The organism is Bradyrhizobium sp. CCBAU 51627, assembly GCF_028128765.1.
In the GTDB taxonomy this organism is placed as follows: Bacteria; Pseudomonadota; Alphaproteobacteria; order Rhizobiales; family Xanthobacteraceae; genus Bradyrhizobium.
In genome coordinates this window covers 510,802-568,472 of record NZ_LBJG01000024.1, presented here as the reverse complement: position 1 = coordinate 568,472, position 57,671 = coordinate 510,802, and the positions used below count along the sequence as shown (strand labels likewise).

At 60.5% G+C, this 57,671-nt stretch carries 47 protein-coding genes and 1 pseudogene (1 of these 48 running past the window's edge); 10 read left to right on the top strand and 38 right to left on the bottom strand.

Annotated features, from left to right (window positions below):
- Nucleotides 1-533: 533 nt before the first annotated feature.
- The 8 genes from XH88_RS17565 (at nucleotide 534) to XH88_RS17530 (ending at nucleotide 9,037) form a co-directional block, all read left to right on the top strand.
- A complete protein-coding gene (locus tag XH88_RS17565; protein WP_128948388.1) occupies nucleotides 534-1,511 on the top strand; it encodes a hypothetical protein in 978 nt (325 codons plus the stop codon).
- Between the two features lie 178 nt (nucleotides 1,512-1,689).
- The gene (locus tag XH88_RS17560) at nucleotides 1,690-1,920 is read left to right on the top strand and encodes a hypothetical protein (RefSeq protein ID WP_271669524.1); all 231 of its coding nucleotides are present in this window, start codon (nucleotides 1,690-1,692) and stop codon (nucleotides 1,918-1,920) included.
- Nucleotides 1,921-3,192: 1,272 nt separating this feature from the next.
- Nucleotides 3,193-3,426 carry a hypothetical protein gene (locus tag XH88_RS17555; protein ID WP_128948386.1) on the top strand — a complete coding sequence of 78 codons (234 nt, stop codon included), beginning with the start codon at nucleotides 3,193-3,195 and terminating at the stop codon, nucleotides 3,424-3,426.
- A gap of 577 nt (nucleotides 3,427-4,003) precedes the next feature.
- Entirely contained in the window at nucleotides 4,004-4,405 is a 402-nt protein-coding gene (gene tnpA, locus XH88_RS17550; protein WP_271669523.1) for an IS66-like element accessory protein TnpA, read from the top strand.
- Nucleotides 4,402-4,749: an IS66 family insertion sequence element accessory protein TnpB gene (gene tnpB, locus XH88_RS17545; protein ID WP_038937265.1), complete on the top strand. Its 348-nt coding sequence runs from the start codon at nucleotides 4,402-4,404 to the stop codon at nucleotides 4,747-4,749. Before tnpA ends, tnpB begins: the two co-directional genes overlap by 4 nt.
- Nucleotides 4,750-4,794: 45 nt before the next feature.
- Nucleotides 4,795-6,447, top strand: a complete 1,653-nt coding sequence (gene tnpC / locus XH88_RS17540; RefSeq protein ID WP_271669522.1) for an IS66 family transposase — start codon at nucleotides 4,795-4,797, stop codon at nucleotides 6,445-6,447.
- A 647-nt stretch (nucleotides 6,448-7,094) separates the two neighbouring features.
- A complete protein-coding gene (locus XH88_RS17535) occupies nucleotides 7,095-7,724 on the top strand; it encodes an FMN-binding negative transcriptional regulator (RefSeq protein ID WP_271669521.1) in 630 nt (209 codons plus the stop codon).
- 395 nt (nucleotides 7,725-8,119) lie between these two features.
- Nucleotides 8,120-9,037, top strand: a complete 918-nt coding sequence (locus tag XH88_RS17530) for a TauD/TfdA dioxygenase family protein (protein WP_271669520.1) — start codon at nucleotides 8,120-8,122, stop codon at nucleotides 9,035-9,037.
- A gap of 175 nt (nucleotides 9,038-9,212) precedes the next feature.
- Here the strand turns inward: XH88_RS17530 and XH88_RS17525 are convergent, their stop codons facing one another.
- The 12 genes from XH88_RS17525 to XH88_RS17470 form a co-directional block, all read right to left on the bottom strand.
- Nucleotides 9,213-9,455 carry a DUF2274 domain-containing protein gene (locus XH88_RS17525; RefSeq protein ID WP_128948383.1) on the bottom strand — a complete coding sequence of 81 codons (243 nt, stop codon included), beginning with the start codon at nucleotides 9,453-9,455 and terminating at the stop codon, nucleotides 9,213-9,215.
- A 4-nt stretch (nucleotides 9,456-9,459) separates the two neighbouring features.
- Nucleotides 9,460-10,671, bottom strand: a complete 1,212-nt coding sequence (locus tag XH88_RS17520) for a TrbI/VirB10 family protein (protein WP_271669519.1) — start codon at nucleotides 10,669-10,671, stop codon at nucleotides 9,460-9,462.
- On the bottom strand, nucleotides 10,668-11,702 hold the full coding sequence (gene trbG / locus XH88_RS17515) for a P-type conjugative transfer protein TrbG (protein ID WP_271669518.1): 1,035 nt from the start codon (nucleotides 11,700-11,702) through the stop codon (nucleotides 10,668-10,670). The genes XH88_RS17520 and trbG overlap by 4 nt, the downstream gene beginning before the upstream one ends.
- Nucleotides 11,699-12,382, bottom strand: coding sequence for a conjugal transfer protein TrbF (gene trbF / locus XH88_RS17510; protein WP_128948381.1), 684 nt, complete (start codon nucleotides 12,380-12,382; stop codon nucleotides 11,699-11,701). The genes trbG and trbF overlap by 4 nt, the downstream gene beginning before the upstream one ends.
- A 91-nt stretch (nucleotides 12,383-12,473) precedes the next feature.
- Nucleotides 12,474-13,700, bottom strand: a complete 1,227-nt coding sequence (gene trbL / locus XH88_RS17505) for a P-type conjugative transfer protein TrbL (protein ID WP_271669517.1) — start codon at nucleotides 13,698-13,700, stop codon at nucleotides 12,474-12,476.
- Nucleotides 13,697-14,065: a putative entry exclusion protein TrbK-alt gene (gene trbK-alt, locus XH88_RS17500; RefSeq protein ID WP_128948379.1), complete on the bottom strand. Its 369-nt coding sequence runs from the start codon at nucleotides 14,063-14,065 to the stop codon at nucleotides 13,697-13,699. Before trbK-alt ends, trbL begins: the two co-directional genes overlap by 4 nt.
- Nucleotides 14,065-14,793, bottom strand: a complete 729-nt coding sequence (gene trbJ, locus XH88_RS17495; RefSeq protein ID WP_271669516.1) for a P-type conjugative transfer protein TrbJ — start codon at nucleotides 14,791-14,793, stop codon at nucleotides 14,065-14,067. Before trbJ ends, trbK-alt begins: the two co-directional genes overlap by 1 nt.
- The gene (gene trbE, locus XH88_RS17490; RefSeq protein ID WP_271669515.1) at nucleotides 14,790-17,231 is read right to left on the bottom strand and encodes a conjugal transfer protein TrbE; all 2,442 of its coding nucleotides are present in this window, start codon (nucleotides 17,229-17,231) and stop codon (nucleotides 14,790-14,792) included. The genes trbJ and trbE overlap by 4 nt, the downstream gene beginning before the upstream one ends.
- Nucleotides 17,232-17,241: 10 nt before the next feature.
- Nucleotides 17,242-17,505, bottom strand: coding sequence for a VirB3 family type IV secretion system protein (locus tag XH88_RS17485; RefSeq protein ID WP_212355162.1), 264 nt, complete (start codon nucleotides 17,503-17,505; stop codon nucleotides 17,242-17,244).
- Nucleotides 17,505-17,828 (bottom strand): TrbC/VirB2 family protein, encoded by a 324-nt coding sequence (locus XH88_RS17480; protein WP_128948375.1) that lies wholly within the window; start codon nucleotides 17,826-17,828, stop codon nucleotides 17,505-17,507. The genes XH88_RS17485 and XH88_RS17480 overlap by 1 nt, the downstream gene beginning before the upstream one ends.
- Nucleotide 17,829: 1 nt before the next feature.
- Nucleotides 17,830-18,744 (bottom strand): P-type conjugative transfer ATPase TrbB, encoded by a 915-nt coding sequence (gene trbB / locus XH88_RS17475; protein ID WP_271669514.1) that lies wholly within the window; start codon nucleotides 18,742-18,744, stop codon nucleotides 17,830-17,832.
- Nucleotides 18,745-19,012: 268 nt separating this feature from the next.
- A complete protein-coding gene (locus XH88_RS17470) occupies nucleotides 19,013-20,347 on the bottom strand; it encodes an MFS transporter (protein ID WP_271669513.1) in 1,335 nt (444 codons plus the stop codon).
- 573 nt (nucleotides 20,348-20,920) lie between these two features.
- On the opposite strand from XH88_RS17470, the gene XH88_RS17465 reads away from it, so the two are divergent.
- A complete protein-coding gene (locus XH88_RS17465; protein WP_271669512.1) occupies nucleotides 20,921-21,259 on the top strand; it encodes a KTSC domain-containing protein in 339 nt (112 codons plus the stop codon).
- Between the two features lie 272 nt (nucleotides 21,260-21,531).
- Here the strand turns inward: XH88_RS17465 and XH88_RS17460 are convergent, their stop codons facing one another.
- The 26 genes and pseudogenes from XH88_RS17460 to XH88_RS17335 all read right to left on the bottom strand — a co-directional run bounded on the left by XH88_RS17460 (nucleotide 21,532) and on the right by XH88_RS17335 (nucleotide 54,915).
- Entirely contained in the window at nucleotides 21,532-21,897 is a 366-nt protein-coding gene (locus XH88_RS17460; protein ID WP_128948371.1) for a hypothetical protein, read from the bottom strand.
- Nucleotides 21,898-21,935: 38 nt separating this feature from the next.
- A complete protein-coding gene (locus XH88_RS17455) occupies nucleotides 21,936-23,393 on the bottom strand; it encodes a hypothetical protein (RefSeq protein ID WP_271669511.1) in 1,458 nt (485 codons plus the stop codon).
- A gap of 77 nt (nucleotides 23,394-23,470) precedes the next feature.
- Complete coding sequence (locus XH88_RS17450; protein ID WP_271669510.1) at nucleotides 23,471-24,787, bottom strand: YCF48-related protein; 1,317 nt, start codon at nucleotides 24,785-24,787, stop codon at nucleotides 23,471-23,473.
- Nucleotides 24,788-24,822: 35 nt separating this feature from the next.
- Entirely contained in the window at nucleotides 24,823-25,290 is a 468-nt protein-coding gene (locus tag XH88_RS17445) for a Rieske (2Fe-2S) protein (RefSeq protein WP_271530255.1), read from the bottom strand.
- Between the two features lie 24 nt (nucleotides 25,291-25,314).
- On the bottom strand, nucleotides 25,315-26,553 hold the full coding sequence (locus XH88_RS17440) for a hypothetical protein (RefSeq protein WP_271669509.1): 1,239 nt from the start codon (nucleotides 26,551-26,553) through the stop codon (nucleotides 25,315-25,317).
- A gap of 51 nt (nucleotides 26,554-26,604) precedes the next feature.
- Nucleotides 26,605-28,209, bottom strand: coding sequence for a S8 family serine peptidase (locus tag XH88_RS17435; RefSeq protein ID WP_271669508.1), 1,605 nt, complete (start codon nucleotides 28,207-28,209; stop codon nucleotides 26,605-26,607).
- A 542-nt stretch (nucleotides 28,210-28,751) separates the two neighbouring features.
- The gene (locus tag XH88_RS17430; RefSeq protein ID WP_271669507.1) at nucleotides 28,752-29,177 is read right to left on the bottom strand and encodes a CopG family transcriptional regulator; all 426 of its coding nucleotides are present in this window, start codon (nucleotides 29,175-29,177) and stop codon (nucleotides 28,752-28,754) included.
- A 5-nt stretch (nucleotides 29,178-29,182) separates the two neighbouring features.
- Nucleotides 29,183-31,168, bottom strand: coding sequence for a conjugal transfer protein TraG (locus tag XH88_RS17425; RefSeq protein WP_271669506.1), 1,986 nt, complete (start codon nucleotides 31,166-31,168; stop codon nucleotides 29,183-29,185).
- 36 nt (nucleotides 31,169-31,204) lie between these two features.
- Nucleotides 31,205-32,968: a relaxase/mobilization nuclease domain-containing protein gene (locus XH88_RS17420; protein ID WP_271669505.1), complete on the bottom strand. Its 1,764-nt coding sequence runs from the start codon at nucleotides 32,966-32,968 to the stop codon at nucleotides 31,205-31,207.
- Between the two features lie 385 nt (nucleotides 32,969-33,353).
- Nucleotides 33,354-34,184, bottom strand: a complete 831-nt coding sequence (locus tag XH88_RS17415; RefSeq protein ID WP_271670372.1) for a lytic transglycosylase domain-containing protein — start codon at nucleotides 34,182-34,184, stop codon at nucleotides 33,354-33,356.
- A gap of 2 nt (nucleotides 34,185-34,186) precedes the next feature.
- Entirely contained in the window at nucleotides 34,187-34,699 is a 513-nt protein-coding gene (locus tag XH88_RS17410; protein WP_271669504.1) for a S26 family signal peptidase, read from the bottom strand.
- Complete coding sequence (locus XH88_RS17405) at nucleotides 34,696-35,160, bottom strand: DUF2840 domain-containing protein (RefSeq protein ID WP_271669503.1); 465 nt, start codon at nucleotides 35,158-35,160, stop codon at nucleotides 34,696-34,698. The genes XH88_RS17410 and XH88_RS17405 overlap by 4 nt, the downstream gene beginning before the upstream one ends.
- 289 nt (nucleotides 35,161-35,449) lie before the next feature.
- A complete protein-coding gene (locus XH88_RS17400; RefSeq protein WP_271669502.1) occupies nucleotides 35,450-36,331 on the bottom strand; it encodes a replication initiator protein A in 882 nt (293 codons plus the stop codon).
- Nucleotides 36,332-36,353: 22 nt separating this feature from the next.
- Nucleotides 36,354-36,635: a helix-turn-helix transcriptional regulator gene (locus tag XH88_RS17395; protein ID WP_008561544.1), complete on the bottom strand. Its 282-nt coding sequence runs from the start codon at nucleotides 36,633-36,635 to the stop codon at nucleotides 36,354-36,356.
- A gap of 133 nt (nucleotides 36,636-36,768) precedes the next feature.
- A complete protein-coding gene (locus XH88_RS17390; protein ID WP_271669501.1) occupies nucleotides 36,769-37,209 on the bottom strand; it encodes a DUF2285 domain-containing protein in 441 nt (146 codons plus the stop codon).
- Between the two features lie 126 nt (nucleotides 37,210-37,335).
- Nucleotides 37,336-37,530, bottom strand: coding sequence for a transcriptional regulator domain-containing protein (locus XH88_RS17385; RefSeq protein ID WP_271669500.1), 195 nt, complete (start codon nucleotides 37,528-37,530; stop codon nucleotides 37,336-37,338).
- 166 nt (nucleotides 37,531-37,696) lie between these two features.
- A pseudogene (locus tag XH88_RS17380) lies at nucleotides 37,697-37,954 on the bottom strand (DUF2285 domain-containing protein).
- Nucleotides 37,955-38,435: 481 nt separating this feature from the next.
- Nucleotides 38,436-38,756: a DUF736 domain-containing protein gene (locus XH88_RS17375; RefSeq protein ID WP_128948358.1), complete on the bottom strand. Its 321-nt coding sequence runs from the start codon at nucleotides 38,754-38,756 to the stop codon at nucleotides 38,436-38,438.
- 575 nt (nucleotides 38,757-39,331) lie between these two features.
- The gene (locus XH88_RS17370) at nucleotides 39,332-39,922 is read right to left on the bottom strand and encodes a hypothetical protein (RefSeq protein ID WP_333909252.1); all 591 of its coding nucleotides are present in this window, start codon (nucleotides 39,920-39,922) and stop codon (nucleotides 39,332-39,334) included.
- Entirely contained in the window at nucleotides 39,919-40,842 is a 924-nt protein-coding gene (locus XH88_RS17365; RefSeq protein WP_271669499.1) for a DUF2493 domain-containing protein, read from the bottom strand. The genes XH88_RS17370 and XH88_RS17365 overlap by 4 nt, the downstream gene beginning before the upstream one ends.
- A gap of 329 nt (nucleotides 40,843-41,171) precedes the next feature.
- Nucleotides 41,172-42,233: a DUF7146 domain-containing protein gene (locus XH88_RS17360; RefSeq protein WP_271669498.1), complete on the bottom strand. Its 1,062-nt coding sequence runs from the start codon at nucleotides 42,231-42,233 to the stop codon at nucleotides 41,172-41,174.
- On the bottom strand, nucleotides 42,233-46,549 hold the full coding sequence (locus XH88_RS17355) for a strawberry notch-like NTP hydrolase domain-containing protein (RefSeq protein WP_271669497.1): 4,317 nt from the start codon (nucleotides 46,547-46,549) through the stop codon (nucleotides 42,233-42,235). The genes XH88_RS17360 and XH88_RS17355 overlap by 1 nt, the downstream gene beginning before the upstream one ends.
- 182 nt (nucleotides 46,550-46,731) lie before the next feature.
- On the bottom strand, nucleotides 46,732-48,846 hold the full coding sequence (locus XH88_RS17350) for a ParB/RepB/Spo0J family partition protein (protein ID WP_271669496.1): 2,115 nt from the start codon (nucleotides 48,844-48,846) through the stop codon (nucleotides 46,732-46,734).
- A gap of 108 nt (nucleotides 48,847-48,954) precedes the next feature.
- The gene (locus tag XH88_RS17345; protein WP_271669495.1) at nucleotides 48,955-49,908 is read right to left on the bottom strand and encodes an ArdC family protein; all 954 of its coding nucleotides are present in this window, start codon (nucleotides 49,906-49,908) and stop codon (nucleotides 48,955-48,957) included.
- Nucleotides 49,909-51,601: 1,693 nt separating this feature from the next.
- Nucleotides 51,602-53,356 carry a nodulation protein NodU gene (nodU, locus tag XH88_RS17340; RefSeq protein ID WP_271669494.1) on the bottom strand — a complete coding sequence of 585 codons (1,755 nt, stop codon included), beginning with the start codon at nucleotides 53,354-53,356 and terminating at the stop codon, nucleotides 51,602-51,604.
- Nucleotides 53,357-53,868: 512 nt separating this feature from the next.
- Entirely contained in the window at nucleotides 53,869-54,915 is a 1,047-nt protein-coding gene (locus XH88_RS17335) for a pyridoxal phosphate-dependent aminotransferase (RefSeq protein WP_271669493.1), read from the bottom strand.
- 1,632 nt (nucleotides 54,916-56,547) lie between these two features.
- On the opposite strand from XH88_RS17335, the gene XH88_RS17330 reads away from it, so the two are divergent.
- A protein-coding gene (locus tag XH88_RS17330; RefSeq protein WP_271669492.1) for a hypothetical protein crosses the window boundary here: on the top strand, nucleotides 56,548-57,671 show its 5' portion. 472 nt of this gene lie beyond the right edge of the window; the window shows 1,124 of its 1,596 coding nt (coding positions 1-1,124); its start codon is at nucleotides 56,548-56,550; its stop codon lies beyond the right edge, outside the window.

Below are 57,671 nucleotides of genomic sequence, written 5' to 3'. Positions count from 1 at the left end.
AAACCAAGGAAGTGCTATACAAAAGCGTCTGACTGAAAAAAGTCTATTCCTAGTAGCTTGGTAGCAATGTCTCTGCCCGAGGTTGTGGAGCCTAGCCCACAGCCCATTAGTCCGCGCTCACGAAGTCGCCCTCGCAAATCAGGCGAGAATGCCTATTTTTCCCGCATGCGTTCATTCGAATTTTGCCTGCCAACCAAAGGCACCACGGTCCCGAACGGCCCAGATTGGCTCCATGAGGTGAAGTACGACGGATATCGCCTCCGCATGGAGCGCGACGGCGATCGCGTGCGCCTCATCACGCGCATGGGACGCGCGCGTTAGCTGCGCGTGTTGCGATGAGGTCTTCCAGTCGATCCCTGGGGCGAGTTTTTGGGTTCGCGGCATTTTTCCAACACGCGGGGCGACCTGCCGTTGATGTACACGCATCCGTTGCCGCAATGTCAAGTACTAAGAATAGTTACTTTCGCCCTTGACGAGCGGTGAGCGGCGCTCAAGCATTGGTTGTTTAATCATCTCATGCGGAGGTTAGGAAAATGACCCGCCTCAGTGCGTTCCTTTGCGCTATGTGCGCAAGCGCCGTCGCATTGTTTGCTTTCACAAACTACGCAGAAGCGCAATGTGACCCGCGAGCTTTCTTGGTTCAAGAGATGAAGGACATTCGCGCCACGGGAGAAACCGAGCTGGCCTTTGTTCTTACCGCAAGTCAGGAGGAATTCGATCAAGCAAAAAAGAGCGGCGCCTTGAGTGGTTCCTATGGGTTGATTTCCGGCTCGGGCAGCTACGCTGAAGCCAAGGAAAAAGCTGTTCGGATAGCTCAAGCTACGAAATTTGACTACCGCAGCTCCTATGCGACAAGCTATTTTTCACAAACTTACTCGGCGCGGGCCATAGCCGCTTACGAAAGCTGCCTCAATCACAAATCGGCGGGGCTGCCTATCTGGTTGCGCAGTAGAGAGGGAGATTTTCTCACGTTCGAGGCGTTCTGGGTTGGAAGAAACCTCGACGATGCAAATGCAAACTATGATGCACCACCTCTCGTAAAAGGTGGCACCCTAGTCAGCAAGCCCGAGAAGTGGACTCAGGGAAAAACGGAGCAAATAGTCATTGAGCGTACTGGCAACGGCGATGTTTTTCTTCAGCTAAAGGTCGGCGGTGAAACGAACTCCAAGGTCATCGTAAGGGATCCGCCCCAGGTTGTATGGGATACTCAGCCTGTAACCTCGGATACCGTAATGAAGACCTGTTCGCACGGCCCCAACCCGGGTTGCAGCGCCGGACAGGTGGGGGACTGCATCCATCCAAAGCACCCGGGCGGCTACTTTGTTCAAAAAACTCGCTCAGTGACGCAGTTTTCGAGTTCCGACCCGGGGCGGTATTCCGAGCAATATGATCAGGATACCCCAGCAAAGGTTTGCGTCAAAATAACGCAAAGCACGGGTGCTTGCGAAGTCACTCAATGCGCGCAGGGCCGCCTCACAGCGAACGAAACATTTCCTAGAGCCGCTGAATAGATGAAGAACGGATTTGCGCGTGCTTCCTAGGCAACGGCCCCGACGATATTGCACGTCGGGGCCCTTCAAGGTCATCAAGCCGGTTACATCCGCTGTGCCTTTTGATCCCCGATGTCGTCGATTACCGCACGCGATCTGGTGCAGAACGTCGCACGGCTGCCGTATCAGCGTGGATCACATGCTGCACGAAAGCGCTCGGCCGCCAACTCGGCCGCGGATCGTTGACTGCTTCGTAGTTGCCGGCATGCCGCCGGAGCAGCTCGTCGCCCGCATGCAGGAACTTGAGGCAGAGAAGATCATGGTCGCAGCCGGGCTCGAAAGCGCCAAAGAAGGCGACAACATCATCGCCCTGCCCCCAAGGCGCTCGACCGCTACAAGCGCGCCGTTGTGGAACTGGCTACAGAGTTGAAGCGCGGTGCCCCGACCGAGTTCGCGGCCATCCGCGAATTGGTGACGGCCATTGTCGTGCATGCCAGTCCCAGCCGACCGGGCGGTGCCGGGACAAAGGCTAATGCCGAGGATGACCGGAGTGTGCGGATTGATATCAAGGGGCGGCTAGCGGCCCTCTGCGGCAATCCAGCCCTATTCCCGAACATGGCTATGTCGGGGGGATCGTTGGTAGCGGGGGAGCGCTACCGCCTTTCCCCACACTCACCACACCTAAGATACCTTATCAAGTCCTGCGCCTAAGCCAGAGCAGCTCAAACAACGCTCACCAAAGTCATTGTCGCCCGTAGTTCCGGTGCCGATCGAAGGTCCGAACGGGTCGATCGTGTCGTTTTGGGTCTGTATCGATCAACTCCGGTCCTCCCCGGGGAGCGGATATTCCCTCGGCCGAGGCGAGCCGGCGAGCGTGATTCCCTTGTGTTGACGCAAATCATGACGAGGTCAATCAATGGTGGGCCGCGCCTGAAGAGTAACCAAGGTCAACTGTTCTACGAGGTTCTTCTCAGCGACCGCGATTCCAAGATCATCTAGTGCTTGCCGTATCGCCCAGCGTACCGTCGGAGATCGTGTAGCTGAAGCTGTCCAAGGCGAGTTGCCCCTGCCCCAGGTCGGGGAACGCGCCATTGGCTTTGGACACCACGTTTCCATCGATGCAATCTCCCGTACCTCTCCTTCAACAACCCTACACCATGGCCTCTCGACCTTTCTGGGTCAGAGGCGCATTCTTGTGGACGTCCATTTAGTTCGTGCGATAACGAGGCAAGCAGCGTTAACCGAAACCGACGAAACCTGATCCGCCGCGACCTGACGTCGGCGCAGCGCGAAGCTGATCGCGAAGCGGAAGGCGGCTCATGAAGGGATGCATCCGGAGACGCAGCACAGCGAGGATCCATCGCCGATCAAACCGCCAAAATGGCGGTTTGATCGGCGTGATGGATACCGGCAAAGAGCAGGACACCGCCTCGGACCGTCGAGCGCGATATTACGCGCGGCCGGAAACTAGGCCCCGATCTGGACCGTATCGCCGGGACGTCGCTGCACAAGCGCGCCCAAGTGGACGCCTAGCGGCGCTGCCCGACCGAGGCGAAACCATCGCCGGGCCGCTGCCGGCATTCGCATGCGGGCGTGGCTTTCTGGGGTCCGTGCAGAAAGACGGCGCAGGACGCCCCATCGACGCTGCTGATCCTCAGGGTCGCAATGCTAGGAAGTTCGTAGGCAATTTGCTGGGGGCAAAATGGTCAAGGCATTTCGCAATACGGCGATGGCACTCACTTTTGTCGTGGTCGCCGGCAGCAATATCTATTGGAATTTCACGAACGACTACATCGCCTGCGGCCTTGCGCTGGCCGCTGGGGTCGCCGCCGCCTTTTGTGTTGAGCGTGCCTTCATCAAGTGGTCCCATCGCGAGATGGTCCGCATCCACGGTCCTGACTGGAGTTCGGCGAAGGACCAACAGCCCGGCGGATGAGGCGGATCCGCGGCCGTTCAGCATCGAGACGGTTGCAGCAGACTTCGATGGCGGCGGCTCTGCTGCCGTTCGCTGCGACTGGAAACGGTTAGACATTTAGCGCAGTGTAATTACGCTCCGAAGTTGCAAGCAGGCTTGTCACCATTCGGACTAACTAAGATCGGAGTAGCAGCGATGCCCCGAAAAAACGGTTCTAACGTTTTGACTGCCGCAACAGGAGTAGCGCTTCTCATTTTGGGAATAGCCATTCTTGGTTCCTTCGTTGTCGATATAAGAGCTAATCGCGTCGTCGTTAACGGCGGCGCGTGCGTACTATTTGGATTGGTTCTTTTGTGGTGGACCTTGGTGAAAACGGAAGCTGGGGGATCGGCTTCGAAACCGTGACCATGACGGTCACAGTGGTGACGGCGGTGATCGCAATTTTGGCGTTAAACGTCGCCCCGTGAGTGCGCGATAGAGTATAGGCTCACTATAAGCCAGAACGGCCGCGATGCCGACCGTACGCCTCCGTTGACGGCCGCCTTGTTTGACGGAGGCGAGCGCTGCAGGTCCTAGGGGTAATCCTAGGAGAAGCGCTATGACGATTTCGCGGGCAGAGGTGATCACATCGGTCGAGCGGCGGCGGCGGTGGTCGCGAGATGAGAAGGAACGGCTGGTTGCAGCATCGCTCGAGCCCGGAGCCACTGTTTCCGAGGTGGCTCGCATGGCCGGCCTTCATGTGAGCCAGCTGTTCAGGTGGCGCAAAGAGTTTTGCAAGCGCGGTGAGACGAGTATAGCTCCGTTCGTGCCAGTGGAGATCGGACCGTCTGTGCCGCCGCGGCACCTGACCGAAGTGCCATTGACGACGGCGCCGGCGCGTCGACGGAGGAGCCAGGGCATCATCGAGATTGATCTCGGTAGCGGGCACCGCATCCGGGTCGATGGCGAGGTTGATGGAGACGCGCTGCGTCGCGTTGTCGATGCCCTGGTGCGCCGATGATCCCGGTTCCGACCGGCGCGCGAGTGTGGCTCGCGACAGGCTACACCGATATGCGCAGAGGCTTTCCGTCGTTGGCACTCCAGGTGCAGGAGGTGCTGCACAAAGACCCGCTCAACGGTCATCTGTTCGTCTTCCGTGGTCGCCGCAGCGATCTTGTGAAGATGATCTGGCACGATGGCCAGGGAGCATGCCTGTTTACCAAAAGACTCGAGAGAGGAAGGTTCATCTGGCCATCGGTTGCCGGTGAATCAGTAACGATCTCGCCGGCGCAGTTGAGCTATCTGTTGTCCGGGATCGATTGGCGCAACCCACAAGAAACCCAGCGTCCAACGCGGGTCGGATAGCGTTTTATGGTTTGAATCTGCGGCTTGATCTGATTCACTGGCTTCATGATGTCGAAGCCGGACGATCTTCCATCGGACCTTGCGAGTGCCCTGGCGGCGCTGCAGGCCGAGCGTGAGGCGCGGCTACACGCCGAGGCGGTGGCTGCCAGTGTGCGGGCGGAGCTGTCGGACAACGAGGCGCTGATCGCGCATCTTGAGCTGCGGATCGAGAAGCTCAAACGCGAACTGTACGGGCCGCGCTCCGAGCGCACGGCACGGCTGCTCGAGCAGTTGGAGCTGGAGCTCGAGGAACTCGTTACCACAGCCAGCGAGGATGAGCTTGCCGCGCGGGCTGCAGCAGCAAAGACGCAGAACGTCCGTTCCTTCACGCGCAAGCGGCCGGTGCGCAAGCCATGGCCGGACGACATCGAACGCGAGCGCGTCGTCATGGAGGCTCCAACGAGCTGCGCCTGCTGCGGTGGATCGCGGCTGGCGAAGATCGGCGAGGATGTGACCAGGACGTTGGAGGAGATCCCACGCCGCTTCAAGTTGATCGAGACGGTACGGGAGAAGTTCACCTGCCGCGATTGCGAGAAGATCAGCCAGCCACCCGCGCCGTTCCATGCCACGCCGCGCGGCTTCATTGGCCCACAATTGCTGGCGACGATCCTGTTCGACAAGTTTGGCATGCATATCCCGCTCAACCGCCAGAGTGCGCGCTTCAAGGCCGAGAGGATCGACCTGTCGTTGTCGACCCTGGCCGACCAGGTCGGCCACGGCACCTTCGCCGTCATGCCGCTCTTCCATTTGATCGAACGCCATGCGCTCGCGGCCGAGCGCCTTCATGGCGATGACACCACCATCCGTATCCTGGCGAAGGGCAAGTGTACCACCGGACGGATCTGGACTTATGTGCGGGATGACCGGCCCTTCGCTGGGCCCGCGTCGCCGGCTGCGGTCTATTACGCCTCGAGCGACCGACGAGGCGAGCATCCCCAGAAGCATCTGGTCGCCTTCGGTGGTATCCTGCAAGCCGATTGCTACAGCGGATTCGAACCGCTGTTCGATCCGCAGAAGAAGGCACGGCCGATTACGCCAGCATTTTGCTTTGCCCACGCACGACGGGGCTTCTTCGAGCTGGCCGACATCGAGAAAAATGCTCGGGAAGGTAAGAAGGGCAAACCGGTCTCTCCGATCGCGCTGGAGGCGGTCAGACGCCTGGATGCATTGTTCGAGATCGAGCGCGCCATCAACGGCCGCGGCGCCGAGGAGCGGCGTGCCGTGCGCCAGGAACAGAGCAAGCCGCTTCTCGAGGACATGCACGCCTGGTTGCTGCGTGAGCGCGAAACCCTCTCGCGCTCCTCCGAGGTCCAAAAGCCTATGAATTACATGCTCAGGCGCTGGGACGACTTCGCCCGCTTCCTCGACGATGGCAGGATCTGCTTGACCAACAATTGTGCCGAGCGCGCATTGAGAGGCATCGCCTTGGGACGGCGGAACTGGACCTTCGCCGGCAGCCAGCGTGGCGCCGACCGTGCCGCCATCATGCTGACGATGATCACGACCTGTCGCCTCAACGAGGTCGATCCCAAGGCTTGGCTCGCCGACGTCCTCGCCCGTATCGCCGATCTTCCCACATCGCGTCTGCACGAACTGCTGCCCTGGGAATGGAAGCTCCTGGGCCAAGCCGGCAAGCCCGCCGGTCAGCAGGCCGCCTGACCTTCACGCAACGCCATCATAGAGCTCGCCGGGCCCGCGCGCACGCGTCAATCGGGCGATCTTCATCGTATGCTTACTGCCGACCTGGCGTGCGCCGCGTTTCAGCCTGCCGAGTTACAGGCGACGACGTCATTACTCGTCGTCCAGATCCAAGAGGTTCTCGCAAAACGTGTCGCCGGTTTCAGCGCGCCGTTCAGGATCATTTCGGCGATGCGGCCCGGGTACATCGAGTGTCGCGCCGCAAGGCGCCGCGTTGGGGCGCGACCAACTGGAGCAGGGCAGCAACCTCACCCGTTTGCGTCTTGAGCATAGGGCGATAAGTGAACGACATTAGGACCTCAATTCATTTGCAAGATATGTGAACAACGCGGAAGGCAGATCCGATGTGGCCCGCCGGGTGGGCGCAGGTGATGAATCGCGGTGGCCGTGCCCGCGATCGAGCCGCGGATAGTCTTACCCAGCTTGCCCCAGCTGATCGGAAGAAGCTCTGCTAGCACTGCAGCAATGACGATAATCAGCGTTGATTGCTCAACTCGACGGGGCCAGGACGTAGTGGTTTTGCAACACGGTTAGGGGAACGACTGAAACTGGCAGCTTTCTAGCATATTGATTTAGGTTTATCTCCACGCTGCCAGTGGAGAGCCTTCATGTACATACCAGTCCCGTTTCGAGACGACGACATCGAGAACATTCGAGCGACAATCCGCTGCGCCCGATTGGCCAACCTGATCACGGCGACATCAGATGGGCCACTTGCGACCCCTCTTCCGCTCTTCCTCAATGAGAGCGAAGGCGAACACGGCGCGCTGTACGGGCATCTGGCGAAGGGCAATCCACAATGGCGCACGGCCCCGATTGGAGAAGCTCTGGCGATCTTTACTGGCGCGGACGCTTATGTGACGCCATCCTGGTATCCCAGCAAGCGACAAGCTGAACATGTGGTTCCGACATGGAATTACATCGCGGTCCACGCCCATGGGCCGATTGAGTTCTTCGAGGATCCCAATCGCCTGCTCGAGATCGTGACGCGTCTGACGAATATCCATGAGACGTCACGTGCGACGCCCTGGGCGGTCAGCGATGCGCCCGCGGATTTCATAGCCGCCCAGTTGCGTGAAATCGTCGGCGTGCGCATCCCGATCACCAAAGTCGAAGGCAAGCGCAAGATGAGCCAAAACCGCCCCGCGCCAGATCGCATTGGTGTCGCCACCGGCCTAGCGGCGAGCAAACTGGCACGGGACCAGGAAGTTGCAGCTCTTATCCCGATTCAGGACTGAAACACAAATGTGCATGACCAGCCAACAGCGCCGCTCGACCTGATGTTGCATCTACAGCTCTCCCAGGCTCCAGCGGTCGGGCCATCGATTGCCTCGCGAAATTCATTAACGGAACAGTCAGCTCGGACTTACCGCGCTGTTTAGAGACAGTTGTCCGTATTCTGACAGAGGCACAAGCTGGTGTCAGATCCAGTACAGCGCGCATAGTAAGCTAAAGTCCATTCGGCATAGCTTTCCCAGCGCCGCCTGGCATGCCCAACCATCGGCTCAGTTTATGGCTCGCGCCAAATACCACCATTCGTTCAGTGCGCATTGACGGGTACTTGGCACGATGCTTGCTGAAGATTACTCGCTTCAAGAGGCGAGGAAGAACGGCCAGGACTTGGAAAAGCAAGATGAGCGCAATGGCTTTGATCGGTGGCTTCATCCCGAGCACAGATGTTGTGAAACGTGCAGCGCGCATCGGTGCCGAAGTCAAAAATATCAAACTATCAGGCGATCTACCGGATCACGCGATCGCCGCGATCAGCAGCTTATTGCTCGAGCACAAGGTGATCTTCTTCCGCAATCAAGGACATCTCAATGACGCCGAGCAGGAGCGCTTTGCCGCTCGTCTCGGAAAGCTAGTGCCACATCCGATGCTCGGTGCTACCAAGGGGATGGCGTCGCTCCTCGAGTTGGATTCCACTCGCGGCGGCGGTCGCGCCGACGTTTGGCATGCAGATGGGACTTTCGCCGACGCCTATCCCAAGATTTTGGTCCTACGGGCAGTAGTAATGCCAACGTTCGGAGGCGACACCGTGTGGTCGAACACAGCTGCCGCTTATCTTGATCTGCCGCCGCCGCTACAACGGCTTGCCGAGGGCCTATGGGCCGTTCACAGCAATGTTTTCGATTACGCCGGGATGGCACGTGTCCGCGATGTCGACAAAAAACACTTTGACGAGGTGTTCACCAGAACAGTTTTCGAGGCCGAGCATCCCGTCGTACGCGTCCATCCCGAAACAGGCGAGCGGACGCTAGTGCTCGGCGCCTTGGTGAAGCACTTTGTTGGGGTCTCCAAATACGACGGACAAAAACTATTTGATCTTTTCCAGTCGCACATCACCGCACCCGAAAACACCGTGCGCTGGAATTGGTTAGAGGACGATATTGCGATATGGGATAACCGGGCAACGCAGCATTACGCGGTCAACGACTACGGGGACCAGCGTCGCATCGTACGTCGGGCCACGATCGAGGGTGACGTGCCTGTCAGCGTCGATGGCCGGAGTAGTGTAACGCGCCTGAAGGTAACGAATAGCCGCACTTAGACTCCAGCACTCTCGCGTCTGAAAACAGAGAGAACCCGCTAATCGGAGTTGTTCCGGGCAGACGCGGGAACACACTTTCCGATACGATATCCAGCTGTTAGCGCCAACTCGGCAGCGCCTGGGTTGATTACGGAACTATTTTGCGTCGACCAACAGCTTCGGGGACGCTTAAGCGTCACTGTCCTTCGTCAGTGGAGGGGGCGTGGCCTTCACGTTTCAGTTTAGAAAATCCTCGATCCGTCGCCATAAAGCGCGCCAACATGAGCGCGATGAGTTTAGTCGGATCGACCACTTGACCACCCTGACGCGTAAGCGCTTCTGCATATGCAATGAGATCACGATGCACGGCCGCAGGCAGTTCTGTGCTCACTTTGACGGGCTTGTCGTCTGGAAGCTCTCCTATTTTGAGTTTCGGCATGTTGTCACTTTCTATACGGCGTAAGTATGAGGTCATGATTGACGAGAACGCGAACCGGATACCCGGGGCGCACGATCAGAGTAGGCTGAATGTTGAGACTCTGCCGAACGACCTGCTGTCCAGTTTGGCTTAATGAGTCGGAGGCGCCGTGTCGCAATGCCTGGATGATGGCGCTGTCGTTGCTGTTGGAGTCCGAACCGGCCCCCAGTTCTGTCCCGACCGCCAGAAACGTCGATAGTGCCGCAGCCTTAAAGAGTTCGCCCCAGTGATTGTCAACCCGATCTTCGAGGCCTGCATATCCTGCGGTGTCAGCGCCAGGCTGCCGCTCCAGAACGATTGAACGTCCATTCGGCATGATCAGCCGGGTCCAGACAAGCAGCACACGGGATTGGCCGAAAGTGACCAGGCTATCGTAAATCCCGATCAGGCGCGCTCCTTGAGGCACAAGAAGAAAGCGGCCGGTCGGCGTATCAAAAACATTCTCGGTTACCTGCGCTGTAACTTGGCCTGGCAGATCCGATCGAATTCCAGTGATGAGCGCCCCTGGAATCATCGTCCCAGCCTGCACGATGTATGGTGAAGCGGGTCTGGTGACACGGTCAGGGCTTACCGTGCGACGGTCGACAGAGGCGTTCACGAAGGCAAGCTTGCGGTCCTGGCCGTTCTGCGCAGATCCATCGTCGCCAGTGCTCGTTGCGTTCGGTGGCACCACGCGGTCACTTCCAACCGCCGCAGGGACGGGCGGACGCACGTCTCTTCCATTGGTCGAAGCGAACAAACGGCTGATACGCGCAGCTTCGGTCTCTTGTTCTCGACGCTGCTGGTCCGGATCAGCGCCGATCGTCGGCGGCTGGCCCTGGGCCGCGAGGATCGGTCGACCGAGATCCCCGGGGAGCGGCGGGCCAAGCTGCGGTATTGGCTGGCGCGGAACGCCAGCATAGTCCTTCGGCAGCGTCGTAATTCCGTCGGCAACATTGTGATGGTCGGTACCGTAAAGCTCATCGGCCGCCTGATTACGGGAGCGATTGTTCTGCAGCGACCACAGCACCGCTCCGCCGATGACAAGCAGGGCAAACGCGATCCCGCCGGCCAAGACCTTTCGTGACAATCTTGTCACGCGCGGATGCTCTGCTCTCAAGCGGAAACTTTCTGACTGCTCCCATTGTGTCTCCGGGGGAACTGCTTGCTCCCCATCGTTTACATTCCGGGTGTTCATGACGACGGCCTCCCGTCAGTCCTGACAATCCTGACCTTCTGCTGGTGCTCACCGCCTAGCCTGAGTTCAGCGGCAGCAAACAGCCGATCGACGATCAATACGTTGGTGTAAGCGCGATAGTTGACGAGCTCGGTTTTGCCATCCGGACCGATGACAAAGAGCGGAGGCATCTCACCTTGCACGATGCCTTGCGGGAATTCGATATAGACCTTGCGCCCATCGTCGTATGCAGCAATCGGACGCCAGGGAGGACTGTCCCCTTCGATGGCATAGCGGGAGATGCGCCGCGCCGGGTCCGGAAGAATGGGCTTCAGAGCGACCGAACGCGATCGTTCCCGTGCAGTTTCTGGATAGTACCAGGCAACAGACGGCATATATGGCCGTTCGCGGGCGCGGAGCTCGATCAGGTAGGTGCGCCGGTCGGTATTGACGACGAGATTGGTCTCGATCGAAGCGCGGGTCGGCTTGACCAGGATATGGACGCGCCGCGTGTCGCCGCTTCCACTCTCGGTATCGCCCACGACCCAGCGTACGGTATCTCCGGCCGCGATTGGCCCCGATCCCGTCAACTGCTCCCCCTCCTCGAGCGCGATATCCGTGATCTGCCCCGGCGCTGCGTAAATCTGATAGAGCGCCCCAGGACTATAGGCGTAGATTTGCGCTGCGTTGAAATACCCCCGCTTGCGCGGTTCCACGCGGGCTGCGCCGTTTGCGGTCTCAACCCGGCTCACGGGTTCAGCGTCTTCTTTCCCTCCCGACTTGCCGCCGAGAGCAGGCTTCCAGAGGGGCGGAACGTGAAGAGGTCGCGATCTGTCGTCGAGAGCGACGGGCGTCGCCGGCAGCGGAGGAACTTCAGCGTCATAGCTGATCTCCGGCGGAATGTAGGTCGCGCACCCACCGAGCACGGACGAGCAAAGCAGAAGAGCGGATAGAAGTGCACGCTTCGAGCTCACGAACTCCGGCCAAGCCGAATTGAGCCTGCTTTTCTGAATGGAACATTTCGAATGAACGTCAGACGGCGTCTTGGTCACTGACCCAACTCCTTTGACCAGTTGATGGCGCGGACATAGACGCCAAGGGGATTCTTGCGCAGACGTTCGGCATCGCGCGGCGTCTCGATCACGATCGTTAGGATTGCAGTCCAGCGCTCAGTCGAGCTCAACGAGCCGTTGTCGTAGATGCGCTGGGTCCACGCGACCCGAAAGCTTTCCGACGACGCGCGAATGACGCTCGAGACGTCGACGGAGATTTGCGCCTTGCCAAGTCTGGCAAAAGGATCATTGTTGCGCGCGTAGTCGTTGAGCGCAGCGGCGCCGCGATCGGTCGTAAAATCATAGGCCCGGAGCCAGTTTTGGCGCAGAACGATGCCGTCGGCCGGCAGGCCTCTGACATCCTCGATGAAGCGCGCCAGATGGTAGGCGATCTGGGCATCTGTCGGTTGATAGTCGATGTTTGCCGGCGCGACCCTTTGGGCCTTGCCGAGATGATCGACCTCCACCACCCACGGCGTGATTGATCCCCGGCTCGATTGCCAGACAAGGCTGCCAGCGAGACCGGCCGACAGCATCAAACAGCCAAACGCCATTAGGCGCCAGTTCTTGGCTTGCACGCGCGCCGATCCAATGCGTTCGTCCCAAACCTGTGCGGCCTTTTGATATGGCGTAATCGGCTCGGGCATGCGCCCGTAGTGAACTGATGGTCGTTTGAACATCGGGTTGCCCTTGATATCGAGTGATCGGTTTCAAGTCGTGCGCTAGGTGGATTTGAGGCGCTGCTGTGCGGCGGAGATGCAGTGGTGCGTCTCAGCGTTCTCCTTCGGACAAATCGACGGAGGAGCCGCTGCCACCGTGATCGCCCGAGCGGACAGCGTGGCCAGCGGCCGAGGCACCATGCCGAATGGTCTGAGCACGCTTCATGCGGCGCGCCCAATCAGGCTGCCCTTCAGCCGAGGTGCTCGCGCCTTGCTCGCCTGCTCGCCCTCCTCCGAAGGCAGCCGCGGCTCGACGCAAAGGGCTCATCACAGCAGAGCTGCCGGCCTCCGCGATGCCAGCAACGCCGCCCCTTCGATATGCGGCTGATGCTCCGCTTAGGACAGCGCTGCCACTGCGCGCGGCGCCTGCAACCGCACCGCCAGCGAGACCGGCACCGCCAGCGGCGAGTCCCGCGCCAGCCGCAACAATGCCGCCAGCAGCAAGGCCTGTTCCAATCGCGGCCCCGGCGCCGAGTTGAGGTCCGCCCGACACTAGGCCGTTTGCGATACCCGGGCCGAAGATGCCGAGGCCCAGCAAGGAAAGCGCCGCGAGCACCAGCGTCATCGCGTCTTCGATGGTCGGCTGTGCATCGCCGAAACCTACGGTGAACTGCGAGAACAGGGTCGAGCCGATGCCGACGATGACGGCCAGGACCAGGATCTTGATGCCGGAAGATATCACGTTGCCCAGCACTCGCTCCGCCGCGAAGGCGGTCTTGCCAAACAAGCCAAAGGGAATGAGCACGAAGCCGGCTAGCGTCGTGAGCTTGAACTCGATCAGGGTGACGAAGAGCTGGATCGCCAGAATGAAGAAGGCGAGCAGCACCACGACCCACGCGAACAGGAGAACGACGATCTGGACGAAATTCTCGAAAAAGCTGATGTAGCCCATCAGGTTGGAGATCGAGTCGAGCAATGGTCGGCCGGCATCAAGGCCGACTTGAGCGATCTTTCCAGGTCTTAGGAAATCCGATGCAGATAGGCTTGCGCCCGATGCTTTCAGTCCAAGACCAGCGAAGCTCTCGAAGACGATGCGTGCCAGGCTGTTCCAGTTACCGATGAGGTAGGCAAAGACGCCGACGAAGAGCGTCTTCTTGACGAGGCGCGCGATGACGTCCTCGTCCGTTCCCCAACTCCAGAACAATGCGGCGAGCGTGATGTCGATCGCCGCAAGAGTCGTTGCGAGATATCCGACATCGCTACCGAGCAGTCCGAAACCGTTGTCGATATAACGCGTGAACGTTTCAAGAAACTGGTCAATGATCCCCGTACCTGTCATGGCTTGCTCGCCTCAGGGGTCGCCAGGTTCGGATATCCCTGGGGGATCCGGCTTTGATCCTTTGGAGCGAGCGCCACGCCGGCGGCGGATTCGTCGCGGCCTGGAACTGCGGCACCGTCCATCTTGCCAAAGAAGCGACGGCGGTTTTCGGCCCAAACTTGCTTGCAACGCTCATAACGCTCTGCTTGCTCCGCAGTGACGCTGCGGCAGGGCGCGAGGTCTGAGCTGGTTGCGTCTGCCGTTTGCTCCGCCTTCGGCGGCGGAGGACCGTCTCCGCCGCGAAGCTGAATCGTGCAGGCAGTGACGACCAGGACGCCGATTGTCGTAAGCAGCGACAACGCCGTGAATGCCCGGATATCGGTCATCAGTGGAACATCTGCACGTTGGATGATTGATAGCCCTGCCCTGGCGTGAGAAACCGCCGAAGCTGCTCGCGGCCTTGGTCCTGGGCCGCCGCGCGTTGCGCGGCTTCAAGGCTTTGCGCCCTGCCCTGCGCCGTCACGACAGCCGTGAGGTCGGCGAGCTGCTGCGCGTTCAATGCCAGAATCTGATTGCCGGCCTGTGTCGCCTGCAAGGCACCGATAGCGCCTTGGCTCGAGCTAGCGAGCGCGGAGGTCTGGACGCGGTTGGTGTCGAGGTTGCCAACGATGCCTGCCTGGACACGAAGCGCGTCTTGCGTTGCGGCATATGAATTCTGCCAACGCGATTGAGCATTGGCGATCAGCAACTGATCCGACTGGCTACTGGTAGCTGGTGCGTAGCTCGTCGAGAAGACACGATCGATCTGCTGGACGTCGTAGGCAATGCGCTGGGCTTGGGCCAGCAATTGCTGAGTCCGCTGGATGGAAGATTGCAGTTGCTGTATCGACGAGTACGGCAGGTTTGCCAGGTTCTTCGCCTGGCTGATCAACATCTGCGCCTCGTTCTGCAACGAGGTGATCTGATTGTTGATCTGCTGCAGCTCTCGTGCGGCAGTCAGGACGTTCTGAACGTAGTTATTGGGATCGAAGACGATCAGCGCCCTTGCAGGCGCCGTGACGCCCAGGATCAGCGCGACCGTGCCAGCAGCCGCCAATAGACCAAGACGCCTCATATCAATTTCTCCAGATTGACGAGATTGGGGATCAGGTCGAGGACCCACGCGACGTCGCGGTGCTGGAGCCAAGCCGGCACAAAGCCGTCAGGTCCATGTTCGGCAAAAAGTTGCGCGATGACAGCCTGGTCGGTCTTGGAAGAAGCTGCCGTAAAGGCGAGCGCGACTTCACCAAGCCCAAGTTCGAACATACGGTTGCCCCGGCGCGACTGGCAGTAGTAGTCGCGCTTCGGCGTTGCCCGGCTCAGAAGTTCGATTTGGCGATCGTTGAGACCGAAGCGGCGGTAGATGGCGGTGATCTGCGGTTCGATTGCCCGTTCGTTCGGTAGTAACAGTCGAGTTGGGCAGCTTTCGATTATAGTCGGCGCGATCGCGGAGCCGTCGATATCCGACAACGACTGGGTAGCGAAGATGACAGACGCATTCTTCTTCCGAAGCGTCTTCAGCCATTCGCGGAGCTGGCCGGCAAAGTCCTCGTCGTCGAGGGCAAGCCAGCCTTCATCGACAATGAGGAGTGTCGGCCGACCATCAAGACGATCACCGATACGATGGAAGAGATACGCCAGCACGGCTGGGGCAGCGCTCGTTCCGATCAAGCCTTCGGTCTCAAATGCCTGGACCGACGCCTCGCCGAGGCGCTCGAATTCTGCATCGAGCAAGCGCCCGGACGGACCGCCGAGGCAATAAGGTTGCAAGGCGCGCTTCAGAGAGCTCGATTGGAGCAGGACGGACAGGCCTGTCAGGGTGCGCTCCTCCCTCGGCGCTGAAGCGAGAGACGTCAGCGCCGACCACAGATGATCCTTGACCTCCGGGGTGATCTCGACCTTCTCCCGTGCCAGGATCGCGCAGATCCATTCGGTGGCCCATCCGCGCTCTGAGGGATCATCGATCCAGGCCAACGGTTGCAGGGCGACAGGGTTTTCGTTCCCGTCAGACAGTGCACCGCCAAGATCATGCCAATCACCACCCATGGCGAGCGCGGCCGCCCGGATCGAACCACCGAAGTCGAATGCAAAGACCTGGGAGTCCGGGTAACGCCTGAACTGTAGCGCCATCAGCGCGAGCAGGACCGACTTGCCAGCACCCGTCGGTCCCACCACAAGGGTATGGCCGACATCACCGACGTGGAGCGAAAACCGGAAAGGCGTGGATCCCTCGGTCTTGCCGAACAGGAGCGGCGGCCCCTTGAAGTGCAGGTCCCTGGCTTCGCCCGCCCACACGGCCGACAGCGGAATCATGTGGGCGAGGTTGAGGGTCGACACCGGTGGCTGCCGCACATTGGCGTACACATGGCCCGGCAAGCCACCGAGCCAGGCTTCGACGGCATTCACCGTCTCGATCATGCAGGTGAAATCGCGGCCTTGGATGACCTTCTCGACTAAGCGCAGCTTTTCATCAGCGGCATTGGGATCAAGGTCCCAGACAGTGATGGTCGCAGTGACAAAGGCTTGTCCGATCTGATCGGACCCCAGTTCCTGCAACGCCGCGTCGGCATCAAGCGCCTTGTTGTGGGCGTCGGTATCGAGCAGCGTCGAGGCCTCGTTGGTCATGACCTCCTTGAGGATGGCGCCGATGGATTTCCGCTTGGCGAACCACTGCCGGCGGATCCTGGTCACGAGCCTGGCGGCATCGGTCTTGTCGAGCATGATCGCGCGGGTCGACCAACGATACGAAAACGGCAGTAGATTGAGGTCATCCAGGATCCCCGGCGTCGTCGCTCCCGGAAAGCCGACGATCGTCAGAACCCTCAAGTTGGCTGAGCCCAACATCGGCTCGAGCCCGCCGGTAAGCGGCTGATCGGCCAACAGCGCATCGATGTACATGGGAATTTCGGGTACTCGAACGCGATGACGCTTGGTCGAGATCGTCGAGTGCAGATAGGTCAGCGTGCCCTGATCATCGAGCCAGGCGCATTCCGGCATGAACCCTTCGACCAGTTGAAGCACGCGGTTGGTTTGGTCAATAAATGCGCGGAGAACCTCACGCGCGTCTGCTCCAACGGTGCGATCCCGCCCCTCATAGAGAAGTCGTTCTGCCTTGGCAGCCCCTTCCTCCGGTGGCAAATAGAGGAAGGTCAGGAAATAACTGGACTCATAGTGGGTGCCCGCCTCTTCAATCTGAGCTCTACGCTCCGTGTCGACCAGCGCGGATGCGACATCCGGAAAGGTGCTCGGAGGATAGGCTCCTGCAAAATGTCGCTGCGCCTCGACGAACACGGCCCAGCCGGATCCCAGGCGACGCAAGGCGTTATTCAAGCGACCGGCGACGGCGACAAGTTCAGCCGGCACTGCGCTGTCGAGGTCAGGCCCCCGGAACTTCGCCGTCCGCTGGAACGAGCCGTCCTTGTTTAGGATGATTCCCTCGTCGACCAGGGCTGCCCAGGGCAGGAAGTCGGCGAGCCGCGCGTTGGAATGGCGATATTCAGCAAGGTTCATCATGACCGAGAGCTCAGGTGTTGAGATGACCGGGGATGCGCAGATGTCGGCGCACCACATCGACAAAAGCGGGGTCGCGCTTGGCGGCCCAGACGGCGGCCATGTGGCCGATGAACCAGAGGACCAGACCCGCGATCCAGAGCCGCAGCCCCAGACCCAGGGCTGCCGCAAGCGTGCCGTTGACGATCGCAACCGATCGCGGCGCGCCGCCCATCAGGATTGGCTCAGTGAGCGCGCGATGAACGGGCACGACAAAGCCTGTGATCGGCTCATCCATCAGATCACCACGCCACCGCCGAAGGAGAAGAACGACAGGAAGAAGCTTGAGGCCGCAAACGCGATCGACAGACCGAACACGATCTGGATCAGTCTGCGGAAACCGCCCGAGGAATCCCCGAACGCGAGCGTGAGCCCGGTCACCACGATGATGATGACGGCGATGATCTTGGCGACCGGCCCCTCCACTGACTGCAAAATCTGATTGAGCGGCTGCTCCCACGGCATGTTCGAACCAGCCGCCCATGCGGGTTGAACTACCAAAAACAAGGCGCCGTAGGCGGCCAACGACGTACCTCGAAGAAAGCGAAATTGCTGACGCATGTCAGTCTCCTGCTGTTGAAAGGCTGTAGTCGCCGGTGGTACCGAGCCCTGAGACCGTGGCGAGCTCAGCGAGGCGACGGTCAGCGCCGCGCCCCGCCAGTACGGCGATAACGTTGATCGTCTCGGCGATCAGGGCCCGCGGAACTGTGATGACGGCTTCCTGGATGAGTTGCTCGAGCCGCCGTAGCGCGCCGACCGCGGTGCCCGCATGAATAGTGCCGATGCCGCCGGGATGGCCTGTACCCCAAGCCTTGAGCAGATCGAGCGCTTCCGCACCGCGGACCTCGCCAACCGGAATACGATCAGGACGCAGTCGCAGCGAGGACCGAACGAGATCCGATAGTGTAGCCACACCATCTTTGGTCCGCAGCGCCACGAGATTGGGCGCTTTGCATTGCAGTTCGCGCGTGTCTTCGATCAGCACGACCCGATCGGAGGTTTTCGCCACCTCGGCCAGGAGGGCATTGGTCAGCGTCGTCTTGCCGGTCGAGGTCCCGCCGGCGACGAGGATGTTCTTCCGTGCATCGACCGCGGCCCTCAGGATCTTCGCCTGCTCCGAGGTCATGATCCCCCTGGCGACGTAGTCGTCGAGCGTAAACACGGCGACGGCGGGCTTGCGGATAGCAAAGGCCGGTGCTGCAACGACCGGAGGCAAGAGACCTTCGAAGCGCTCGCCTGTCCCGGGCAGTTCGGCCGAAACCCGTGGCGCTCCGGCGTGCACCTCGGCGCCCACATGGTGTGCCACCAGACGAACGATGCGCTCGCCGTCGACCGCAGACAGAGTTTCTCCAGTGTCAACCAACCCACTTGACAGTCGATCAATCCACAACCGACCATCCGGATTGAGCATGACTTCGATGATCGCGTCGTCTTCCAAGTAGCCCGCAATGGCTGTGCCAAGCGCGCTACGAAGCATTCGCGCACCTCGCGAATTCGCCTCAGATTGAAAGGAATGGATTGCCACCGTCGTCCCCACCGAATGAGGGCATTAAAGAGCGTCCTCAGATGGGAATGATTAGAAAAGGCACCGACTGACTTGGCGCAACAAGCGCTTACGGGGATCGTAGATTGGCGTAGAAAAAGAAGGACTGGGAGCATACTACAACTGCTCGACCGGACGCGTTCGGTTCGGAGAGTTGTTGATCAATGCTCGTCGGCAAAGCTTAAACGTTGCAGTTCGCTGCTCACCACTCGGCGTCGTCGTCAGCGGGCACTAGTACTACCGCTTGCTCGTTCGAGATGGTAGGCTCGAGTGCGTCGGAACCGCCAACCGGCATGAAGAGTGGAACCGAACCCATCCACCGGTTGAGAGATCGGAGCCACGGCAGCGCGAACCATGCGAACGCCGCGATCTGTACTGTTACGTTGAGACCGAAGGCAATTTGATAGGCCAGGACGGACTTATGACCATCGTCAGTGGGCCATTGCTCCAGGACCAAGCCAGTGCCGTATTGGGCCAGAAATGCCCAACCGAAGTGCAGCACGTTCAAGGCACCGTTTGCACGACCGGTGAGTTCTGGCGAAAAGTAATCACCGATGACCGCGAAGCTGACCACGGTCGCAGTTCCGACAATTGCGACAACGGACCAAGGCAGAATGGACGGCAGAGGCACGCGCAGAATCAAGGTAAACTCGGCAGCGATGAACAGCACCGCGACAATCGCTAATACTGTTTCCGCTTTCACTCCTCTTCGTCTGATGTAATGGACCATCGTACCGAACAACCAGGCGCCACCGCAGAGCACGATCGACATCGTGAAGAGTTGCCCGACAAGGCTCGCACGATCGAGCCGCTCCACGTCCGTCAGCCACGGCGAGGCCCACAACCCCTGCAGGGACCAGGCCGATCCCACGCAAGTCGCTGATAACGGAGCAACTCGCAAGAAACGCCTGTCGCCAAAAACGGAGCTTAGCGTGACGTGCGTTGGTACTGTTGATGAGGCGACGACTCGTTCAGGAACCACCACATAGATGAGAACGGCCGTGGCACCAGTCGCAGCCGCCAGGATTTCGAAGAGCTGGCGCCAGCCGATCCAGGTGAGCAGATGCTCGGCGGGAGTCGTGGCGGTTACCGCTCCGAGGGAGCCCAGCATGATCATGTAACCGTTCAGCAAGGCCACTCGTTCTCTGGGAAACCAAAGAACAATGGACTTCAACCCAGCGGTCAGCGCTGCCGCTACCCCAAGACCGATCATTGCTCGTGAAATCAAGAGTGACGGCAATCCCGTGGATATCGCGAATAGGCCAGCACCTGCGGCGGCGACCGAGAGCAACGCACTTTGCACACGACGCGGGCCAAAGCGGTCCAGCAATATACCGATTGGGATCTGGGCCGCTGCGAACACCAGGAAATAGACCGACGTGAGTAACCCGAGGTCGGCAGTACCGAACCCGGCATCCGAGACGAGATGATCAGAGACCAGAGCGTTGATCGTTCGAAAAAGGTAGGAAAGATAGTATCCAGCAGCAAATGGGAGAAAAACGCGCGCGATGAGACGCCATGTCCCTGAAATCCGCATGCTAGCCCTTCTTGCTCCTCTGCTCATTCGAGCCGATAGCGCGTCCAGCTTTTTGTCGGCTTGGCTAAATTGCGGCGGTCGTAGGCTGGCGTAGAAAAAGAAAGGACCGGCGAAGCAACTCGTCCACGTGGGCAATCAGGCCGCTGTTTTGATGTGACGAAAGATATCTCCCAGATCTAGCCGACAAGCCTGCCGCTCTTGTAAACGGGGTCCCAGTGAGACCTTCGCCCGACATCGTGCTTCACCACGTCAAGGATTCGATCGCTGTCAGCAGCAGAACCGTTCACTTCTTTCACTCGGCCTGCCAAGGCTCGTTGATCCACTGCCGATCGTCAGGGTTCAGCATGACTTGGACGAATTGCGTCGTCGTCCACGTATACGCGGTGCGGCCCAGCGCGCTGCTGAGCGTGCGCGCGGCGCAAGATCTCCGCCTCCAACTGAACAGCATGGAATGGGTTGTCACCGTAGATTCCCAGCAATCGAGGGCGACAAAACGTGCATCGGATGGGCCGATCACGTTGCCAGCGGCCAGAGGCTTACAGTCGCAGCCCACTCGAATGAATGAGCAAATCAATGCGCCACCTGTCTCTGATCTTCCTCTTGATGAGTGCCACCTGGGCCGATGCAGAGTCTGTCGATGTGAAGTATCGCGGGCCGGTTGAACTCAAACCCTTCACTTGCCAGGACATCACCCGGAGCAGTGTCGTCAACAGGCTCTGCTACGACGCTTCAAATCAGTACGTCGTCGTCCGGCTCAAAACGACCTACTACCACTATTTCGAAATGCCGAAGCCGATTGTTGACGAATGGCTCGCCGCTCCGTCCACGGGCCATTTCTACGATACGAGGGTTGAGGGTACGGGTAAGGACGGTCCATACGATTGCAGGACGGATCGCGTGCCGGGCTACTGAGACCGCAGGCAGAACCAGCTACCTTGGCCTTGAAGCATTCCGAAGCGGAAAAAGTCAGGCGGGATAGTATCGCCATGGTTCACCGCGCCGAGTGACGGTTGCTTTTCCCAGCAACAACACCAGGTCCTGGTTGACCTGTCGCTGATATCCTTTGTCACCATGAATTGCCTTGGCCAGCTCGACCTCCGTCCGGCCTGGACCGCGCTCAATAAGGTACTGAAGCACACGAACGGACTCGCCCGGAGCAGCCCTTCCCGAGAAATGTCACCATGTCAGGAAGCCGGTACGCCACCCCCGCCGTTTGGGCATCCGCGTTTGATCCAGTCTGCGATTTCGTCGATATCGGCCACATCGAAAAATGCCGCAGCATTTTGCGGCATACGGCCAAACAATGCGCCGGGATCGTCGGCAAAGTCCGGCGGGACGCCTCGCAGCGCCTGGACCATAACTGAATTGTCGGGATCGCCAACCACCACTACGCGCCGATGTTTGACCTCGCCGGTGGTGACAAACTCATTGTGATCCATCTGCCGCCACCACCGCCCATGCCCCGAGAGGTCTGGATCGGCCTGGACCTTAACGCAGCAGGCGTCCATGAAGTCCTGAAACTCCCCGTATGTATTAATCTTGCCGGCCATTCTTCGCCCTCCTGTTCAGCACATCACGGCGTTCTATCTCACGGCTCCTGAAGGACCCGGACCAAAGCCTGCACCGATGGATCATCATCCAGTGCAGTTCGCGACGGACCCCTTACAGATTCCAGGCTCGGCGAGTTCCTGGTTGCATTCGCAGCACGGATGGAACTGGCCCGGAATGCTGTCGCGGCGATCGCCTGCTGCACAGGATCTGTAGCGTCGAAGCCCATGAAGGCAACGAAATCCCTGCCCAGCGAGTTGGAAACCTCTTGATGGCACTCGATGCAGCTTCTGCCGTTTCTCTGTTGATAGGTCTCCATCGTCGTGTTCGCGAGGGTGGATGAAACACCGGTCGGAAATGGCGTTCCCGCGTTGCCGATGCCGGGCGTGCCCGGTACTCTCGGCCACTGCGTCATCACCAGCATGTAGTTGGCCCAAACGGTCTCCTTGATGTCAGGGAGATTCCAGTAATTCCGATTCATCTGCATCGTTTCCGGCTGAATCGGTTGCGCGCGGATAACCTGCATCTTCAAATTCGGGTCGGGCCGGTTGGTCTCGGAAATCATCCCTGGCGCCGGCATCGGCGACACTACCTGCGGCGGCAACCCGGAATTGAATGAGTATCGGACAGGCACGGCCTTGGCATCGGGTTCGTCAGTCCTGGGCGGCACATTGTCGACGTGCTCGAAAGAACTCCAGATCCATTGTGGCCTCAACTTCGTCTTGATGACGATATGAAATCCGACCAGCGCAATTTCATGTTCATTGCAGACGACTGTCCCCTGCTGATCCGTCGCAACCGGATCGAACACCATCGCCTTGTTGATGTAGAAGCGGCTGCGAACGGTGCCATCACCAGGATTGAGCACGCGCCAGGCGGCCTTGATCTCAACCGAGCCATCCTTGAAAGTCCCAGGCTTCGCCGCCGTCGGCAAATTCTGCTTGATGTACCATTTGTTGTTCGGATCCACGATCGACTCAAACTGTTCGCGGCTAAAGCGGACCTCATAACGCGTATACATCTTGCTCTGGTCGATCAGCGGATTAGCCAGCCTCCCCAGCACGAATGATGCCTGATTGTAGTCCGCAAAATGACTGAATGCGCTCAGTGTCTTGGTCTTGTTGTCGACCCCGCCGCACGGATTCGCCCCCTCGTAACTGGTCCAGCCCTTCGGTTCTGGCGCCCCCGGTGCGAAAACCTCGTAGCGCGCCTTGTAGGTCTCCCACACGCGCGGTCCGCTACTACCCGGCTTTTTGGTCCGGTCCGGCATGCCGCGATTTTCAGGCCCCTCAAGCGCCGGCCAGTTCAGGGCGATGAAGGCCCGCCAACTGAAATTGTCGAAGCGCGGAAACGGGCTCCCATCAGCGTCCGGTACATCGTCGATCCGGTCCGGCAGCACCCTGGGCGTTACATCCGGCGCTCCCTGCGCCGATGCGGCGTGAGCATTCATGAGAATTGTGGCAAGGAGAGCTCCGGCAGCGACAAAGCGCGTTTGCATCACGTATCCCTCCCTAGATCATCACTACACAATCGCCCGACACAGATACAGATTACGCCTTCCGCGTGATATCTCGGCTAGCGCAACGCGAACACGCCACTCTCTGCATTCCCGTCGACCGTCACGCGATAGATGTAGACGCCATGGCGAACCGCCTCTCCGCGGTCGTCCTTGCGGTCCCACACCATTTCCCGAGACCCTGCTTCGGGCTTCTTTTCATCGATCAGCGTTCGCATCTCCTTGCCGAAGCGATTCCAGATATGGAGCGTTGCGCGCTCGCTCCCGGCGGGGACTTGGAATCTGATCGGCACCTGCTTGTCGTAGGACGGAGTGCTTTCGGTTTCCGCGCGGGCGGCGGCGGCAACGGCAACCGGTGCGACGCCTTCGATTGCCACGTCCGGTGCATATTTGTAGATGGTCCGTCCCGCGGCGTATCCGAGATTGACGGGGTTGCCGAAGAAGCGAAATCGATTGATGAACTTTCCGATCGAATCCGCATTCTGCCAGCTCTGGCCGCCATCATTCGTGACGCTGCTCTTGCCCGAGGCAAAGTCCTCATCGCCCCACCCGCCGACCCAACCGGTGGATGAATCGAGGAAGCCAATGCCTTCAATATTGGCATTGCCGTGTACCGAAAACTTCGACCAAGTCTTGCCGCCATCCTCGGTCTTGAGAATGAAGGCCTGTGTCATGTTCTCCAGCGAGACAAATCCGAGCCGGTCATTCAGGAACTGAATCTTCCATCCCCAGGTGCCCTCCACAAATTGGGAGCGCATGTCTTTCAGACGGTCGACCCATGTCTCACCCCCGTCCTCAGTAAAGAGGATCACCGGCTTGACGTCATCATATGTGGGCTGCGCCTTGTCGGAGAAGCCGCCGACTACCCAGCCGCGTTCCCTGGTCTGGAAGTAAATGTCGATCAAATTCGACGCGTGCGTTGACATGTCGATCGCGATCCAGCTATTTCCTCCGTCGCTGCTCTTGATCACTGCAGCTCCGTCGCTGGGATCGTTGGTCCCCGAACCGTAGATGACGGACTGATCTACCGCATACAATCCACAGACCTTCTTTGGCGCGGCGGCCGGTAGAGTGACCGGATTCCAGTGTTCGCCACCATCCGTGGTGCGATAGAGGCGGAGCTCGGTTGTCAGCGTTCCGACGCACCCCACCTGCTCGCTCGGCCAAGCCATGCAGCGAAGGTAGACCGGCCGATTAGTCCCGGGGAGGATAGGTGTCTTGAACTTGGTCTCCCATGTCTGTCCGCCGTTGGTCGTCTTCTGGACGTATCCCGAGCTGTTGACCGCCCATCCGACAGTGGGATTGAAGAACCAGACATCGTCGTAACGCTGGCTGGGTGTCGCCCCCGTCGCCGTCCATTTCAAAGCTGCTGCCATTGTCAGCCTCCTCCAAATACCGCCAACTCGTCCCGTCAGGGCATGGCGTTTATCGCCACAAACACAAAGGAATCTTCGCCCACCGTCTCGATCCTGGTTTCAAATTGAGCCAGATTGGCACCGGGCGGCGCCGGACCCAGCAAGCGCTTGCCACTGGTCAGATCGAATCTGCTGCCATGACACGGACACTGGATGACCGGATAAGCCGTAGCACCCTCCCCAAGCATGCTGAACACAATGGGCCGGTCAGCCGTCGCCCAGTTCGGACTGCCCTTGAGGATATTGCAGCCGGCATGCGTGCATCGCCGTGCAATCGAAAAGAACTTTGGCGGTGACGGCGGTTGCTCTCCATCTGGCTTATCCGTCTCTAACCGCGCAAGTATCCGCGGAGTTGCGCCGCTATCCGCCTGACGAACGATGTCAGTTATGTCGATTGGTGGATCACCCGGCAGGAAATCGTTGACTTTGATGGTTTGTACGAAACCGGGAATGTTCGTTGTCATCTCATTCTCCCTAGGCAAAACGATCTAATTCGAGCAGAGCGGGTCCTGAGCCGGGGGAGCTCCGCTATGATTTGCCCGTCGAGCTCGGAAAAGAGACCAGACAAAGTCAAGTTGCACGAACTTGAGATTGTTGGCCGGGTCGACGAACCACGCCGGGCTGGGCATACCCGTCGAACCCTGCCCCTGACATTTGAAGACCGACATGCGTGCCGTTGCGCCGATCGTCGACCGGGCGTGGCACGTGATGCAGGACGACGTGTTCTGGAAGCCGCCTTCGGGCTGCGAATTCGCGAGCAGCGTGATGTTGCCGCGGCTGTCGACGAAATCGATCTGCGTTCCGCGAAGCCGGTAGTTTGCCCATTTGGTGCCTTCGAGACCGATATTGGCCGGCGCTTGTTCACAATCATGCGGCGCCTGAGGGCAAGCAAAGTGATCCACCGACTTCAGATTCCAGCCAATATTGAATTTGCGCCCGCCCTGGGATTCCGGAATCTTGTTGTCAATGTGCTCGAAGGTCGCCCAAAGCCATTTCGGTAAATCCTTTGTCGTGATATGGAGCGCCGTCAGTCCATAGATCTTGCCGTTGTCGGACTTGACCCAGTGGTAGCGCGGCTTGTCGGCCTCCTGGATCTCGCGCCATTGCGCCTTCACTTCCTTGGCTGCCAGCGGAAAGTCGATGGTCTGGACCCGGTTCGTAAACAGCTTGATCTGTTCGTCGACGTTGTAGAGCTTCTTTGACCTCACAAATTCGAACGTTGCCTGATTTAATCTGGTCTCGTTGACGGTCTCTTCGTTCTCTAAGGCTCTTGCGATGTCCTCTTCGAATGCCGGCAGCGGTGTATTCCCCCGCTTCATCGACTCCAGCAGGATTCGTTGCTGCTCCGCGCCACGGTCTAGACCAGCGATAGGTTTGTCGGCGGGCGTTTCTTTGTCGAGCCAGGTGCCGGGGTCAGAACCGTCGATGGGGTAAGCCGTATCGGCTGCATTGTTATTGGCGCTCCGCCAGGTTTCCCAAACGACCGGTCCCGGTGCCGCATCTCCGAACTTCTTGGTTGAATCCGGTGCCCTCTGCTTAACGTTTGCCGGCCAATTGAGGGCCACGAAAAGCCGCCAGGCGTACCGGTCCGGATCGGTGACCGCGGCGGCGGAATCTTGCGGTTCCTTCCATGCCTCCTGTGCCATCGCGCTGACCGAATGCAAGCTCGCGTTGACGGCGATCATCATCGCGAAAGCCCGGAATGCCCACATAACTTCCTCCTGCATTACAACTCGCGCCCTTGGGGCAAACACTTGATCTGCAGGCAGCGGATTGGCTTAAGCCTGCAACAACCGGGCCTTCGCCTCGGCAACCGCCGCCTCGGCGTGAACACATCCGTATCCAAAGAGTCGTGAATGGCCATCAGCATCGTAGGAACCAGGATCACCGATCCGACGCGCGGTCTGCTTGAGGATCTCGCGGCACTCCGCCGCGGTCAGTCCTGGATTGGCGCTCAGCACCAACCCGCAGATTCCGGCAACCAGCGGACAGGAGCTCGACGTCTTGCCGAAGTGTTCGTTGTAATCACCTGGCACATAGCCCAAAGGGCGCGTCGCTCCGATCGAGTCGATGAATTCTCCGGTCACGTCGGCAGTCGTAACACCACGACCGCTGTCACTACTCGAGGGCGCGCATATCCAGATTTCCTTGCCGGTGTTCGAATAGGAAGCATATTCATCCAGGCTGTCGGAAGCGCCGACCGCTATGACTTCTGGATGGATGGCGAATCCATTCACGCTGCTGTGGGCCGGGTCATTGACGTCACGGCCTTCATTACCGGCGGCAAAGACGATGATGCTGCCCTTGCCTTCACGCCCCTCGGTGGCACAACGGCTGATTGCTTTGGCAACCCGCGTCGACAGTGGGTAGTTGGTCGCCCGAGCGCCCCAGCTGCAACTGACGATCGATGCTCCGTGCTCACGCATATAGTCAAACCATTTCGCGATCTCTATCGGCTCCAGACTCGACCAGCGCACCGGTATCCAGGAACATCCAGGAGCGGCGCCAACGATTTTGCCGGCGCCGACGGCCCCAATGGCAATCCCGGCACATGCCGTGCCATGCCAGTTTCCCAACTGCGGCGACGTGAGGTTGGGTTCGGGAGCGACGTTGGCCGCATTGCGCGCAAAGTCCCAGGGATGCACCGATCGATCCGCAAGATCGGGATGGCTCAAGTCGAAGCCGTCATCGATAATTCCAATCACCACATCGGGAGAACCGAAGCCTTGAAGCAGACGCCATGCGGCAATCACTCGCGCATCGGCGCCAGCTTTCAGATTGCCAGCGTCGCCGCCGTTATGGCCGGTATTTTCGAGGTACCACTCGTGATCCGTCAGGGCATCGTTCGGGACGGCAAAGCCCTTCACCTCACCCTCTGTCGACAGGTCGGGCTCGGCGATCCTGACTGATGGCTCCTGCTGCAAGGCGGTGCAGACTTCGACTGCGTCCCGTCGATGATCGTCCACACGAAGCGTCAACCCGCCGTCGAATTCCCGTCTTACCAGCTTTAAGTGGTGCCGGGTGATCAGTTCATTCCTCGTCTGCTCATCGGCCATTTCATGAAATTCGAGATAGACCGTTCCGGTCGGAACGAAAGGCACCATATCGGGAGAGCTGTGATAGACGTTGGTAATTTCCGCGGGACGTGACAGCCTGCCGATCGTACTTTCGAGGCTCTTCGAATCCCTTCGCGTTTCGTCTCCGAGCGCCTTGATGGTTCCAAGGTCGCTGCGCTTCCGGATTTGATACGAACCGGAGCGAGAAGCGATTTGATTTTCTGCAGCGGGCTGAAGCAACGAGCCGGAATGGACAGCTGCGAGGGTGCTGCTCTTGTTCAGAGCGAGCGAGCCGCCGCCGTACCGAAGATTCAAAATATTACTCACGGATCAACCGCCGAATATCTGTCAGTAAGATCGAGCGCCGTTATCCTGATCAGCGATCACAGCATTCGGCGTCGCACTGTCCGTTCGGAAGCAAAGCAATTCAACATCAGCGCGCGTAGCGACCAGCCATCAACGCTCAAAGAAGTTCAAAGACTTTCAAAGCAGCAGCAAACCAACAATTCAGGAGTTAGCCCGTCCAATATGCGATCGTTTACTACAATTCTAAATTGTGATCTGGAGTTTGTCTAATGATTTTTGTCGACGCAGACGCAGATCGACCGCGACACTTGGGCGCGCGACGGGCGCAATAATGCTCCGACAAAATGCCGGCAGGGATTGAGCAGCCACGAAACATCGGCAAACAGACTTAGGCAGGCACCCCAGGAACAGCAGCACCAAAACCGAGCTGATTGGCGACCAAAGCACGGATTGTTCGAGCCGATAGCGCGTCGAGCTCATTGCCAGCTACGCCCGGTTCCTGTGGTCGCAGGTTGGTGTGGAAAAGAAGGGAAGGCGCGTGATAACATACCCGGGATGCTCGGTCACGTTTCGCCGGCCGGTTCCTCACGGAGGATATCTTCAGGAATCTCGCGCAAGAAGCCTTGTCCCTTTTGAAGCCGACGCCCGAGCGTTTCGACAAAGCCTTCAAAGCGCTCCCTGCCCTTGGCTTGTGCGGCCGCCTGCGCCTCGTTTGGCAATGGTGGCGTGATCGTTAGCCAGAAGCGGATGAAAAGAGCCAGGGTCTCCGCCGTCAAACCAACGTCGCGCTCCAGCCTCTGCACTTGACGGGAAAGCCGATCCAGGCGACGGGTAAACGCTGCCTCCCGCCTGTCCACTCCGTCGGGTGAAAGAAAGGAGGCGACCGCAGCTTCCACAATGGCAGACCGGGAAAGCTTCTTGCGATCGGCGAGCTCCGAGATCTGTTTCAGAAGCTCTGGTGGGAAGTAGACGTTCATCCGGTCGCGCATATGCCTCAGAGCTCCATACCGTCATTCGGATCCATGGCGACTTGACGGGCGACACCGCGCATCTGACGTATAAGCCGGGACTGGCGGACCGCGTCCTCGTCATCGTCAAGCACGGCGGAAAATTCCTCGGCTGGCGTTGGCTCGCTCGTTTCCTTGGCGATCGCGACGTGATCGGGGAGTTCGGGCTCACGACGGAGTCCGCTATTCGCCGTGTCCTGCTCGGCCTTCGCGGCTTTTTCAGTTGGACTCCCCGCCGGCTTTGACGCTCCGAACGTTGACCATCCGTCCGTTCGCGATGACTGGCCAGCCGTCGCCGGATCAGGCGGCGGCAGTACCCGCTCTGTGAATCGCCGATCCTCGTAGTAGCGGACCTTCTTCGCCCGGATCGGCGCCGTCCCCGCCACCATGACGATCTCATCCATCGGCGGAAGCTGCATGACCTCACCTGGGGTCAAGAGCGGCCTTGCCGTCTCCTGCCGCGAAACCATTAGGTGCCCCAGCCAAGGGTTCAACCGGTGTCCGGCATAGTTCTTCATCGCCCGCATCTCGGTCGCCGTGCCCAGCGCGTCGGACACCCGCTTGGCGGTCCGCTCGTCGTTGGTCGCAAAGCTGACGCGGACGTGACAATTGTCGAGAATTGCGTTGTTCGGCCCATAGGCCTTCTCGATCTGATTGAGCGACTGCGCGATCAAGAAACTCTTGATGCCGTACCCAGCCATGAAGGCGAGCGCGGATTCGAAGAAATCAAGCCGCCCAAGTGCGGGAAACTCGTCGAGCATCATCAGGACTCGATGCCGGCGGTCGCGGGCGTGCAGATCTTCGGTCAGGCGCCGGCCGATCTGGTTCAGCACCAGGCGGATCAACGGTTTGGTGCGCGAGATATCGGAGGGCGGCACCACGAGATAAAGTGTCGTCGGGCGGCTATCTGCGATCAGGTCGGCGATCCGCCAGTCGCAGCGGCAGGTCACCTGGGCCACGACCGGATCGCGGTAAAGTCCGAGGAACGACATCGCGGTGGACAGAACACCGGAACGTTCATTCTCGGATTTGTTGAGGAGTTCGCGCGCGGTCGAGGCGACCACGGGATGGGCGCCCTGCTCGCCAAGATGCGGCGTTGTCATCATCGCCTTCAGCGTCGCCTCGATCGGCCGCTTCGGATCGGACAAGAAGGCGGCGACCCCGGCCAAAGTCTTGTTTGCCTCGGCATAGAGGACATGGAGGATGGCGCCGACCAGGAGCGAATGACTAGTCTTCTCCCAATGGTTCCGCTTGTCGAGGGAGCCTTCAGGGTCGACCAGGACGTCGGCCACGTTTTGGACGTCGCGAACCTCCCATTCCCCTCGCCGGACCTCGAGCAGCGGATTGTAAGCCGAGGATTCCGGGTTGGTCGGGTCGAACAACAGGACGCGGCCATGCCACGAGCGGAAACCCGCGGTCAGCTGCCAGTTCTCACCCTTGATATCGTGCACGATGGCCGAGCCCGGCCATGCCAACAACGAGGGAACGACGAGTCCGACACCCTTGCCGGACCGGGTGGGAGCAAAACACAACACGTGCTCCGGCCCGTCATGGCGGAGGTAGTCGCGATCGAGCTTGCCCAGCACCACACCATCCCGACCGAGAAGTCCGGCCGCTCGAGCCTCTTCCGCGCCAGCCCAGCGCGCCGAACCATAGGTCTCAACGTTCTTGGCTTCGCGCGCCCGCCACACCGACATGCCGATCGCCGCCGCGATCGAAACGAAGGTCCCCGACGCCGCAATGAAGGCCCCCTCGACAAAGACCTGCGGGGCATAGGCATCGAAGACGAACCACCACCAGAAGAAGATCGGTGGATAATAGACTTTGAAGCCCCACAGTTCGAACCAAGGCCGTCCAAGCTCGGGCTGGTAGGCAAGTCGCCAGGCCGTCCACTCGGTTGCTCCCCAGATGGCCAGCAAAACGATCAGGCCGACAACGATCACCTGTCCCCAGAGGATTTTGGTTCCGGACATTCTGAGCGCCCTTCTGCAACTGAATTGGCGAGATAGCTAGAGGCCGAGGTCGCGCTTCCGACCAAAGCCCCATTCGATGCCGCCGCCGTCCTTCACGACGCCGGTGACGTGTTGGCCGAGCCTCTTTTCGAGTTCGCGCGACCAGGGCACGAGCTGGAACCCGAGCCCATTATCGATCATGGCGAAGCGTCCCGAGGCGAGCGTCAGGCGCTGGCGATACGTGCCCGCCACATGCTCCCCGGAGGCGGCATTCACGCGAGGCAGGCCGGTGTAAGCCGAGACCTTTGCTGCCACCTCGTCCAGTTCGCGTCTGCGCAACGTGTCCAGGAGATCGCGCTGCAGGATGATGCGTTGGCCCTGCCGCCGCGCCAGGCCCTCCTGGATCAGATGCTCGGTACGGGCTTCCATGGCGTCGCGGGTCCCGCGGCCAAATCCACCCATGGCGAGCGGTATCGGGTCGCGTTCGACCAGCCTGTGGTCGAGCCACGTGGCCCCTTTTGCGGTGACCTGCCCACCGAGATCGAGATCGGAACGGGTCGCGAGCACCAAGATCGGTCGCGGACCGCCTGCTTGACCCAAGCGTCGGACCTCGACGATGCCGCCGGCCGGCGGTGCATGTTCGAAAGCCTCTAAGCCTCGAAAGCGCACATGGTGCGCCCGCCCGTCTGTTCCGTCGATCAGGGCATAGGCCTCTCCGGTCAGTTCGTCATGCAGTCCACGGTCGACCAGCCGTCCGATGATCTGGGACGTCGGCTGCCCTCCCTCGATGATGAAATCGGCAACGCCGCGGACTTCTCCACGCTCTGTGAAGGCGCGGTGCATCGTCTTGATAATGTCACCGCGCATACCGAGGTCGCGCAAGCTACGCTCGGCCTCAAGCCCAACCATCCATTCCCCTGGTGCGGCGGAAGCGGCAAGGCCCATCTTCTCCAGGTGTTGGAGGCGACCGACCATCAGGCGCCGGATCTCGGGATCGGGCCTGCCGGGATTTTCGGGACGTAGATCGATATGGCCGGTCTCATCGGCCGCCAGCCGGATCTCCCGATCGAGCCGCGTCCATCGTTCCGCCGTGACTTCGCTCTCCAGCGAATTGCGGATTTCGTGCTCCGGTTTTGGACCGAGTTCAATGGCGACCAATTCCTCGGCGCGCGCGCGCAGGCCTCGGCTGATGTAGTCGCGAGAGATCACGAGATCCGCACCTTCCTGATCTACTCCACGAACGAGAAGATGAACATGAGGGTTGTCGGTATTCCAGTGATCGACAGCCATCCAATCGAGCCGCGTGCCGAGATCACTCTCCATCTGTCTGGCGAGATCGCGCGTGAAGGCTTTCAGGTCAGTCATGTCCGCCGCATCCTCAGGCGAGACGATGAACCTGAAATGATGCCGGTCGTCCTTGGACCGGTCCGCGAAAGCCGCGCTGTCGGCGCGGTCGCTGCCAGCTTCGAACATCTCGGCCCGCTCGCCGCTCCGGGTCACGCCGTCGCGCTTCAAATATGAGAGGTGGGCGGTCAGTGGCGCTGAACGGAAGGCTCGCCCTTTGTGACGAACCACACGCGCCTTCACCACGACGCGCCGCGTCGGGCTGAACAATCGGCTGCGGCTAAATGCGAGGCGCCCGCGGCCAAACGTCGAGCGCCCATAGGCCGCCGAACGCCTGCCGGTCCCGGTCTGACCCGAGGTGTGTCCTGCTTTGTTCGCCGCCCGCAGCACCTGGTTGATGAAGCTCTTCGGCTTAGGCGAGCGAGTGCTGCGGATGCGCCCAGGCCGAACACGCAGGTCGCTGTCGCCCACGCTCACGGCAGGGCCTCCCAACGATCAAAAGCGCGCACGGTGCCGAAAACGCCTTTGATTGCATTCGTCAAAATGCCAGGCGCGGCACGCGCCCCGACCGACCGGCACGCAAGAACCCAAGCCATGCCAATGGCTTGCGGTTCGACCGGCGAGCCCCTTTTATCTCGCTGTCCTGCCGTCGTGGTCTCCCGGTCCCCGGTTCCCCAAAGAGCCGCCGCAACTTGGCAGCCAACTCGCGAAGCCCCGACTGCTTCCGAGCGCTTGCGATAGCGATCGTTACCCGAAGGGCCGAGACACCCGTAGGGTGGCTCGGTGAGGAGCGAAGCGACGAGTAGAGCGCGGGCCGAAGGCATCGCCCAAACGCCATCAGCTTGCGAACCCGCACACTTGGTCATTGCGATGCTCCCGAATCCGATCGAGGGACGAACACGCCAACAGGCCGAGGGACCATGGGCGAAACATCGGGCGCCGAGATTGCGGTCGTGACACCGCTCGACGGCATGAGTGCCAGCGACCGATCTCGCGTTTTCATGAGATCGGATCGCGTAGCGACTAGCGTGGCAGCTGCTGATGACTGTCCGCTGGACGACCACCTCGGCGGCAGCTCGATGGCAAGCAGATTTGCAAGCTTTGCGACATAGGCTCGCGTCTCGTCTGGCAAAGAGTCTCCTGCGAGATGCTCTTCATAGCGAGATGGTCCCGCGTTGTACGCGGCAAACACGCCAGGCGAGCCATACCGGTCGAGCAGCTCGCGCAAGTACGCCGTGCCGGCCAGAATGTTGTCGTGCGGGTCGTAGGGATCGTTCCCGAGATTGTAGCGCTCGCGAAGTTCCGCCCAAGTCGCCGGCATGATTTGCATCAGGCCCATTGCGCCCTTTGGCGATCTGGCGTGCACGTCACCAGCACTCTCGATGCTTTGGACTGATCGGATCCAGTTCAGCGGAATTGCAAAGCGTAGTGAGGCTTCATTGATGAAGCCGGCAAATGGGTGAGCGGTCTGACTGATCGCCGAATGTCCCTCTGATGCGCTCTGGGCAAAAGCATCACTGTCGGACGCGGTCAGAAGAAGCAGCAAGGGCACGACAGCACAAACGCGCGTGCCCAACCGACCCAAGCACGCTGTCGGGCTCGCACCAGCGTTGCAGAAATCGCTCGCGACGGAGGAATGATCCCGCGACCGATCGAACAAGGGAATGGCGAGGAGAATACGTCGAATACGCACGATCACTCCTCCCAGGTCCACACCGGCATCGCACGGCCGATTACGCTAGACGCCGGAAGAGATCCAAAATACCGGCCATCAAGAGAGTCGTCTGACTGCCAGTTCATCAGAAACAGCTCACCCGCGCCGACGACGCGGCAGCCCTGCCATTTCGGCAGCGGCCTGCTTCGTCTGTCGTGATCCTTCGCCTCGCCCACCGCGACGTCGTCGACCGAAATCGTGGGGCCGGTTCTGCAAACGGTCTGCCCGGGAAGGGCGAGCACGCGCTTCAGCATGGGGACGCCAATGGGCAAATAGCCGTTAAGGTCGAGGAAGGTCGCGAGCGGCTCCGGCGGCTGCACGGCGACCAATTCAGTGACTTGAAATTGGTCCGCAGATCGTAGGCGGTAGAGACCGATCGGCACGCTCGCGGATGCGTTCCAGATGTAAAGCGGAAGCGGCTCAAGGACGATCGTCGCGATGAGCGCAGCAGCGACCCCAATCGTCACGGCCAGCATCATTAGACGACCCGTCATCGCATCACCTTCTGGCGATGAAGCCAGGCCTGATGGCGCGCTTTCGTATACGGGCGGGGGTTTTCGTTGACGGACATGCGGTTATGAACGTGATGCCAATGATCAGGCGCGACATCGGCTGGATCGATGCCGAGCGCCTCAACGGCATCGGTCATTTGCAGCACTCGCTCGACCTTCGGCCAGCCGGACAAGCGCAGCAGAATCTCTCCGCCGGGTGTCACATAAGGGATGGTCGAGCAGCGCTGTCCCGGTGCAACCGCACGCAAGATGTCGATCCGCGAAATGATTGTCCCAAAGTCATTGGAGGTCCATCGGACGAAGGCAAAGATGCTGCCGGGCGCAAATGACAGGACGCGCCGATGGCGATCAAGCCTTCGCTCCTCAGCTACACGACCGAACCGAACGCGGTTTTCGATACGCTTCTCAAGCCACAACACTTCCACTTCGGTGAGATCGCTCATGCCGCCGCTCCCTGAAGCTCGAACTGGGCGCCGAGCGCTTGGAGGGCGGTAAAGTGCCTGTGCGGCTTGTGAAGGCCAGCAGGACGGGCGGCCCGGCGTTCCCGGTCACCTCCCATGCAAGTTGCGGTCTGCTCCGTTAGAAGAAATCCGAAGGATTTCTGGTTAGTAAAGTTAGAGCGGCCGGAAAGAGCGGAGAAACAAGCTCTTAAGCTCGATTTCGGTCCCCGATAGCACGAGGATCGGGTCCTCGATAGCACGAGGGTTGCGGTCCTCGATAGCACGAGCTGATTCACAGGTTGTCCTCCAAATTTGGAATGAGACCGCGGCGGCGCAGGCGTGCCGTTAAGGGATCAACAGGCATAGGCGTGAACTTCAGCCGCTCGGCGCCATCAGGATCGCGCATAAGCACGAGCTGATAGCCGGGCAACGTCTGGCGCTGGACGATCTGACGGACGTCGTAAGCAAAGTGCTTGAGCGGCGAGAGGATGCCGGATTTGGCATGGAGGTGCAGAAGATCAAAGCTCCAGCCGCTGTCCTGTCGGCCGCCGTGCTTGCGTACAAGACGATAAAGCCAGCGCTCAAGCCCACCCGTCAGATCGAAATAAGCGCGATCGATCGTCAGCACGAGCGCGTCATCGATGACGCCAGCGTAGAACCAATCCGGCAGAATCAGCTCTAGCCCGAATGGACGACCATTTGCATCGGCCGTCTCCCTCCACTCGTTGATCCACGAGAAGCGATGCCGCCGCCGTTCTGTCGGCTGGCGGATCGACGTCATCACCGTCGTTGACTGAAGTCTGTCGAGGCCCGCCTTCAGCCGGTCATAGTCGCGTGCGCTGGTGCCGCGGCCGACAAACGTCAGAATTTCATAGGGCGTTGCGGCCATCAGGCGCGACGTCTTCAAGCCAGCGTCACGCGCTTCGACGATCTGGGACGCAGCCCAGATCAGAACGTCTGCATCCCAAATGGTCGCCATGCCGTGTTCCGGCACTGCTTCGACCCGAATTGCGATCGTCCCGGCACGGAAATCGATCGGCACAGTTCGCTTCGTTTTTGCGAGCGAGAAGAACGGATAGGCCATCAGATCTTGCGCGTCGCGGGGCGCAAGATCGCCGGGTAGCGCCCGAAAGAGCTCAAGCTGGTTGCGCTCGGAATGGTGTTTGCGCCGCATAGTCACTGCTCTCACGCGGCTATCAGCGACGTTCCTGACCTGCATAGGGACGCAAGGCCGGATGCTTCTTGGCGGGCAGCACGGTCCCCTTGCCGGGATCGGATGTCGACGTCTTGGCGCCGCGGTCGGCCCACGCTTTCAGGTCATCGACAGCGTAGACAACACGTCCGCCAATCTTCCGATACGTCGGTCCAGTACCGTACGTGCGGTGCTTCTCCAGCGTGCGGCCGGAGAGGCCAAGGTAACGCGCGGCCTCAGGTGTACGCAGGAATCGCGGGGGGAGACCGGCCATCGGATCGGGCATTTGAGGACTCCAGGATGACAGCGCACCACGCATGGCGGCGCCGGCGTGTGTGCGGTCATCATGGAGAAGCAGGTTCTCGGAGGGGGATGCCGAAGTTTCAGGAGGCGATTTTCGGCACCCCTCCGGGGCGGCACTACTCGTCCTTGCGCCCGGGCCGCAGAAGTTTGCGGTAACTACCGCGCATCAACGTGAGGCCGCCTTGCACCAAGCGGATCGTTCGATTGCGCAGATCATGCGTCTTCCAGGCACGATCGGGGATGCGCTTCTTGCCGAACAGTACTTCGGCGATAACGCGATAGCTTGCGCCCGCGCCGTGCGCGTCGAGCGCACGGATCGCAGCCCTCAAGCGCTCGCGCCGCTGTTTCGACAGTTGATGAAAGGCAGGGCCCGGCGCGCGTCCATTCATCGCGCGCCACAGCCGCCGGGCTGCATAAGCACGCGCGTCGAAATCGCCGTCGAACGGCAAGTCGGCTGCATATGACGCGCCGAGCACCGGCGGGCCCTTGGACCAGTCACGGTGGTCCGCCGAACCGATGCGCAGCACGGCGTGCCAGCCGTCGGCGGCGCGGCGCACCTGACCTCCTGCAAGGTCAAGCAGCGGTTGAGACGCTGAACTGCGATCGGCAGCCCCGGCAACCTTGACCGGAACGACCGCCGCAGCGCCCAAAAGATTGTCTGCTCGTCGAAGGACCTCCGTGGGTCATGGGCGAAAGCAGATACCCCATTTCCTCCTGAATTCTGCGGTCACCGCACCATCTGGGCTGCTTGCGATCATCACCTCGTACTCACGCCGATAGTCGGCATTGCGGCGGAGAGATTCCCAGGCGATGTCGGTGACTTCCGCGTCTTGTAGGCTCTTGTAAGATTCCGGCGACCGCCAGTCGAATTCAGGCATTGCTTCCGCCCCATTGCACGCAACTAACAAGTATTGCGGCGCAAATAGGTATGAACGAGGCGGTTGTAGGAAGTCGCTACTTTGGCACCACGTGGTACTTCGGAATGACCACCGATTAGCAAAAGGAAATAGTTCTTCCTGCAAGTCGTCGGCCGGCGACGTTCTTCTATTTTGAGCAGGCGCCGCGTAAGAGCCGCCCTTGCTCAGTCACCCATTTGGCACGAGCAAGATGACTCTGATATGCGCGCCGCGCACGGTCCGGCTCTCGGTCGCGTTCCAGATGCAAGCGCGCCAGTCCGCCCCCTCACCGTCGGCCGTGCAGAAGGCGAACGTACGTGACGACATGCTGTTCGTCATAGACCGTCAACGTCGGCTGGTTCGGCGCACTCTCAGCTACGTCTGGATCTGGGGATGGCTTCTGCATCATACCGCTTTTAGAACGCCTATAAGCTACGCCATGGTCTCCGTTGCCGGTTGGAAACCTGGATATTCCTTCGGCAGACACGACGGCCGAGCTCGGTCGCGCACGTAGCGCCGTCACATCCGATAGCATGTTCGGACACGAATAGAAACGATCGTTTGCTAGAACGATCGTTCCGGTCAGTTTCCCATATCGCCATGGATCTCACGAGATCATGGCTGTGACTCCGCGTCGGAAACGCCACGATTTACAGATGACGCAGGAGGGGCTGGCCGAGCGTGCGGGTTTAATCGCCGGTATGTCGCCGCCATCGGCGACGCAACAGCAAGCGTTACCATGCTCGGGCAGATTGCTGAAGCATTAGGGGGCGAGCCGGAAGACCCGCTCAAAAGGGGCTGCGCGGCTTAGCAAATCGTAATCCGCACCTCAGCCCGGGCGCGAAGTGCCCCGCCCGGCGAACCGGGCGGGGCTTGATTGAGCGAGCTTACTCACCGTTCTTACGCGGCCGCGACCAGAGGAGCGTGTAGCCTTCGCCGCTTTCGTCCTCGAAGAGGTTCGCATAGATCGGAGCGTTGAAGGAGGGGTCGTCGAGCTTGAGTGAGAGGTAGTCGCGACCTTCCTCGGAACGTTTCGACCAGGCTGCGCCGATCTCCGCGCGCCCCACATAGATGCGGTGGCTGGGGGCGTTGTCGTTGGACCGGTTGGTCTCGGCGACGATGCGGACGCCCTTCGCTTGCAGGCTCAGGGTGACAATCTCGCCCTGGAAATCGTTGCCGACCTTCTTGAAAGAACCGATGTTAGCCATGTCACTTCTCCTGTTGTGTTTCGAGCCCGCGACCACCGCGGCCTCGATGGCGATCTGCAGGCCGAAGACGATCGGCGACGCACCCGCCCGCGGGCCGGAGCGCAGCGGAGGACGCCGTTGTGGCGACTTTCTTGACTCGCGAGGAATGGGCGAAGCCCAGGGGAAGAAAGTCGCATCAACGGCGTTGCGGCTCAGACGATCGAGGCGAAGCCGGTCTTCGGCCAGATCAAGCCATCCATGAGGCCACCTGCGTCCGCGTGCTGAACCGCAATCTCAGGAGAAGACATGACTCATATCGGTTTTGCTGAACAAGAGGTCGGAACGATTCAGCGCAGAAAGAGAAACAAACTGCTGCAAAGGGCGGTATCGTCTCCCATGAATGGATCGGCGCAACACCGCTCCGCCGCGGCTGCGTGGGCTAGACCAAAAATGCCGGCGGCTGGATCGAGAGCTCCGAGGCGGACTGCCTCTTCCGCGCTCGATCATCCCCGTTCAGCGCGCCGATCTATGCGAACCTGTTCGACGATGAAGGAGGTAAATGGTCATCTCTCAGGCCTTCCGGCCGTAAGAACTGGTTAGGACGGACTCTCCACCACCCTACCCGGCTCGAACGGGCGCGTCTCCGCCGGAACGATAAAGCGCGTCCATGACGTGACGCCAATGCAAACCGCGCCCAGGCAAGCGAAGACTTCACGCCAAACCAACGAAGGCACCCCAATCTGGGACAGGGCGAACACCACATGATAGCCGGCAACGGCGGCGGGAATAGCAAATGCTGTCGCGATCGCGATGCGCAAAGCCAAGGACCGGGTAATTGCGACGGCGACTTGGCCGAGGACGAGCGTCAGCGCACCGCCGGCCGTCGCGATAAGCACCGCACCAATGAGGCCGGCGCCGCTCCGAAACGTAGTCATTCCGATACTGAGAGAGACGAAAAACGGCAGTGCATACACAGCGAGCGCAAAGATCGCCCAGCAGAACAAGCCGATGCCGAGTGTGTTGATGGCAAGCCCAAGGGCAAGCATGGTGGTGGCTCCATGTGCATAGATGTACCAGTCGCGCCTTCCACCACCACCACGGCGCATCTGTGAACATGAGACCGAAACGAGGCGGAGTTGCGGCGCATGCAACCCCACTTCGGTTTGCAGGCAGAAGACGGCGCTCACGCGCCGCCGAACCTCCAGACAGGGATACCGAGCCGCTTCGCCTTATCAGCGAGGTTGTCCTGGATTCCTGTGCCCGGGAAGTGCATGACGCCGATCGGCAGGAGTTCGAGCATAGCATCGTTGCGCTTGAAGGGGGCCGCCTTGGCGTGCTTGGTCCAGTCAGGCTTGAATGCGATCTGAGGCACCTTGCGATTAGTCGCCCATTTGGAGGCGATAAGCTCCGCACCTTTCGGCGAGCCGCCATGGAGCAGGACCATGTCGGGATGCTTGGCATAGACCTTGTCGAGGCGGTCCCAGATGAGGTGGTGGTCATTAAAGTCGAGCCCGCCGGTGAGTGCGATCTTCGGTCCTTCCGGCAACAAGACCTCGGCTTCAGCGCGACGCTTCGCTGCGATGAAGTCGCGGGAGTCGATCATCGCGGCGGTCAGCGCGCGGTGGTTTACCAGCGATCCCGATCGAGGACGCCAGGACGATCCGGTGTGAGTCTCGAAGCGCTCGATGGCCGTGTCGCGGAAGAGCTCCAGGCAGTTGCGGCGCTCGATCAGCGTGATGCCCTCGGCCGTCAGGCGCTCGAGTTCGACCGATCGAACCTCAGAGCCATTCTGCTCGCGCTGGCTCTTCTGCTGCGCCTGTTCGTTGTCGTCGAGGTGGCGCTCGATGCGGTCGACGGCACGATGGAACAGGTTGACGGTCGACCAGAGCAGATCGTCAAGGTCCGGTTCGAGCCGGGTATCGCTCAACGTCGCGACCAGGGCGTCGAACATGTCGGCGACGGCACCCGCGATGATCTTGGCCTCGGGAAGCGGCCGTGGGTCGGGCTGGTCGTCGAAGGGACGGTAGCCGAAGAGCTGTAGTTCAGTGAGGACGTGGTCAGTTGGAGAAGAGGCGTGCGGAGGTTCGATGTCGTCACGGTCGGTCATTGGAGGGATCCTTTGCCGGATCGGCCGCGCCCATCGCGGCCTTCGTGGCGATCACTCAGACGGCGGGCGGAACGGGCCAGAACCCGCAAGGGCCGAAGCGGCAGCGGAGGATGGCGGAGGCCGGCTATTTTGCTTCGCGATGCAAAGCGCGCCGGTTTGATGGCTGTTGTGTCTGCTCATCGCCGGCGCGCGGCGGAAAATAGCCGGGCGCAGCCATTGCCGGCCTGGTCCGCTTGCCGTCCGATCGCCCTCTAGAAGGCCGAGGTCGCGTCCTCTTCCGGCAATGGCCTCGTTATGAGCGACCTATCAACGTCGATCGAAGCACCGACCTATTCTGCCGCTACTGTCGACAAACGCAGGAAGCGAACGACGTCCTCTGGTACTAGTTGAAGCCGCAACGCTGCTCGGAGAGTCTCGGGACCGAAGATGTGCAGGTCTTCGTTGAAATCGCCCAGCCGGGGTGACAACGCTATCGCTTCAATGCCGGCGTCTTTTGCTCGCTGGGCGAGAGACGCCTGTACGGCATCTCCCGCGGCGTCGGCATCGCGGGCGATATAGAGCCGACGCAGGCCAGCCGGTAGCACCATGGCCGAGAGATGATTGGCCGAAAGCGCAGCTGCCATCGGCAATGTCGGCAGCACGTAGCGCAGCGACAGCATGGTCTCGATCCCCTCGCCGGCGGCGAGCACGTCGTCCACGACGCCGAAGCGAACGGCGTTGCCGAGCAGGTTGCCCATGGACCGTCGTGGCGTGTCTATTGGAGCCTTGCCTAGACGAATGCGATCAAAGCCGTCTGGATCGAGCCAGGTTCGGTGCGCTCCGGTGATCCGCCCCTCAAGGTCCGTGACGCGGGCAATCATCGCCGGCCAGCTTTCGGCCGGCAAATGCTCGTCCGGCCGATAATAGCAACGAGGGTGGAAGCGCAGGCTGCCACCATGGTGGATGCGTGTTATGCCGCGACTTTGCAGATACGTTTCGGCTACCGTCCGCTCGATCGGGCTGGATATCGCAAAGAGCCGGCGCGCGGCTTGCTGCGATCCAGCCGGCGCCACCGAACGAACGGGTTTCGAGGCCGGCTGCGGCTCAGGACGAGGAAGCTTCAGAAACCGTCGCGCCTCCTCGGCGGCCTCGCTGAAATCGCGTAACCCCCGGCATTGGCGGATGATATCGAGGAGGTCGCCATGCTCACCGGTCGCAGCGTCAGTCCACTTGCCGGCGGGGCCCTTCGGTGATTCCTGAAGCCGCACGAACATCGAGCGGCCCGGCGTGTTGCGGACGTCGCCGACCAGCCAGTACCGCCCCGACCGCTTGCCATTGGAGAGATAGTATCGGCACACTGCCTCGGCCTCGCGCGCGAGGCGGCGTGCCAGTTCGGAAGGCGCGGGGGACATCACGCGGCCTCCCGCTCACTGACGCGCGCGACCGGATAGGTGTCGAGCACCTTTGTCAGGATCCCGACGCCGCTTTCGTCCGTGGGCACGAACATCCGCAGCTTCCAGGAGATGATCTCTCCAAAGAGGCCGTAAGCGCGGAGGCGATCGCGCATCGTGTCGTTGAATCCCGACAGCTCGATGCGGAATGCGCTCATCACCCGGACGCGGCGAAGCTGGAGCCCCTCCGCGAGGTCGAGGACGGTGCGTCCCTCCATAACCGCGGCAAAGGCAGCGTCCGGCGTCAGCGTGGGCGCGTCCGCCGAGAAGACGTTTGCGACCCACGCAGCAGAAACCTTGCGGCCGATGATGCGTTCGCCCGCATCGGTCTGGAGCCGATAGACGCGGGTCGATTCGTTCGGCAGCCGCTTCCAGATGGGTAGCAGCAATCCCGCAACGACGTGGATCGTGCTTTCCGTGAACTCGGGCACCTCGGCAAGCTCCGCCAGCCAGGCCGCGGCAAAACGTTCGCGATCCGCTTCAACCCAATGGCTCTCCACCATCATGCTCAAGGGGACCTGGTGCTGCTCCATAGGCCGGATCAGGCGGATGCGGCGCTCGATCTCTCCGTCGTCGAGCATAATGCTCGGGGCCGGAACCTGCACGGCGGCCCGGCCCGAGCGCTCGTTGATCAGCAGGACCGCATGATTGGAAAAACGTGCAAGGGCGTCATCCAAACCAACAGGATGGTTACGCTGGCGCTGGACGATGGTGAGCAGCCGCGTCTCGGCGCCTGTGCGCGAATGGACATAGATCGACCGCCGTTCGCTGACGACAAAGCTTTCGGCGCGGAGGGTTTCCAGCCCGAGGTCATAGGTGCCCGACGTGACAGCTCCCTCGATCCGAGCGGTCATGAGCTGCTCGAAGGCAGTGAACAGAACATTCTGCAGGTCGATGGTGAGCGCCAACAACCTGTTCAGGAAGGTCGTGATCGGCGGCAGGTCATCCCTGAGCCCGTTTGCATCTGTCAGTTTCAGGCCGGTCGCATCCTCGAACTTCTCGAGCGAACATCCGTCGACCTTGCCTCGCACTAGCAGTGCGTAGAGTTGACGCAACGCGTCACGCCCGTACTGGCTTTCGAGATTGTCCTCGGGCCGAAACAACCCCTGCCCTCCGGTCTGGCGTTGGCCGCGCGTAATGGCTCCCAATGTGTCGAGCCGACGGGCAATGGTGCTGAGGAAGCGCTTTTCCGCCTTCACGTCGGTCGCGATGGGCCGGAACAACGGCGGCTGAGCCTGATTGGTGCGGTTGGTCCGGCCGAGCCCCTGGATCGCAGCATCTGCCTTCCATCCGGGCTCGAGCAGGTAATGAACCCGCAAGCGGCGATTCCGGGCTGAGAGTTCGGCGTGGTAGCTCCTCCCCGTACCGCCGGCGTCGGAGAACACGAGGATGCGCTTGAGGTCGTCCATGAAGGCCGAGGTTTCAGCGAGATTGGCCGAACCGGCACGGTTTTCGACCACCAACCGGTCGCCCTTCCGAATGATACGGCGCGAGCGGCCGGTCACTTCGGCGACCATGTCGGTGCCGAAGCGCTGCACGATTTGATCGAGCGCGCCGGGTACCGGAGGCAGCGAGGCGAGTTTCTCGATGAGGCGACCGCGTCGTGCGACGGTTTCCCGGCTCTCGACCGGCTGGCCATCGCGATAGACAGGCCGAGAGCAGAGATTGCCCTCCGAGTCTGTAAAGGGCTCGTAGAGCTGAACCGGGAAGGAATGGGCGAGATAGTCGAGCACATACTCGCGCGGGGTGATGTCGACCTGGACGTCGCCCCAATCTTCGGTCGGAATCTCGGCGAGCCGGCGCTCCATCAGCGCTTCGCCCGTTGAGACAATCTGGATGACAGCGGCATGGCCGGCGTCGAGATCGCGGTCGATCGATTGGATGAGCGACGGCGTCTTCATCGAGGTCAGCAGATGACCGAAGAAGCGCTGTTTGGCACTCTCGAAGGCGGATCGGGCCGCGGATTTTGCCTGCCCGTTCAGCGTTCCGGTTTCGCCGGTGATGTTGGCGGCCCGCATCGCCGCGTCAAGGTTGTTATGGATGATGCTGAACGCATTGGCATAGGCGTCGTAGATGCGAACCTGCTCCGGCGTAAGCTGGTGTTCGACAAGCTCGTACTCGACGCCCTCATAGGACAATGAGCGGGCGGCATAGAGACCGAGCGCCTTGAGGTCGCGCGCCAGCACCTCCATCGCCGCGACTCCACCCTCCTCGAGGGCCTCCACGAACTCGGCGCGTGTGGCGAATGGGAAATCGGCGCCACCCCAAAGACCCAGGCGTTGGGCATAAGGGAGGTTGTGAACGGTGGTGGCGCCTGTCGCCGACACATAAACCACGCGAGCATTCGGCAACGCGTGCTGGAGCCTCAGGCCCGCGCGACCCTGCTGAGAGGCCGCCTGGTCGCCGCGCTCGCCCTTCCCGCCGACCGCATTCTGCATGGCATGGCTCTCGTCAAAGATGATCACTCCGTCGAAGTCGGAGCCCAACCATTCAATGATCTGCCTGACACGCGAAAGCTTCTCGCCACGCTCGTCGGTGCGTAGCGTGGCGTAGGTGGCAAAAAGGATGCCTTCCGAAAGCCGGATCGGTATGCCCTGGCGAAACCGGGACAGGGGCGTGACAAGCAGCCGCTCCATGCCGAGCGCGAACCAGTCGCGCTGAGCATCTTCGATCAGCTTGTCGGATTTGCTGATCCAGACCGCACGGCGGCGGCGCTTGAGCCAATTGTCGAGCAGGATCCCGGCGACCTGGCGCCCCTTGCCCGCACCGGTGCCATCGCCCAAGAACCAGCCGCGGCGAAAGCGGACGACATTCTCGGCGTCGTCGCGCGCGGCGGCCACAACATCAAACGTCGTATCGACCGTCCAGGAGCCCGTGAGAAATTCAGAATGAGCCTCGCCGGCGTAAATGATGCTCTCGAGCTGGGCGTCCGACAGAACTCCGTTTGCCAGCAGACTTGAAGGCAGGTGCGGACGGTAGGACGGCTTCGGTGGCGCAACGGACGCCATCGCAGCGGACTGCACGAGCTTGGTCGGATGTGCGCACGATCCGGGAATACGGACCGACTGCAATCCGTACTCCTCATAGAGCGCATCGCTGAGACGGACGCCTTCCGGCGGCGACCAGTCGACGGTCTCGTACGCAAGTTCCACACCTTCGGGCGCGCTCCCCGAACTGAGCGACGGGCTTGGTGCAATGGCGCCGGCCGGTCGGGGCGTTGCAGGACGCCTAACGATGTCGGCCACGACCGGCGCGGCGACAGGTAGCCTCGGAGGCACGTGCTGGGTCACCCAGTTTAGCAAGGTGGCGACATCGCCGGCCATGCCCTGCGAGGCGGGAAAACCCTTTGGATCGGCAGCCGGCCACTTGTCGATAACGAGCAGCCTCGTGTCCGTGTGAGTCCCGTGCTTGGCGTAGACGGCGCCATCGATCGCGGCGGAAAACACGACCCGTCCCCGCTCCTGGAGCCGAACAAAGGCACCGGTCCACGCCGGGTTATCCGGCGCAAGGCCCACGCCGGCGATGGCGACGAGGCGCCCACCATCGCAAAGACGCGCGAGGGCCGAAGCGATGTGCCGGAAAGCGGCGTCCGCCATTCGTCGATCGACATTGGCCACCACGGAGAACGGCGGGTTCATCAGAACGACGCTCGGCACGACGCTCGCGTCGAGGTGATCATCGATCTGCGCTGCGTCGAACCGCGTAACCTCAACTTTGGCAAACAGATGATCGAGCAGCGCCGCGCGGCCTTCGGCCAACTCGTTCAACATCAGAGAGCCGCCGGCGAGCTCGGCCAGGATGGCGAGCAAGCCGGTCCCCGCGGATGGCTCCAGAACGCGATCGGCAGGCGTAATGCCTGCTGCGGTGCATGCGGCCAGCCCAAGCGGGATCGGCGTCGAAAATTGCTGGAGCACCTGACTGTCCTCGGAACGCCGCGTATGCGTCGGCAGACAGCCCGCGATTCTCGCGAGCATTGGCAGCATGGCAGCCGTCGAGCCAGCCTTGGCGCGCATGGCCGGACCGAACTTGCGCAGGAAGAGAACGGTTGCCGCCTCGCAGACGTCACAGGCGGTCTTCCAGTTCCATGCGCCGGCTGCGTCCGAGGCGCCAAAGGCAGCCTCCATGGCGCTACGCAGGACAGCCGCATCGATGCGACGGCCGCGTTCGAGATCAGTCAAGATCTGTCGGGCGGCCTTGAGGGCGGCAGAGGTGACAGTAGCAGCGGCACGCATCGAGAGCGGCGCGGCGGCAGCGCCGCCCGCAAGAAATTCGGTCATGGCAGGATTTCTTTCGGAGAGCGGGAACGGGTCGAACCATCAGGCGCCCTCCTCTGACCCCGACGGCTCAAACCCTTCCCGGCCCGGCTCTCCCTCTCGGCGCTCGCCCACAAAAATGGGGCCCGGCGCGGCACACCGGTCCCCAAGCAACTGCGGGACGGCCGGAGCCGTCCCGCTCTGTGTCACTCAGCCGCGTCGAGCTGTTGCGGGTCATCGTCGCCGGCATTCTCCCGATCCTCATCGCCGGCGAGGAATTCGGGTAGCGGGCCTGCTTCAACCTCCCGCTCCACTGGCGCCGCATTGGGATCGACGAGACGCAGCGGTTCCGGCAACCAGCCTGAACCATCAAGAAGACGCTCGGCCTCTTTGGCCATGTCGGCCTTCTTCAAGTGGTCGATCAACTGCGCGGAAGATTCGCCCCTTGCTTCTCGCACGGCTTCCAGAATGCGAGGCTTGGTGACCCGGCCAAGATAGTTGTCGACGGTGGGTCGCCAGCCGGCCTGCACCATGTCGAGCCCGACCGCGCGCGCCAGCACATTGGCCTGGTCGAGACGCGCGCGAACACCATGGGCGGAGACACGGCCCTGATCGTAGCGGTTGGCAGGCTCGTAGAGAGCGTTGACCGCAAATGACGCACAGTGAGCGAACAGGGATGCCTGAGCGGCACCGTCGAGAGCTGTGAGCGCATCCCACAGGTCCTTCTCACCTTTCGGCAACCGTGCTTTCCAAGACTCATGCCGCGCCTCGACGGTCTTCGCGGACGCGCTCTCCCTCAGGCCGGAGGCTTGAGCGGGAAAGTTCGGCGTGCGAAGCCCGATCTCAAGGGAGCTCCCCGTCGACGAGAACCGGTAAAAGGCGGTCAGCACGAAATTGTGCAGTACCGCCTGGAACGCGATCGCCGGATTTTCCGCCAGCGCATCCCGCAAGGCCAGCGTGCGATGCGCCGTCAGCTCCATCATCAGCCGATCCGGCAAAGGTTTGGCCGCGTCCTCATCATCTTCTGCAGCGTCAGCAGCGCTACCTGCGACCGCGATGACCGTGCGCTGAATGGAGCTACCCTCCTTCCCATCGACCGGCTGCGCATCGGTGCCCTGCCCAACTTCAGGATCGATCGCGGACATGTCGTCCTCCGACCGGACATAGCCCCGATCCACCGACAGGCGCCCTTCGGAATCGATGCTGACGAAGACGCCAGCGCGGATGATCTCGGCCGGCTCGTAGATCATCGATCGGTGTTCGAATGCGAGCAGTGCCGCTTCGATCTCGCCGAGCCGCTGGTCGACCTCATCGGGCAGTTCGTCGGCATCCTGATAATCCGATTCAAGCTTAGTATGCTCGCCGTTGAGTGCGTCGATGGTGGCCTGCTCCTCCGGGGTGAGATCCACAGGTTTGCCCTCGAGTTCGCGGAGGCCGTTGGTATGGCCGTAGGGGAAATCGACCGCCACTGAGATCCACTTCCAACCCTCGGTCGCGATCCTTTCCGCCTCGAGCTTCAGCTTGTCGGTAACAAGACGGTCCAACAAGGCAAGGTCCTGCAAATATCCGCCATCGTCATGCTCGAACAGATCCCGCAAAACGCCGCCGCCTGCCTGTTCGTAAGCCTCGAGGCCCACGAACCGAGCGCGGCGATCGGACGCGCGGACCGTTAGCTCGGTCAGCAAGCGCCGGATCTGGTATGGCTCGTCGTAGCCCGAACGACTGACCTGCTCCCAGACTTGGTCCTGGCGAGCATGATCGGCTGTCACCGAGAACGCCATCAGTTGCTCGAGCGTCATACCGTCCTCGGCATAGATCTCGTGCAGCTTGCTCGAAACCGAGGCCAGTCGAAGTCGCTGCTTCACGATAACCGGCGTCACAAAATGCCGGGCAGCGATGTCTTCCTCACTCATGCCACCTTGCTGGAGGCGCTGGAACGCGCGGAACTGATCGAGGGGGTGGAGGCCGACTCGCTCGTCATTCTCCGCGAGCGAGTCATCTTCCGCGATACCCCGGTCCCGAACGACGCACGGAACCGCTTGCGTTTCCGCCATGCGCTTTTGTTTTACAAGCAGTTCGAGGGCGCGATAGCGCCTGCCGCCTGCAGGCACTTCGAACATGCCCGTCTCGTTCCCTTCGGCATCAACGACGGCACGGACGTTGAGGCTCTGCAGGAGCGTGCGCGCCGCGATGCTTTCGGCGAGTTGCTCGATCGAAATGCCCGCCTTCACATGGCGAACATTGGATTGGCTCAGCACCAGCTTGTTGAACGGAATGTCGCGTGAGGGCGACAGGGTGATCTTCTGGACAGCCTTCGTCATGTCGAGTCTCCACGACGGGCAGCCGCGAGCCTCTCTCTCGGCCTTCAACCCGTCGCGAAAAACGACCCTGCCCTCTCACTCGCTTACTCGCGGTGGCCGAGGAGACCCTCAGGCTGCCTCCTGTTCCGCTCTCTCCGTCGTCATGTCGCCAACCTCCTCCGGCAAGAACCCAAGGAGATAGTCCGCAACCTTGCTGGCTTGCGAGGCAGCTCGCACAATAGCACGATTGTCCTCTCGCAGCACCTCAAGCCAGGAGCCGATATAGTCGGCGTGCCGCACCGTCGGCACGATGCCGAGCGAGGCGCATCCGAATGCGGATGATATCTCCGCGATCAATTCCTCAAAGGCATACTTCTTGCTTCCGTAGCTTCCCGACAAATCGCGATTCAGACGCGATGTATGGCCGCTAGCATGCGCCAGCTCGTGAAGGGCCGTCCGATGCCAGTTGATCGGCTCGAAATAGGCTTGTGGTGGCGGTACCTGCACATAATCTTCCGCCGGCATGTAGAAGGCGCGGTTGCCGCCAATGCGGAAGTCGATCCCGGTCGCCTTGATCAGGTATTCAATCTTTGGCTCGATCAGGCCAGGCGGCGGAGATGGCGTCGTTGCGATCTCCGAAGGCAAGCCCTCGCACTGATCGATATTGAAGACCGTGAACCGCTTGAGGAACGGGATGGCCTGCGCTTCGTCACCTGTTTCGCTAGCGCGCCGCTTTTCGTCGGCCGGCACAAAGCGGTCGGCATAGACGACGCTCGTGCCGCGCTCGCCCTTGCGGACGTGACCGCCGAGCGAGAGCGCCTGACGGAAGGTGAGCCAGCTCTGACCGGTGAATGCGTGTTCGGTGGCAGCCCCCCAAAGGATTAGGACGTTGATGCCGCTGTATTGACGGCCAGTGGCGGCGCTTTTCGGCATGGCCAATGACGCCGCCGCCGCCGCCGAACCCCAAGGCTGTACCCACGGGACGCGGCCGGCTTCAAGCTCGCCGATAATTTTGTTGGTGATTTCGTCATAAAGGCTGGTCCGGTCCTCGCCGGCGCGTGCCCGAAGATAGTGTCTGGACATAACGGATCTCCGCGACGGGCGCCGCGAGCCTCTCTCGCAGCCTGTAACCCGTCACGGCAAAACCCGGCCGGCACTCTCACTTTAAGCTCTTTCAGGGGAAATCGAGGCCGCGTGATTTGCGAGAGCTCCTCACCCGCACAAATGACAGAATGCGAAATCTGAGACGCGCTCCGTCTTTCGTTCCTTTCTTCGGGTTTAGGGCCGCAGGCCCCAACAGGCGTACGCCAAGCGCGCATCGCCTCAACGCAAAATGGCACCCGGAGAGCGTGAGCATAGCGACCCGAAGGGGCACGCGGGTCCGAGTGCAGCGACGAGACCGGTTCAATAGCGGCACCCGGGAACGGGGCAGCGATAGCGATCGCCGAGAGGCGAGCCCCTTTCCCGAGTGCCCCCGGCGAGGAACTCCCCAGTCCTTGCGCGAGGGATCGAAGCCGGATGGCCGAGACGCAAAGCGGCTCGGTTCACGAGAGCCCGGTGCGGCGGAAGCCGCACGCGCAAAGCGGAAAAATCCGCTAGCCTGAAGATCTAGATTTCCTCGCGCGCATGCGTCTGCGCGTCATAGATCCTGATTTGAAGCATGGGAAAACGTTTCTTTAGTTCTTCTCCACCTGCCCTGGCGCCGTCCCTGGTTGCAAATTCGGCTTTGAGTCGGCCATCCACTTCGAGTGCGTAACCTGAGGCAGGCGGTTCACGGGTAGCTGCAACCATTTCATTCCCATTGTGTAGTGAGGTGGCTCAAAATGATGGGTAACGTGAGTCGCCAAACCGCGCTAGTCCCACCTCCCCGAGCGCGGTGATCGGCGCACCGTGGGGATTGACGCTTCGCCGTGCCCAATGGCACTGGAGATACAAGGCGCGCTGAGCCCCGGCCGTCCTTGAATCCGGCGACGGTGCGGGTATCGGCGGACGTACCCTCCCTACCGCAAGGGCGAGGGCATCGATCGCTGCTTGTCGCGTTCGTCTTCGCGTCGAGCGACACGATCGGCGGGAGCCGGGGCCTATTCATCGAGCGCCGAGACGAAGAGTCCGTCTATTGCGTCTAGGTGGTTGACGATCTTTTGTTAGATCGGGGCAGCCGGAGCAAACGCAGGCTTCGTCGTATTCGGGGTCGATTTCAATGCTGATGACTGTTGAGCTAGGCCGACACACGGACGCTGCGGGATAGGCGATCCACGTGCTCCAGGAAGGGGGCGCCATTTGCGAGTACGAGGAGCACGGTTAGATAGGACCGCGTCGATCCGCCTGTACGAGAGCGCGCCTTCTGATATCGCCCTTGGAGAACGCGAAGTAGCGTCTGTGCCGACCTCGCCATCGATCCGGATGCGGGGCCCGGTACCAGGATCAATCACGATGACTCCCTGGCCCTTTCGTCGACGCGCCGCCGTCATCGTCCATGGAGCTTCGGCCTCTTCCCGCGGCGGCACAGACGATCCAATCTCGCCCCCACGAACGGCGCTATATTCTCTTCAACGGCTTCCAAAGCTCCGGCGCCACCTGAACAGCTGGCTCACATGAAACCGACGATGCGAGTTGCCTCGGAAACTGGCGCCGGGCGCGGGCGATACTGCAACAAGCCGCTCCTTCTTATTCAGCGATCACCGCGCCGCCCCTCTAGCGAGGTGATCATCTCGACCCTCGAAATCGTCGTGGCGCTTCTCCCAAGATTACCCTAGGCCGGCGGCGATCGCATTCGTCAAACAAGGCGGCCTGTGGCGGGAGTTATCCGCTCTTCGTCGTACGGTCCCGCCTCCGCGCGCTGAGAGAGAAAGATGCCGTTGGCCGGCGCTGAGTCTCCGCCCGCGAGTTTCGTCCACAGCACACCATCGCACCACACGTGGTCAACGCGGCCCCACTGGCAGGCAGATGCCGCATTCGGGAAAAACCCGCGTCCATTGCGATTGGCGCTTGTGTTGCATAGTAGCGGAATGCCCGTGAGGGCCTCGTATTCGACGAGAAGTTCGGCGATTTTGTGCTGAGAGGTCCGACAAATCGTCTGCAATCGGGCAGATCCGTCCAGATGCACAACAGCGGGGATCTTGTCCCGCCATTCTGCTCGTATTAGGTGCTCGAAGAGCATGTAAGGGTCTGGCGTTCCAGGACTAAAAATATCCGGCGCACGATCCTCTAGGCATATTGGCGCTACAGGCCGGAAGCGCTCGCGAAGTTTGATGTCGTTGAGACGGTCCTTCATTCGCGGCGATGTCGCCGCGGCCAGTATGCTTCTGCTACCCAAAGCCCGAGGTCCAAGCTCCGCGCGGCCAGCAAGGAAAATCACGGGCTTGTTGCTGGCGAGAATCGTAGCAAGTTCACGCATGCTACATGGTGAGCCGCCCCATCCGGGCGGCACCCCGCCTCGTTCCACGGCTGGACCACTATAGACGGACCATTCCAATGGTACAAAGCCTTGGTCCGCCGCCAATGCGGAGCAAGCGGCACCTATTGCCGAGCCACTGTCATTCGGAAAGGGTGGCACCCAGATAGCATCGAACAAGCCGGCAGCTCGTAGTGCGCTATTCCATTTTATGTTGAGACCGCAGCCGCCGGTGATGCACAGATTGCGCACGGGAAGCCTCGAATGTCTCTGTATAGCACTCGCGAGTTTGGTAACGAGCAGACGCTCTTGGAACCAATGAAAGGAAGCAAGCACGTCTTCGGGAGCTTTGGCTTTGAACCGTAGCGCGCTGGCATCGAAGAACTCGTGGACAGGCTCAAGCGCGGCGTCCTCGCTGCAACGACCGACTGGCTCCGTAAACGTGCTAAAGTGCTTTTCGTAGAGCTCCTGAAGCACCCCGACAATGCTTTCATCGACTGAACCGAGCGCGATGTAGGCCATCAACTTGCCCGCAACACCGAGGTCCCACTTGATCCGGTTCGCCTGCTTGTATGGTCCGAAGTGATAGCCCGCGGCAGCATAAGCATGCCCGATCAGCGGGAAGAGGCACTCGAGGAACCTGGCGGCGCGGCGCTCTACATGGTAGAGACGTGGAAAGGAAGCTCCATCCCACACCAGACAGAACGCGGGCTGCCCGGCCTTGGCGAAGGGGCTGGTACAAAAAGCGGAAGCCACATGGGCTGTGACGTGCGGATAGCTTTTGTAAGGGAAGGCGCTCTCGTTGAGCAGCAGCCCAGAGCCGTCGTGCGCTATGAGGAGGCCTTCGGCATCGCCCTCAACATACGGTGCCCCTTTAAGGGTAATGGGTGCAGTCCCACTCAAAACCTCAAATTGTGACTCGACCTCGCCCCACCATCCGTCGATGACGAACCGATCAACGTCCCGCGGATCTAAACCGTGCTCTGCCAAGGCGACAACAACCGCATCGAGATTGTTGATTTTTTGATATCGCGGATTATTGCCCCGCTTCTCCTGCTCGACACAAAAGACAAGCCGTCCGTCCTCGATAAGGGCGACTGCTCCGTCATGGGTCAGTTTAATACCGCAGATGCGCATACTGTCTCCGAATCTAATGTCGGTGATCCACCCGATTTGAAGGCGCCGCAACTATTGCTCGTGTCGCAAGGCTCAGATGGGCTCCCACTGTCACGATGCACGCTATGGGCCAGTTCCAATCAGAGGAATCGCTGGCGATCGTCTGATCAAAGTCGAAGTTTGAAGCGACTTGACCGATTCGTGACACCGGACGCGTTCGGTTTCGGACCAAGAACTCCCGCCTACGGCGACAATTTGCGTACATGCGACCTGCGGCCCTTTGTGCCTTCTCCGACGTCGAGCGAACGAGTGCAGCGGAACTCTTCGGATAGTGAGATCGTTAACCGATCCTTTCCAGACCAGTTCAGGAGACGTGACCTCCAGAGGCGGCGACGAATCGCGGTCTTTGATGTCACAATTCAACCGATGCTCGCCGTCAACGGACATAGGAGCTGCTTACATTGCGGAGTGCCATCATCAGCTGAAGCGCAGATATTCATATCCATGCCGTTCGTCTGGGACTGGACCGGCGGTTATCTGATCCTAAGGCTATTTAACGCCTGGACGATGCGCTTCAGTCCGATCGCCGATGCCCCAGGTGGGGCGCCGAATGAGAGTCGCAGGCCGTTGACGTCTCCAAACGCGTTTCCCGCAAGGCAAGCCACATTAGTATGCTTCAGGAGCCAGCCTGCAAAATCATCCGTCACTCCAACGCGACCTTCGTCCTGCAAAGCAGATGCAAGCCTGTTCAGATCAAGATAGAAGAAGAATGCCCCGTCGGCACGAGGTGGGGTTACATCACGTAGATTAGAAAGGATGTTAAGACCCATGTCGCGAGCGCCGAAAAGCCGTTGGTATGTCTCCCGCTCAATCCGGCCGCCGGCGACCTGAAAGTGGCTCAGCGTGGCTTGCTGCGCCTCTCGACTTGGTGTTATCGCTGCATAGCCCTGAAGCTTTCTTGCGGCGGAAACGATGGCGCTGGGAGCCGCGAAATAACCCAAGCGAGAGCCTGATATCGCCAGCGCCTGCGAACATGGATTGACTATGATCGTTCGCGGCCGCACGGCGGGGTACGCCACGACGATCGACTCATGGCGGTGTAAACCGGTGAATACTAATGTTGAGTAGCGCTCGTCCGAAATGATCCATATTCGGAATTCGACAGCAAGCTCGCCGAGCTCCTGCAATGTTGTTCGACTGTAGACTGCGCCCGTCGGATTGTTGGGTGAATTGATAATCATCGCTTTAGTCCGCGATGTAACGGCAGCTCGGATTGAGCCGACATTAGGAGTATATCGCGGGCGCTGAGCATCGACGAACACCGGTACTGCGCCAGCGGCCTGAACCAGCGCTGGGACCCACGGTTGCCAGGGGCGGATAATGATAACCTCATCGCCCCGCTCTAAAATCGCCAAGGCCGCATAAAGCAGTGCTTCCCTTGAGCCGGCAGTGATTGCGATCTCCTCCGCCATCCAATCGAGGCCTGTCTGGGCCGCGAGCCTTTCGGCAACAGCTTTGCGGAGCGGCATAAGGCCAATGGGATCCACGACGCCGCTCGACCCAGAATCGACGGTAACCATCGCCCTCTCGTGCACTGATGAGAGTGGCTGGATGATCTCCTCGTTCGCAAGATCGATGAACTGATCTCCGCCACCGACAGAACCGGTGGCCGCGCCCTGGGCGCCTGGCGCACGCTCTGTAGAACCGAACGATATCTGTGACGGCAAAGTGACCTCCCACGGTCGTCGAACTCAAAGCGAGCCAAAGCTCGCAACCGCCGTGTGCTCCCGGTTTAGCCATCGATCCATATCCGGCGAGGCCGACGATCTCACCTAGACCAACACAGTCCCCCCAACACACAACGCTAGCAGCCTAATTGCAGTCGCTCCACCTTGAGTGCTTGGTGAGACAATTTTGGCCGGGCATCAAACCGACTGATCTTCGGCTCGACTATCGGCGTATAGGCCATCCCGGACTGCTTGCGAGCACGGGCTCCTGCTATCGTCCTACTTGTGAAGCGTTTTGCCGCCAGCACGTGATACTGACCTCGGACTCAAAAGGATACCGTAAACGCGAGCATTAGCCCGCGCGCCTCGCCACAGAGCCGTTGACGGTGACATAATGCAGTCGCTCTTGCCAAACTTGTTGAAGGTGCATCGTCATGCGCCCGATGCGCACAGGCGACACGGTGTGTCATCGCCAGGAACTAGGTCCCAATCAATCACCAGTGTTAGTAGTTGATGCGGCGAGCATCGAAAAACCGCTAAGATGTTGCGACCGATCCAGGCAATCAGACGCGGACACTTCTGAGCGGCCCGACGAGACGCTAACGCCCGCAAGCTATCACTACATCGCCCAGCGTTAGCTCTAGCAGCTAAGCGGAGGCCGCCTACGCGTTAAGTACCTTTCTGCTGGCGCCGCAGGTCGGCTCTTGGTCGCAGGCTCCATCGTCAATGGAGAAAGAGAGCCCTAGCTTGGGGTAGTGGTTGATGGCGCGGCCGTTCCGGAGGCGCCTGAAGGCTCTTAACGCAAGCAATGAAAACATGGGCCGCGAGATCGGTCAGGCGGCGCGCTACGCCCGAGAGTCCCTAGTAAGCGGGGCGCCCCCTAGTTCAAACTTTGTTCGGAGCAGCGTGCACACGGCGGCGACCAACATGTGAGTTGGCTAAAGAACGCTGGGCCAGGTGCCTATAACTCCACGCTACTCTGTCGCGCAGACGGACGGGCGCACTTGGGCTGTCGAGGACCCGGCTCGTCGGTGTGTCCGCAATCGCGCGATGCACTCGCTCTGCATCATCTGCCGAATCTTACCCGCAAATCCTGAAAATGCGAGCGCGCCGCAACGAGACCTGCTTAGAGCCATTTCTAGTGCTCGTCGTCTGTAAAGAGCCGCTTTGCTCGCTTGGCCGCAGAACGGAGGGCATAAGTGAAGATTGGAGCGCCTTCGCCGACTTGACGCCTTCGTACCTTCGCGCTCCGGTGTAGCGCTTTTCGCACACAGCCGTAGCATCTTGAACAAACGTGTGAGGGCCTGAACGAAGCCTCCCTGACGGCTAGAATGGCTCTCCTCCAATTCTCCTCGCTCCAGAAATGCCAGTCAGTGCGTCCAAAGGGCTGGTACGACACTTGCTTAAGGATGAAGCGAAGTCCCGCCCTCATATGCACATGGGAGGCGCCCCGCCAGATCGGCTCCTTAAGAAGTTGGGTGTTATATGTCTGGTGTCGCCGGTGCATTTCTCTGCTCTCCAAACGAACCATCGCCACGTGTTGTTGATCAGCTGAAGAAAATGATTCCGACACTTGCACTCCGTGGGCAAGCAGGCGTCCTAGTCGCTGCTTTCATGAAAAAGCGCGGGATCCGATATGGCAGGGCATTTCAAACGGCCGATAGTTCAGTACGCATTGACCGCATCGAACAGGAGTCGCGCTTTCGGCCTCATGTTGCGATCGCGCAGATCCGTAGCAGATCCTGTGGAAGTGGGGGTGACGGCGATGTGCAGTCAATTCCCGCCGCTGCAGGCACTAGCCGCCATTTTGCAATTTCTCTGGATGGGGCCTTGGTCAACGCTCATGAACTCAGAAGCGAACTAATCGCTCAAGGCCAACTGATAGACACCAACACTGACGCCGAGCTCTTGCTGAGGTGGATTGAACGATCTTGCAAACGAGAATATTGGCGTCACGGCTTGCCCGCAAACTACGAAGCCATCTTTCGCGAGCTTGATGATCGTATAGACGGTGCCATTAGCGCGCTTTTGCTAGATAAGAACGGAGATCTTGTTGCATACCGCAATCGAAGCGGTTTGCGCCCATTGGAGACTATGTGGACGAACAATGGATTGTTGCTCTTTGCTTCTGAAAATTGTGCCTTCGCCGGCTCGGAAGGTAAGACCCAGCAGCTCTTGCCGGGGAGCATACGGCGCGTGGACGCGAAGACAGGCGGCAGCGTTGACCATGCTCTGAACAGCCGACGATATAAGGCCAAACTCTGCGCCTACGAAACTCTATATTTGGGAAGTCCGAACACCTCGGTCGAGGGCCATTCACATCTCCAAACCCGTTACAACATCGGGCTCGCCTTGGGGAGAATTGTTGCCGAGCGAGTTCAAGCAGAGGCACTCTTGATGCCGCCAATCGTGTCCTCCATGCCAAATACTGGAGGGCCGTACGCCGATGGTCTGTTTGACTCTCTCGCCGAACAGGGCGTGCGTGCCGAGCGTGGCGACGTAGTGGCAACGCAATTTCTTGAGCGAACGCTCCTCGGCAGACCCAGGGGCCGCCAATCTCGCATAGCTCAAAAGTATCGAGTGGCGGAAGCTGCCGTCGCTGGACGAGC

Bases quoted from the DNA above. Each gene is read 5' to 3' on its own strand.
- XH88_RS17565 (WP_128948388.1), top strand. From the start codon at position 534: ATGACCCGCCTCAGTGCGTTCCTTTGCGCTATGTGCGCAAGCGCCGTC.
- XH88_RS17560 (WP_271669524.1), top strand. From the start codon at position 1,690: ATGCTGCACGAAAGCGCTCGGCCGCCAACTCGGCCGCGGATCGTTGAC.
- XH88_RS17555 (WP_128948386.1), top strand. From the start codon at position 3,193: ATGGTCAAGGCATTTCGCAATACGGCGATGGCACTCACTTTTGTCGTG.
- tnpA (WP_271669523.1), top strand. From the start codon at position 4,004: ATGACGATTTCGCGGGCAGAGGTGATCACATCGGTCGAGCGGCGGCGG.
- tnpB (WP_038937265.1), top strand. From the start codon at position 4,402: ATGATCCCGGTTCCGACCGGCGCGCGAGTGTGGCTCGCGACAGGCTAC.
- tnpC (WP_271669522.1), top strand. From the start codon at position 4,795: ATGATGTCGAAGCCGGACGATCTTCCATCGGACCTTGCGAGTGCCCTG.
- XH88_RS17535 (WP_271669521.1), top strand. From the start codon at position 7,095: ATGTACATACCAGTCCCGTTTCGAGACGACGACATCGAGAACATTCGA.
- XH88_RS17530 (WP_271669520.1), top strand. From the start codon at position 8,120: ATGAGCGCAATGGCTTTGATCGGTGGCTTCATCCCGAGCACAGATGTT.
- XH88_RS17525 (WP_128948383.1), bottom strand. From the start codon at position 9,455: ATGCCGAAACTCAAAATAGGAGAGCTTCCAGACGACAAGCCCGTCAAA.
- XH88_RS17520 (WP_271669519.1), bottom strand. From the start codon at position 10,671: ATGAACACCCGGAATGTAAACGATGGGGAGCAAGCAGTTCCCCCGGAG.
- trbF (WP_128948381.1), bottom strand. From the start codon at position 12,382: ATGTTCAAACGACCATCAGTTCACTACGGGCGCATGCCCGAGCCGATT.
- trbL (WP_271669517.1), bottom strand. From the start codon at position 13,700: ATGACAGGTACGGGGATCATTGACCAGTTTCTTGAAACGTTCACGCGT.
- trbK-alt (WP_128948379.1), bottom strand. From the start codon at position 14,065: ATGACCGATATCCGGGCATTCACGGCGTTGTCGCTGCTTACGACAATC.
- trbJ (WP_271669516.1), bottom strand. From the start codon at position 14,793: ATGAGGCGTCTTGGTCTATTGGCGGCTGCTGGCACGGTCGCGCTGATC.
- trbE (WP_271669515.1), bottom strand. From the start codon at position 17,231: ATGATGAACCTTGCTGAATATCGCCATTCCAACGCGCGGCTCGCCGAC.
- XH88_RS17485 (WP_212355162.1), bottom strand. From the start codon at position 17,505: ATGGATGAGCCGATCACAGGCTTTGTCGTGCCCGTTCATCGCGCGCTC.
- XH88_RS17480 (WP_128948375.1), bottom strand. From the start codon at position 17,828: ATGCGTCAGCAATTTCGCTTTCTTCGAGGTACGTCGTTGGCCGCCTAC.
- trbB (WP_271669514.1), bottom strand. From the start codon at position 18,744: ATGCTTCGTAGCGCGCTTGGCACAGCCATTGCGGGCTACTTGGAAGAC.
- XH88_RS17470 (WP_271669513.1), bottom strand. From the start codon at position 20,347: ATGCGGATTTCAGGGACATGGCGTCTCATCGCGCGCGTTTTTCTCCCA.
- XH88_RS17465 (WP_271669512.1), top strand. From the start codon at position 20,921: ATGCGCCACCTGTCTCTGATCTTCCTCTTGATGAGTGCCACCTGGGCC.
- XH88_RS17460 (WP_128948371.1), bottom strand. From the start codon at position 21,897: ATGGCCGGCAAGATTAATACATACGGGGAGTTTCAGGACTTCATGGAC.
- XH88_RS17455 (WP_271669511.1), bottom strand. From the start codon at position 23,393: ATGCAAACGCGCTTTGTCGCTGCCGGAGCTCTCCTTGCCACAATTCTC.
- XH88_RS17450 (WP_271669510.1), bottom strand. From the start codon at position 24,787: ATGGCAGCAGCTTTGAAATGGACGGCGACGGGGGCGACACCCAGCCAG.
- XH88_RS17445 (WP_271530255.1), bottom strand. From the start codon at position 25,290: ATGACAACGAACATTCCCGGTTTCGTACAAACCATCAAAGTCAACGAT.
- XH88_RS17440 (WP_271669509.1), bottom strand. From the start codon at position 26,553: ATGCAGGAGGAAGTTATGTGGGCATTCCGGGCTTTCGCGATGATGATC.
- XH88_RS17430 (WP_271669507.1), bottom strand. From the start codon at position 29,177: ATGCGCGACCGGATGAACGTCTACTTCCCACCAGAGCTTCTGAAACAG.
- XH88_RS17425 (WP_271669506.1), bottom strand. From the start codon at position 31,168: ATGTCCGGAACCAAAATCCTCTGGGGACAGGTGATCGTTGTCGGCCTG.
- XH88_RS17410 (WP_271669504.1), bottom strand. From the start codon at position 34,699: ATGACGGGTCGTCTAATGATGCTGGCCGTGACGATTGGGGTCGCTGCT.
- XH88_RS17405 (WP_271669503.1), bottom strand. From the start codon at position 35,160: ATGAGCGATCTCACCGAAGTGGAAGTGTTGTGGCTTGAGAAGCGTATC.
- XH88_RS17400 (WP_271669502.1), bottom strand. From the start codon at position 36,331: ATGCGGCGCAAACACCATTCCGAGCGCAACCAGCTTGAGCTCTTTCGG.
- XH88_RS17395 (WP_008561544.1), bottom strand. From the start codon at position 36,635: ATGCCCGATCCGATGGCCGGTCTCCCCCCGCGATTCCTGCGTACACCT.
- XH88_RS17385 (WP_271669500.1), bottom strand. From the start codon at position 37,530: ATGCCTGAATTCGACTGGCGGTCGCCGGAATCTTACAAGAGCCTACAA.
- XH88_RS17375 (WP_128948358.1), bottom strand. From the start codon at position 38,756: ATGGCTAACATCGGTTCTTTCAAGAAGGTCGGCAACGATTTCCAGGGC.
- XH88_RS17365 (WP_271669499.1), bottom strand. From the start codon at position 40,842: ATGACCGACCGTGACGACATCGAACCTCCGCACGCCTCTTCTCCAACT.
- XH88_RS17360 (WP_271669498.1), bottom strand. From the start codon at position 42,233: ATGTCCCCCGCGCCTTCCGAACTGGCACGCCGCCTCGCGCGCGAGGCC.
- XH88_RS17355 (WP_271669497.1), bottom strand. From the start codon at position 46,549: ATGACCGAATTTCTTGCGGGCGGCGCTGCCGCCGCGCCGCTCTCGATG.
- XH88_RS17350 (WP_271669496.1), bottom strand. From the start codon at position 48,846: ATGACGAAGGCTGTCCAGAAGATCACCCTGTCGCCCTCACGCGACATT.
- XH88_RS17345 (WP_271669495.1), bottom strand. From the start codon at position 49,908: ATGTCCAGACACTATCTTCGGGCACGCGCCGGCGAGGACCGGACCAGC.
- nodU (WP_271669494.1), bottom strand. From the start codon at position 53,356: ATGCGCATCTGCGGTATTAAACTGACCCATGACGGAGCAGTCGCCCTT.
- XH88_RS17335 (WP_271669493.1), bottom strand. From the start codon at position 54,915: ATGGTTACCGTCGATTCTGGGTCGAGCGGCGTCGTGGATCCCATTGGC.